Source organism: Streptomyces sp. NPDC006925, from assembly GCF_042869575.1.
Taxonomy (GTDB): domain Bacteria; phylum Actinomycetota; class Actinomycetes; order Streptomycetales; family Streptomycetaceae; genus Streptomyces.
On record NZ_JBIAGB010000005.1, the window covers coordinates 1 to 55948 of the forward strand.

The following is a 55948-nucleotide window of genomic DNA, read 5'->3' on the forward strand; positions in this document are numbered from 1 at the left end:
GACGCGAGAGCCGGGCCTCCGACCTGCCCACCATCAGCACCGAACGCAAGAACGGTCTGCCGACTCCGTCGGCAGACCGTCACGAAAGTTCGAGGTGAGAGGGCAGAGAAACCACTGGTCGCTGCGCCCTTCAGTGAGCAAGGCAAGAGTGAAGTACCTACGCGCCATGGGCGAACCGCCCGATTGGATCGAGGTACTTGCGTACCTCCATGGGCGTCACAAAGGTGCCCCTTTCGCCTTCCTGGGCGACTCGCCGGGCACGCGTCACTCGACGTGGCGACTGCCCGTCGCCGAACCGGGTTACGGAGTCCAGAAAGATCACTGAATCGGGGGCCTCTTCCAAGGCCGCAGCGAGAGCCACGGGCGAGTGCGTGGTGACGAACGTCTGCCTGCCGTGTCCTCCGGTCAGCGTCTTGAGGTCGCTCACCCTGCCACGCAGCCGCGACAGCAGCGTGGGGACCCTGCTGGGGTGGAGCCCGTTCTCGGGTTCTTCGAACATCAAGATGCCCTCATGGGCAGGGTCATGCGCAGCGGCGAGCAGCGCCAGTACGCGCAGGGTGCCCGCCGATACCGCACTGGGTGACATCCGGTACTCGTGTTTGTGCTGGAGCCAGACGTCCCACTGCCCCCAGTCGGAGTTGGCCTCAACCTTGATGCCGGCCAGCTCCGGGAGCAGCGCGACCGCATCGGCGAGGAAGTCGTACCAGCTCTCCGGATAGCGGGAGATCCGTCCGAGGACAGCTCCGAGGTTCTTGCCGTCCTCTGCAAGGGGAGCTGTGTCGTATGTGGATGACACGACCCGCATCGCCTTGGGAGACGGTTCGATGATCCGCCAGTTCTTGGTGGCCTCTGCCAGCTCGGTGCGATAGGCGGCCTGGCTGACAGGCAATTCGGTGCAATGCAACTCACCGTTGTCGACGCCGAAAGAGGCGCGAGGGAGCGTGTGCCTGATCTCTTCCTCGTACTCGCCACCCCCCCAGTAGTCGTGTGCATTGATGACCAAGACACTCACCCGCAACGGATCAGGCGGATCGGTGTACCGGACCGTGGCTGTCACCCGGAGCCAGCAATAGCCGGACTCGCCGTCCACGACCACGTCGGCCGCGATCCGCATCGTGTCGACCGGCTCGCCGTCCGGCCCGCGCCGGAAGAGATCCTTCGGCCCGCCGCGCCGCGCGTGGTCGACCAGCGTCTGCCCCGTCGGCTCTCTGACGAGGTGTCCCAGCAGATCCACGGCCTCCAGCAAGTTGGACTTGCCCGAGGCATTGGCGCCAACCAGGACGGTGAAGGGCGGTAGGTCGAGGGCGAAGTCTTCAAAGGACTTGAAGCCGTCGATCTCGATGCGGGTGATCATCGCCCAGTCCTCCTACCGGCCAAGGTCGCTGCTCTGCCGTCGTACGCCGTCACAGTATCGGGCCGTCAGCTCTGTGTGCTGCCGCCGCTGCGCACGGCAAGGGGTGTGGCTGCCGGTACCCGCAGTGCTCGGCCCTCCTCCAGGCCGAGTACGAGGGCGAGCCCTCCGGTGGCGTACGGCTCGCTGCGTACGCTGCGTACGGTGCGGACCGTGTGCCAGGCGCCGTGCGCGTGGACGCGCTGGCCGGGTCGCACGGTCAGCGCGGCGGCCGTCGCCTCGGATGTCGGCTCGCTCTCTGGCGCGGGCAGCTGGGCCCACACCGTCTTACCGATGCCGCATGCGCGGCGCGCGGTGCCCCAGCGGTGGGCGAGTACGTCGACGAGCAGCAGCCCGTAGCCGCCCTCGTCACCCGGTGCGGGGTCGCGCCGCTGCGGCTCGGCGGCGTTGGTATCGCTCACCTCCACGCGGAGCGCGGCGTCGTGCTGGTGGCATCAATACAGCTCGGTTCTGAGCGACGCCTACCGGGACCAGATCGAGATTGAGGCCATCTGCTCCAAGGTTCGCAGCTTCCAAGTTCAGACCGTCCCCGGCCTGCTCCAGACCGCGGAGTACGCACGCGCCGTCGCTGTGGCTTCCCGACGCTGGGACACCCCCGAGGAGATCGAGCAGATGGTTCAGGTCCGGATGACCCAGCACGCGCACCAAAGCTCTGTCGCCGACGGAATCGGTAGCACTCATCAAGCGCATAGCAACGAAGGCCAAGCCATGAGAAGCCAGTTTGCCGCCCCGCGCCAGTCCGGCATACCGGCCTGGCGGATCAGCAGCTATAGCGGCGGCAACGGGGACTGCGTCGAGGTCGCGACCAACCTCCCCCACACCGTCCCCGTGCGGGACACAAAACAGCGGCTGGACGCGGACCGGCCCACGCTCGTGTTCGGGTACGAGGCGTGGGCACGGTTTGTCGGTCACATCAAGTAGGGCCCTGACGGAGTCACCGGCGCAGGCGGCGCAGCAGTTGGGCGGTGTGGGCGCGGCGGGAGCGGGCGATGTAGGCGAACACGGCGGCCAGCAGCGTGGTCGTGATCACGGCCTCGGGCGCGTCGAGCACGGTCAGGTTGAAGACGGTGGCGCCGATCATCAGGCCGATGAAGGCCAGCGCCGCGGCGCCGGACAGTATGGGGACCAGCAGGGCGACGGCGCCCAGCACTTCCAGGGAACCGACGGTGTACATGAACCAGTCGCCCCAGCCGATCCTGTCGAACGCTTCGACGGCGGCTCCGGCCCGGAACAGCTTGGGCAGTCCGCTGGCCGCACCGAGGAAGAGGGCGAGCAGCACGGTGAGGACCTTCGCCGTGATCTCGCTGCGTCGGCTGCGGACGCCCTCCCCGACGCCGGGAACGGTCGCGGCGGTGTATACCTCGGACATCGCGGTCTCCTTCAAGAGGGGGTGTGATGCGGCTCTTGCAGGGACAGACCGCCCTCGGCACAGGAACTCATCGATGCGGACCACGTTTCCGCACGTTGGATAATCAAACGCATGGCACTCTCTCCTTCCTCCCTTCGCGCACTCGGTGACGGTCTGCATCTCTGGAAGCCGCCGCAGCGGGGCTGGGGGCTCGCCAACTGTGGGTTGCTGGTGGGGGACGGAGAGGGGCTATGGATCGATACGCCGTACGACCGGCCGCTGGCCGAGGCGTTCCTCGCGGCGTCCCGGGAGGTGCTGGGCGGCAGCGGGGGCGAGATAGCCCGGGTCGTTGTCACGCACGCCAACGGGGACCACTTGTGGGGCGCCGATGTGGTGCCCGACGCCGAGGTGATCGCCACGCGGGAGGCACGGCACCACATCGAGATCGAGCCGAGTCCGCAGCAGCTGCGGGAGTTGATCGAGGGGGCGGGTGCGCAGTCGCCGGTCGGCAGTTACCTCGCCGAACACTTCGGGCACTTTGACTGGTCCCGGACGGAGGTCGTCGCGCCGACGACCGTGTTCGAGGGGGAGCTGGAGCTGACCGTCGGAGGTCACCCCGTCGTGCTGACCAGCCTGCCGTCCGCGCACACCACCGGGGACCTGATCGTTCAGCTGCCCGACCACGGCACCGTGTTCACCGGCGACATCGTCTTCGCCTCGACACCCGAGGAGCCCGGCGACCACGCGGTGCACTGGGCGGGGCCACTGGAGAATGTCATCCAGGCGTGCGAGGGGGTGCTGGCCTGCGGGGCCGAGACCATCGTGCCGGGGCACGGCCCCGTGCTCGGCCCGGCGGGGCTGCGCGCCCACATCGACTACCTCGGAGTGGTGCGAGAGCGGGCGCATGCGCTGCATGCGCGCGGGGTGCCCGCCGTCGAGGCTGCACGCGCGATAGCCGGGGAAGGCCGCTGGCCGGGGCTCGGGCTGCCCGAGCGGCTCGTGGTGACCGTCGGCACCGAGTACCGGCATCTGAACGGTACGGACCCGGAGCCGATAGCCGCAGTCCTGCCCGAGATGGTGGCCTTCGCCAGCCAGCGGCATTCCTTCTGAGCGCACGGGTGGGGCACCGGAACCATCCCATCCGCTGCCCCACCCGCCACGGCTCAGCTCAAAGGGCTCAGCCCTCGACGCCGAGCTTCTCCAGGATCATCTCGCGGGCACGGCCCGCGTCGGCCTGGCCCCTGGTGGCCTTCATGACGGCGCCGACCAGGGCACCGGCGGCCTGGATCTTGCCGCCGCGCACCTTCTCGGCGATGTCCGGGTTCCCGGCGATGGCCTCGTCGACGGCGGTACCCAGCGCGCCCTCGTCCGAGACGACCTTGAGGCCGCGCTTCTCGACCACCTCGTCCGGACCGCCTTCACCGGCCAGCACGCCCTCGATGGTCTGCCGGGCGAGCTTGTCGTTCAGCGAGCCCTCGGCGACCAGTGCGCAGAGCCGGGCGACCTGCTCGGGGGTGATGGGCAGCGCTGTCAGCTCGGCGCCGTCCTCGTTGGCGCGGCGGGCGAGCTCCCCCATCCACCACTTGCGGGCCTGGTCGGCGGGGGCGCCGGCGTCCACGGTGGCGACGATCGGGTCGACGGCGCCCGCGTTGAGCACCGACTGCATCTCGTGCTCGGAGATGCCCCACTCCTCGCGCAGCCGCATCCGCCGCACCCGGGGCAGCTCCGGCAGGGTGCCGCGCAGCTCCTCCACCCACTCGCGGGCGGGTGCGACGGGCACCAGGTCGGGCTCGGGGAAGTAGCGGTAGTCCTCCGCCTCCTCCTTGATCCGGCCGGAGGTGGTGGAGCCGTCCTCCTCGTGGAAGTGCCGGGTCTCCTGGAGGATGGTGCCGCCGGAGGAGAGCACGGCGGCGTGCCGCTGGATCTCGAACCGGGCGGCGCGCTCGACGCTGCGCAGCGAGTTGACGTTCTTCGTCTCGCTGCGGGTGCCGAACTTCTCGGTGCCCTTGGGGCGGAGCGAGAGGTTGACGTCGCAGCGCATCTGGCCCATCTCCATCCGGGCCTCGGAGACGCCGAGCGCCTTGATGAGCTCGCGCAGCTCGGCGACGTACGCCTTGGCGACCTCAGGCGCCCGCTCGCCCGCGCCCTGGATGGGCTTGGTGACGATCTCGATCAGCGGGATGCCGGCCCGGTTGTAGTCCAGCAGCGAGTGCGAGGCGCCGTGGATGCGTCCGGTGGCCCCACCCACGTGGGTGGATTTGCCGGTGTCCTCCTCCATGTGGGCGCGCTCGATCTCCACGCGGAAGACCTCGCCGTCCTCCAGCTGGACGTCCAGATAGCCGTCGAAGGCGATCGGCTCGTCGTACTGGGAGGTCTGGAAGTTCTTCGGCATGTCCGGATAGAAGTAGTTCTTCCGGGCGAAGCGGCACCAGTCGGCGATCCGGCAGTTCAGCGCGAGGCCGATCCGGACGGCGGACTCCACGCCCACCTTGTTGACGACGGGCAGCGCACCGGGCAGTCCCAGGCAGGTCGGGCAGACCTGGCTGTTCGCCTCGGCTCCCAGCTCGGTCGAGCAGCCGCAGAACATCTTGGTCCTGGTGCCGAGCTCGACGTGGACCTCGAGGCCCATGACGGGGTCGTAGGAGGCCAGTGCCTCGTCGTACGACACCAGTTCGGTGACGGTCACGGAAAACGTACCTTTCTCTCCCGCGTCAGTCGTCGAGGATGTCGTCGACGACGTCGAGCCGGCGCAGCTCGCGCACCAGCAGCACGACGCCGGTGACGATGCCGGCCGCGGAGACCGCCACATCGACGAGCTGCAGCATGTCCCCCTCCTTCTTCGCCTCCTTGGCGCGCTTGACGGTGCCGGGGACACCGATCAGCGAGGTGGCGATGGAGAAGTACAGCCCGGTCCTGGACTTCTTGAAACCTTTGGCCTTCTGCAGCTTCGAACTCACAGCGACGGTGCCTCCTCTAGCAGCGGGTGCCCCCAACGTGCCTGGAAGGCGGCCTCCAGGGCCGCACCGACACGGTAGAGCCTGTCATCGGCCATGGCGGGGGCGATGATCTGCAGCCCCACCGGGAGCCCGTCCTCCGGCGCGAGCCCGCACGGGATGGACATGGCGGAGTTGCCCGCCAGGTTGGACGGGAGTGTGCAGACGTCGGCGAGGTACATCGCCATCGGGTCGTCGACGCGTTCGCCGATCGGCCAGGCGGTGGTGGGGGACGTCGGTGAGACCACCACGTCCACCTGCTCGAACGCCTTCTCGAAATCACGGGTGATCAGGGTGCGGACCTTCTGCGCCGAGCCGTAGTAGGCGTCGTAGTAGCCGGAGCTGAGCGCGTAGGTGCCGAGCATGACGCGGCGCTTGACCTCGTCGCCGAAGCCCGCCTCCCGGGTCAGCGCGGTGACCTCCTCCGCCGAGTGGCCGCCGTCGTCGCCGCTGCGCAGGCCGTAGCGCATGGCGTCGAACCGGGCCAGGTTGGAGGAGCACTCGGACGGGGCGATCAGGTAGTAGGCCGCCAGCGCCTTGGTGAACGAGGGGCAGGACAGCTCCACGATCTCCGCACCCAGCTCGCGCAGCAGTTCGACGGATTCGTCGAAGCGCTGCATCACGCCGTCCTGGTAGCCCTCGCCGCGGAACTCCTTGACGACGCCGACGCGCATCCCGCTCGCCGAGCCGTTGCGGGCCGCCGCCACGATGTCCGGGACCGGCTGCGCGATGGAGGTCGAGTCCCGCTCGTCGTGGCCCGCGATGACGCTGTGCAGCAGCGCCGCGTCCAGCACCGTACGGGCGCAGGGACCGCCCTGGTCCAGCGACGAGGAGAAAGCGATCATCCCGTACCGGGAGACCCCGCCGTAGGTGGGCTTGACGCCGACCGTGCCGGTCACGGCGGCGGGCTGACGGATCGAGCCGCCGGTGTCCGTGCCGATGGCCAGCGGCGCCATGTGCGCGGCGAGCGAGGCGGCCGAGCCGCCGCCGGAACCGCCCGGGATCCGGGTGAGGTCCCAGGGGTTGGCGGTCGGGCCGTAGGCACTGCTCTCGGTGGAGGACCCCATGGCGAACTCGTCCATGTTGGTCTTGCCGAGGATGACGACGTCGGCGTCCTTGAGGCGCTTGGTGACCGTCGCGTCGTAGGGCGGGATCCAGCCCTCCAGGATCCTCGACCCCGCGGTGGTCGGCACCCCCTCGGTGGTGAACAGGTCCTTCAGCGCCAGCGGGACGCCGGCCAGCGGCCCCAGCTTCTCGCCGCGCTCCCGCTTCGCGTCGACCTCCCGGGCCCGGGCGAGCGCGCCCTCGCGGTCCACGTACAGGAAGGCGTTGACCTTCTCGTCCACGGCGCCGATCCGGGCCAGATGGGCCTCGGTCGCCTCGACGGCGGTGACCTCACCGCTCGCGATCCGGGCCGCCAGCTCGGCGGCGGTCAGCGTGATCAGTTCCTCTGACATCCCGGTCACTCCTCCCCCAGGATCTGCGGGACCTTGAATCGCTGCTGCTCCTGCGCGGGGGCTCCGGAGAGCGCCTGCTGCGGGGTCAGCGACGGACGGACCTCGTCCGGTCGCATGACGTTGGTGAGCGGGAGCGGGTGGGAGGTCGGTGGTACGGCCTCGTCGGCGACATCGGAGACGGCGGCCACCGCGCCGATGATGTCGTCGAGCTGTCCGGCGAAGTGATCGAGCTCTTCGTCCTTCAGCTCCAGGCGCGCCAGCTTCGCGAGGTGGGCGACCTCCTCGCGCGAGATGCCAGGCATGCAGCGGTCCTCTGGGTGAGTGTCGGATTGTCCGCCCCAATCCTATGGGGCGCCCCCGACTGCCGGGGAACGGCTTTCCCGCTCGGGTGCTCCGGCGGTGGAGGGACGGCCGCTCGTGCGCCGCGGGGCGCGTCGCTGCTGGTCAGAGAGTCAGGAATATGTACCGTTTACCCGAATTGCGTACCTATGAGGCACAGGTCACCATGGAAGCCGTCCCCAACGAAAAAGGAGTGATCGTATGCCTATGGATCGCACCGCCCAGCCCGAGACCGCGGCGCTCGCCGCCGAGGTGGATGGCCTGATGAGCGCCCCCGAGCCGGACGGCGTCTTCCGTGACACCCGGGAGTGCGGTGGTGGGCTGCTCCTCGCCGCGCTGCTGCTGATCTCTCCCCCGACCCCCCGTCCCAAGACGGAGACCAAGTAGGGGGTCGCCTTGACGGAACAGGCACAGGGAGCAGCCGCGTTGCACGCGGTCATCGCTGATGCCGCATCCGGGATCGCCCTCGCCCTCCGCGGCGAGGGCGATCCGTATGCGCTCACCAGGACCCTGCCCCAGGAGGACGCGCTCTCGCCCGCGGCGGTCCGGGTGCTGGGGGCCGATGCCCTCGCCCCGTACGCGCTGGACGGCGGCCGCGGAGCCGACGGTGCGGGGAGCGCGGACGCGGCCCTGGTGCGGCAGGCGCTCACCGCCTTCCCGCCCGGCGACGACCCCACGGCCGTCTCCACCTGGAGCTACCGCGGACTGGTCGAGGCCACCCGCGCACTGCTGCCCGCGCACGCGGCACAGCTGCCGCCCGCGCCCGACCCGGCGGACGGCTGGCTGGACACCGACCCCTGGCCCCGGCTCTCGCACCGGGTCTCCCAGCTCGCCTCGCTCGCCCTGCCCGGACTCGCCGGCGACCTCACCGACCGGCTGTCCGGCCGGACCGAGGACCTGGCGCGCGGGTTCGTGCGCGCGGTGCGCCGCCGCGACTGGCAGCAGGCCGCCGGGCTCGGCAGATGGCTGGCCGGACTGCCGCAGACCCCGCCCTCGCTCGGCCTGGACAGCGGACTGCGGTTCGTGCAGCAGATGAGCGGCGATCCGCGGGCCGCCGTGCATCTCAGCGCCGCGCGGACCTTCTTCGGACGGGGCCGGTGACCACCGCCCGCGCGGCTCCCGCGGAGCCGCGCGCCCACCCCGGCGCGGAACTCCTCGACACCCTGGTCGCCGAGGGCCTGGAGTGGATCGAGCGGCACCGCGCGCACTTCCGGCTGCCGCCGGACGTGGCGACCACCGCCGATCCCAATCTGACCCTCAAACCACTCGGTGAACTCGCCGAGCTCTCGGCCCTGATCGCGCAGCTCCATCCGCTGCCGGAGCTCCGCGACCGGGCGCGCCGGCTGCTCGCGCACGCCTGGCAGGAGGCCCGCGAGGGCGAGCTGTTCGCCGAGCTCGTACGGGGCGAGCCGCAGGCGACCTACCCGGTGGAGCTGTACGGCAGCTTCGCCCGGGCCGGACTGCGCGACGCCGCCGTGGACGAGCTGGTGCGGACCACGACCGGGCTGCGCGGCTGGCAACTGGCCCGCGAGGACCACACCCGCACCCTGGCCGTGCTCAACGCCGAGGCCCGGATCGGGGTGCCGCACCACACGGACTTCGGCGCCGCACTGGCGCACACCTGGCTCGGGCGGCTGCCCGAGCCCTGGTTCCTGGAGTGCCGGACGGCCTACGGACTCACCCACGACGTCTTCCACCTGACCGACTGGGGCCGCGCCCCCTCCCGGCTCTCCCCCGCCGCGGCCGGGTACCTGCGACTGTGGCTCCCGGCATGGCTGGGCAGCTGGCTGGAGGAGCGGCTGTGGGACCTGGCCGGAGAACTCCTCGCCGTCGCCGCCTGCCTGCCCGGCGCCGCGTTCGACGCGGCGGCCTGGCAGCGGCTGGCCGCGGCACGCACCGCCGACGGCGCGCTGCCCGAGCGGGACGACCCACCGCCGCCCGGCACCGGCCCCGCCGAGTGCTTCACCGCCTGCTACCACTCCACGCTCGTGCTGGCGTTCGCCGGCACCCTGGCCCGGACCGCGACCCTGGACAGCGAGGCCCCCGGATGACCACGACCGCCCCCGCACCCGCCCCTCCCGCCCTGCTGCACGGCGTCGGCGACCGCGCGCTGGCCTGGCTCGACGCCAACCGCGACCACTTCCGGCTCACGGAGGCGGACCGGGCGCGCGGCGACGCGCTGATGGAGCGCCTCAAGCCGATCGGCGAGCTGGCCATCAACATGCGGATGCTCTCCCGGGAGGGTGTGGCAGGCGGCCGCCAGCGGGAGCGGGCCACCTCGCTGCTGGACTTCGCCTGGCGGGAGCTGCTGGACGGCGGCAACGTCCTGGCCAGGCTCCAGCAGGACGAGCCCTTCTCCCCGGTGCCGCTGGAGATCTACGCCGTCTTCCACGAACTGGGCCACCGGCACCCCGGGCTGGAGGCCGCGCTGCGCGCCCCGCGCGCCACCCGCGCCTGGCAGGCCCTGGAGATGGTCCCCAACCGGCGGCTCGGCGTCCTGAACGCGGAGCGCCGGATGGGGCTGGATCCGAGCGGCGACTTCACCGAGACCCTCGCGACCACCGTGCTGGGCCGGCAGCCCGAGCCGTGGGCGGTGCAGCTGCACATCGCCTACGACATCACCCACACCGTCTTCCACCTGACCAACTGGGGCGAACAGCCCGAGGGCATCCCCGAGGAGCTGGCCCGCTATCTGGAGCTGTATCTGCCCGCCTGGGCGGCGGACTGGTCCGAACTGGAGCACTGGGACCTGCTGGGCGAACTCTTCATCGTCGACGCCTGCCTGCCACGCGCCGCCCTGGACGGGGCGCTGTGGGAGCGGTACGCGGCGGCGCAGTCGCCGACGGGCGCGATGCCGGTGTGCGGCGGGATGCCGGAGGGTGATCCGTCCGATGTCTTCGACCTGGTGCACCACCCCACGCTGGTGTCCGCGTTCGCCTCCGCGATGGCCACCTCCCGCGCCCTGTCGGGCGGCGGCGCGTGAGCCCGGGCGGCGCCCGGACCGCGCTCGCCGAGCCGCGGGTGAACACCTGCGGCTCCGAGGCCGCGCTCACCGACCGGCTGGCCCGCGAAGTGGCCCGCGTGGACGCACCGGACGTGGTGTTCGGCGTCACCCGGCACGGCCGGCGCACCGTGGTGGCCGGCGGCCGGGCACAGCCGCCGGCCACTCCGCGCGAGGCGCTGCGCTACGAACTGGGCTCGCTCTCCAAGACCTACACCGTGCTGCTGCTGGCGACGCTGGCCGACGAGGGTGTACTGCACCAGGACGATCCGCTCACGGCCCACCTGCCGCCCGCGGTCCGGCCCGTGCACCGCGCGGCCCACCGCATCACGCTGCGCCATCTGGCCACGCACACCTCCGGGCTGCCCCGCGTCCCGCACGCACTCGTCCCGGGCGCGCTGCTGCGGCCGCACAGCAACGGCTACGCCCGCTTCGGCACCGAGCGGCTGCTGCGCAGCTTCGCCGCCACCCGGCCGCGGCATCCGGCGGGCCGCCGGTGGATCTACTCCAACTTCGGGATCGCACTGCTGGGACCCGCCCTCTCCCAGGCGGGTGGCGGCAGCTTCCCCGCGCTGCTGGGCACCCGGGTGCTGCGGCCCCTCGGGCTGACCGGCACCACGCTGGGCCCTGGCCCCGCCGGCGCGGACGCGGTCGGGCACCGGAGGGACGGCCGCACCCCCGTCCCGGCCGCCGACATGGGCGGCTTCGCAGCGGCGGGGGCCGTCCGGGCCACCCCGCACGATCTGCTCGGCTTCCTGGAGGCCCACCTCGACCCCGCTGCCTCCCCGCTGAGCGGGCCGCTGCGCGCGGTGCAGCAACCCCAGTTGCACCGGGGCGGGGAGCGCGGTGAGACCCACACCCTGACCTGGTTCCAGCACCCCGCGCCGGGCGGGCCGCTCCTCTTCCACGCCGGTGCGACTTTCGGGCAGCAGGCGTTCTGCGGCTTCCACCCGGCGTCCGGCACCGGCCTCACCGCCGTGGCAACCCGCCGCTACCGCGGCTGCCGGCTGGTACCGACCGCCTACGACCTGCTGTACGCGCTGGTGGAGGAAGCCGCGGCAGGGTGACCCGGGCCGCGCCGACCGGGGCACCCCGACCGGCGGCGGATCGGCGGCGTACCCGTCGGCTCGTCACGGTGTCCGCAGCCGCCACAGCACGGCGCCCGCAGGGCTTCCGTCACGGAGTGCGCGCGGGCGGCCCGGAGGGGAGGGAGCGGTCCGCCGGAACCTCCCGGGCCCGCAGCCAGGCCGTGGTCTCGCCGGGCGGCATGGCCGCGGCCACCAGCCACCCCTGCACCGCGTCGCAGCCCAGGTCGCGCAGCCGCTCCCAGGTCTCGTCGTCCTCCACGCCCTCGGCGACCACCAGCAGCCCCAGGGAGTGCGCCAGGTCGACGGTGCACCGCACGATCTCCGCGTCCTCGGTGTCCACGGCCAGCCGGGCCACGAACGAGCGGTCGATCTTCAGCTCGCTCACCGGCAGCCGCCGCAGATGCACCAGCGAGGAGTAGCCCGTCCCGAAGTCGTCCAGCGACATCTTCACGCCGTGACCGGTCAGCCCCGCCAGGGTGTCGGCCGCCTGCTGCGGGTCCTCCAGCAGCACATGCTCGGTGATCTCCAACTGGAGTGCCCCGGGGGGCACCCCGTGCCGGGCCAGCCGGGCCGCGACGGCCCCGGCGAACCCGGGCGAGTGCACGTCGCGCGGCGAGACGTTGACCGCCACCGGCACCGTCAGCCCGCCCCTGCGCCAGGTCGCCACCTGGGCGAGCGCGGTCTCCAGTACGTACTCGGTCAGCCGCGGCATCAGGCCCGAGGTCTCGGCGATGGCGATGAACTCGTCCGGGGGGACGCGGCCGCGCTCCGGGTGCACCCAGCGCACCAGCGCCTCCAGCCCGGAGACGGTGCCGTCGAACCCGACCTTGGGCTGGTAGTGCAGTTCGACCTCGCCCGCGTCCAGCGCGCGCCGCAGATCCGCCAGCAGGCCGAGCCGGTCGGGGGTGTTGCCGTCCCGGGTGGCCTCGTAGACCTCCACGGCGGTGCGGTCGCGCTTGGCCTCGTACATCGCCACGTCCGCGCGGCGCAGCAACCCCTCCGCCTCGGTGGCGTGTTCGGGGTAGACGGCGACTCCGGCGCTGGCCTCCAGCACCAGCGTGAGCCCGTCCAGATCGAGCGGGGAGCTGAGCGCGGAGACCAGGCCCCGGGCGATCCGCTGGGCGCTGGTGGTGGAGTCGGCGACGGGCAGCAGGACGGCGAACTCGTCCCCGCCGAGCCGGGCCGCCTCGGCACCGCGCGGCAGGGCGGCACGCAGCCGCTCGGCGATCTGCAACAGCAGCCGGTCGCCGGCGAGATGGCCGAGGGTGTCGTTGACGGAGCGGAAGCGGTCGAGGTCGATGAGGACCAGCGCGGCGCGTTCGGCGGTGCGTTCGGCCTCGTCCAGGGCGGCCCAGGCGCGCTCCAGCAGCCACAGCCGATTCGGCAGGCCGGTCAGCGGGTCGCGCAACTGCTCCTCGGCGCGGGCCCGCGCGATGCGCAGGGTGGAGTCGAGTGCGATGAGCGGGACGGCGAACAGCGGCAGGAGCGGCGACTTGTGCACCGCGACGACGACGATGAGCGGCGCGATGCCCAGCAGCGCGACGGCGATCAGCCCCTGCCGCACCACGGCGGTGCGCAGCGCCGAGGGCAGCCCGCGGGTGCGCGGGGCGAAGCAGAACCACTGCAGTCCCCGGGTGGTCAGCAGATACCCGGCGGCTGCCAGCGGGATCACGGCCCCGGCGGCCGGCGACCAGTCGTCGGGCTGCCACGGGTCCTCGACCGAGGGGTGCACCCCGCACAGGGCGAGGGCGAGCCCTGCGGCGGCGATGCCGAGGATGTCGATGGCGCCGTGCACGAACGCCTGCCGCCAGCGGTGCCGCCGCGCCCCGCCGACCAGCACCACGACCGCGAGGCTGACCAGCAGTGCGGGCACCCAGCCGTACAGCAGCAGGACGGCGAGGGTCAGCGCCGGGCCCGAGCCGGTGCCGCTCCACCAGCGGTCCCGGCTCATGGTGACCAGGTGCGCCACCACACAGCCGGTGAGGACCGCGAACGACCAGCCGGGCGTGCCGTCCGGGAAGAGCATGCCGCCGCGCCACAGCACTCGGGCGGCGCCCGCGGCCAGCGCGAGCGCCGCGGCGGCCACCGCCAGCGCGGGCAGCAGCGGAGGGCGCAGCGCCACGAGCCGCTGGAGCCACGGCACTTCCTCCCCGCCGCCCGCTCCGGCCTCCGGCCCGCTGCCCGCGCCGCGGGCAGGCGCGTCCCGGTTCTCCGTCGCACCCGCCGGCCTGCCCGCCCCGGTGTCTCGCCCCGCCCTGCCCCGGGTGCCGTCCGAGGGCAGGCGGGAGAACGGGGGCCTGGATCCCCCGGAGAAATCCAGCATCCTGGTCCCTCTCGCAGCCGTCCACGCCTGCCCCTCGCCACGACAGACGTCTGTGTCAACAGTAGGCCGCTGTCTGGGAAGAGGGGCAGCGATCGGCCGCTCTTGCCCTGAATGCGTCTACGCGCTGCGTGCCCGGCCGGAGCGCGTCCCGCGGACGGCGGGGGCGGACGGCGGAGTTCCGCGCACGTGAGGGGCGGGGCGGAGGTGGCCGGATGTGGCCTGTGCGTGAACGGCGCGGCAGGGGTGGTGCGTTGGGGAATGCCCCGGACTCACCCCTGGTGGTCCGCTCCGCCGTCAGACGTCCGCTTCCTCCTCCTCCCCAGTCGTCAGCGCCGCCGCACGGGCCGCTTCCGGCCCCTCGGCCAACAGGACGGCGAGCCCGTCGTCGTCCAGAATCGACACCTTCGCCTGCACTGCCTTGTCGTATTTCGAGCCAGGGTTCTCGCCCACGATGACGAAGTCGGTCTTCTTCGAGACCGATCCGGTGACCCTGGCGCCCTGTTCCTGCAGCGCGGCCTTGGCCCCGTCCCGGGTGTAGGAGGCCAGGGTGCCGGTGACGACCGTGGTCAGCCCCGCCAGCGGACGCGGTCCCTCCTCCCCCGCGTCCTCCGCCTCCATCCGGACTCCGGCGGCGCTCCACCGCTCCACGATCTGACGGTGCCAGTCCTCGGCGAACCACGCCTTGAGCGAGGCGGCGATGGTGGGCCCCACGCCCTCGGTGGCGGCCAGCTCCTCCTCCTCGGCCGCGGCGATCCGGTCCAGCGAGCGGAACTCGCGGGCCAGCGCCTCGGCGGCCACCGGGCCGACGTGCCGGATGGAGAGACCGGTGATGATCCGGGCGAGCGGACGCTCCTTGGCCGCCCGGATGTTCTCCAGCATCGCCAGGGTGTTCTTGCGCGGCTCGCCCTGCTTGTTGGCGAACAGGGTGACCGTCTTGTCCTCGCCGGTCGCGGGGTCCCGCTTGGGCAGCCCACTGTCCGGGTCGAGGACATAGGCCACGATGGGCAGCAGGTCCTCCACCGTCAGATCGAAGAGTCCGCCCTCGTCGCGCAGCGGCGGCTGCGCGGGCTCCAGCGGCTGGGTCAGCGCGCTGGCGACCACGTAGCCGAAGTGCTCGATGTCCAGCGCCTTGCGGCCCGCCAGATAGAACAGCCGCTCGCGCAACTGGGCCGGGCAGGAGCGGGCGTTGGGGCAGCGCAGATCGACATCGCCCTCCTTCATGGGCTGGAGCGCCCATCCGCACTCGGGACACTCGGCGGGCATCACGAACTCCCGCTCGGTGCCGTCGCGCAGGTCGGCGACCGGGCCCAGGATCTCGGGGATCACGTCGCCCGCCTTGCGGAGCACGACCGTGTCACCGATGAGCACGCCCTTGGCCTTGACCACGTCCTGGTTGTGCAGCGTGGCGAACTCCACCTCGGAACCGGCCACCGTGATCGGCTCCACCACCGCGTACGGCGTGACCCGGCCGGTGCGGCCCACACCGACGCGGATGTCGACCAGCTTGGTGTTGACCTCCTCGGGCGCGTACTTCCACGCGATGGCCCAGCGCGGCGCGCGCGAGGTGGCCCCCAGCCGCCCCTGGAGGCGGATCTCGTCCAGCTTGACGACGACGCCGTCGATCTCGTGCTCCACCGAGTGCCGGTGTTCGCCGTAGTGGGCGATGAACCGGCGTACGCCCGTCAGCCCGTCCACCACCTCGGCGTGTGCCGAGGTCGGCAGGCCCCATTCGCGCAGCAGGTGGTAGACGTTCGAGAGGCGGGAGAAGTCCTCCTTCGCGAAGCCCTCCAGGGCACCGATCCCGTGCACCACCATGTGCAGCGGGCGGGTGGCCGTCACCCGCGGGTCCTTCTGGCGCAGCGAGCCGGCCGCCGCGTTGCGCGGGTTCGCGAAGGGCTTCTCGCCCGCCTCGACCAGCCGGGCGTTCAGCTCCTCGAAGCGCTCCATGGGGAAGAACACCTCGCCGCGCACCTCGACCAGCTCCGGCAGCCCCTCGCCGGTCAGCCGCTCGGGGATGTCGGAGATCGTCCGCACGTTGGGGGTGATGTCCTCACCCGTGCGGCCGTCGCCGCGGGTCGCCGCGCGGACCAGCCGGCCGTGCTCGTAGGTGAGGTTCACCGCGAGGCCGTCGACTTTCAGCTCGCACAGGAAGTGGTAGTCCACCCCCTCCAGCTCGCGGGCCACGCGGTCGGCCCACTCGCCCAGTTCCTCGTCGTCGAAGGCGTTGTCCAGCGAGAGCATCCGCTCCCGGTGGGCGACCTCCGTGAACTCCGTCTCGTACCGCCCGGAGACCTGCTGGGTCGGGGACTGCGGGGTGCGCAGCGCGGGGTGCTCCTCCTCCAGCGCCTCCAGTCGCCGCAGCAGCCGGTCGAACTCGGCGTCGCTGACGACCGGTGCGTCCTTGACGTAGTACCGGAAGCGGTGCTCCTCGACCTGCTCCGCGAGGCGCTGGTGCTCCTCCCGCTGCTGCGCGGGGACCGTTCCGTCCTCTTCGCCCGCCACCGTGGGTCCTCCCGTCACTGAGGGTTGTCAGCGAGTGCTCGTGCTGCCCGGACGCAGTGGGCGAGCGCCTGCCGCGCGTACGCGGGCGAGGCCCCCGCCAGCCCGCAGGTGGGGGTGACCACGACGGACTCGGCCAGCAGCCCCGGGGACAGCCCGAGCCTGCGCCACAACGACCTGACACCCCCGACGCTACCGGCAGGGTCTGACAATGCCCCGCCGTCCGGCTCGGTGGACGGTACGACACCCGCGAAGAGCCGCAGTCCGCCCTCCACGGCCGCGCCGACCCTCTCGTCGTCACGCTCGGTGAGCAGCGAGAGGTCCAGTGAGACGGCGTCCGCACCCGCCCGGTGCAACAGCCCGAGCGGCACACCCGGCGCGCACGAGTGCACGACCGTGGGGCCGTCGTGCACCGCGAGCAGCTCGCGGAGCACCCCTTCGACCACCGCCCGGTCCACGGCCGGGTGGGTGCGGTACCCGCTGGCCGTGCGCACGCTGCCGCGCAGCACGGCGGTGAGGGAGGGCTCGTCCAGCTGCAGCACGGGCACGGCACCCGGCACCCGGCGCCGCACGTCCGCCAGATGCGCCGCCAGCCCCTCGGCCAGCGAGGCGGCCAGGTCCCGGACGGCTCCGCTGTCGCCCAGCATGGCCTCGCCGTTGCGCCGCTCCAGTCCGGCGGCGAGCGTCCACGGCCCGACGGCCGAGACCTTCAGCCCTCGTGGCGCTTCCCCTTCGCCGTACCCCTGGGTGAACTCCTCCAGCGCGTCGAGGTCTTCGCCCAGCCAGGCGCGGGCCCGGCGGGTGTCCCGGCCCGGCCGGTCGCTGATCCGCCAGCCGCTGGGCTCCAGGTGGACGTACATCTCGGCCAGCAGGCCCGCGGTACGGCCCAGCATGTCGGCGCCCGGCCCCCTGGCCGGCAGCTCCGGCAGGTGCGGCAGGTGCTGCGGTGCCTCGAACGCGCCGGTGACCGTCCTGGCCGCCTCGCGGACGTCCGTGCCGGGCATGGACCCGATGCCGCCGGCTGCCGCGGGACCCCAGGGGAGGGCGCCGCCGCCGGTCTGTGTGCTCTCGCTCACCGGGTCAGCCTCCGGGCTTCACGGACAGGTCCGTGATCTCCGCGCCCCTGGGCAGGTCCAGGGCCGTCAGGATGCTGGTGGCCACGGCCTCCGCGGGGATCCAGCGCTCGGGGTCGTACTCCTTGCCCTCCTGGCGGTGCACCTTCTCCTGCATGGGGGTGGCGGTGCGCCCGGGATAGACGGAGCTGACGCGCACCCCGTTGGCGCTCTCCTCGCCGCGCAGCGCGTCCGCCAGCGCCTTGAGGCCGTGCTTGCTCGCCGCGTAGGCGCCCCACTCGGGGTTGGCCCGCAGGCCGGCGCCGGAGTTGACGAAGACGACGTGGCCGCGGGAGCGGCGGAGCTGCGGCAGCAGCAGCCGGGTCAGCTCGGCGGGCGCCGTCAGGTTGGCGGCGAGCGTGGCCTGCCACAGCTTGGGGGTGCTCTCGCCGACGGTCCCCAGTTCGACGACCCCGGCGACGTGCAGCAGCGAGTCGACCTCCTCGGGAAGCGCCTGGTGCTCGAACGCCCAGGAGAGGCGGCCCGGTTCGGCCAGGTCGCCGACCAGGGTGTGGGCGCCCTCGAACCGGGCGGCCAGTTCCTTGGCCCGGCCCGCGTTCCGGGCGAGCAGGTAGAGGGTGTCGCCGCGGTCCAGGAGGCGGCCGGCCACCTCGGCGCCGATCCCGGAGCCCGCGCCTGTGATCACATGTGTTGCCATGCCCCCATGATCCCGCACCCCGGTGGTCCGGCCGCGGGGCGGCTCACCGGAGCGGCGGGCGGCCGGGGCCCGGGAGCAGGCCCGGGGCGGCGCGCCCTCAGGCCGCGAAGATCGACTCCAGTTTGTCGTACTCCTCCAGACAGCGCCCGGTGCCCAGGGCCACGCACCCCAGCGGTTCGTCGGCGATGGTCACCGGCATCCCGGTCTCCTTGATCAGCCGCTCGTCGAGGCCGTGCAGCAGGGCGCCGCCGCCGGTCAGGACGAGGCCGCGCTCCATGATGTCGCCGTACAGCTCCGGCGGGCACTCCTCGAACGCCGCCTGGACGGCGGCCACGATGGAGCGCACCGGCCGCTCGACGGCCTCGACGATCTCCCCGGGCGAGAGTTGGACCACCTTGGGCATCCCGGTGTGCTTGTCGCGCCCGCGCACCGGGACGAACTCGCCGCTGCCGAGGGACATCTTGATCTCCTCGGAGGTCCGCTCGCCGACGGCGATGGTGTACTCCCGTTCGATCCAGGAGGCGATGGCCGCGTCCAGCGCGTCGCCCGCGACCCGGGCCGACCGGGAGACGACCATCCCGCCCAGCGAGATGATGGCGATCTCCGTGCTGCCGCCGCCGATGTCCACGACCATCGAGCCGCGCGCCTCGTGCACCGGCAGCCCGGCGCCGATCGCTGCAGCTATGGGTTCCTCGATCAGCCGCACGGACCGGGCGCCGGCGCGGCTTGCGGTCTGCAGCACGGCACGCCGCTCGACCCCGGTGACCCCACTGGGTACACACACCACGACCCGGGGCGACCTGCCGCGGCCCCGGCCGTCGCGGGCGGCGCGGATGAAGTACCGCAGCATTCCCTCCGTCGCCTCGAAATCGGTGATCACTCCGCCCTTGAGCGGGCGGGTCGCGGTGATCGATCCGGGAGTTCGTCCGACGGCCTGGCGCGCCTGGGCGCCGACCGCCAGCACTTTTCCGGTGCGGGTGTCGATCGCGACGACGGAGGGCTCGTCGAGTACCACTCCGCGCCCGCGTTCGTACACCAGCGTGTTGGCCGTGCCGAGGTCTATACCGATGTCCCGGCCACGGAACGAGGAGGAGGCGGAGGAGAGGGCGGAGGAAGTGCGTTTGGCCATGAGTGCTCACAAGCTCGGTGCGGTGTTGTACGAGGATGCCACGAGTCGTCTGAATTGTGGTGCTGCCAGCCGCAGCATACCCAACTGTCCTGTTTGCTGCGGCAGGTGGGCCCCACCGGCCCGCCGAAAATCTGGAATCGGAAAGATGCTGGTCGGAGCGCGTTTTCCGGACAATCGCACGCATGCATCAGCCAGTTGGTGGCATAGATCTCCGGGGGTTGGATAGCTATGCACCGGAGACCACGCGCGGTTCACCGAGCCCGAAGCCTGGTGCGTCCTCGGGGACCGCGCCTTGGGCCACCGTCTCTACCACTGGAGGTTTCGTCATTTCCGCGCGACCGGCTCAGGAATTCGGAGACAACCCCGTCGAGGTCCGGGAAACCGGACACTATACAGAGGAATACGTCCCCAGCTTCGTGGAGAAGTGGGATTCTCTCATAGATTGGGAGAAGCGAGCGGAGAGCGAGGGAAATTTCTTCATCGACCTGCTGCGAAAGCGAGGAGTGCGGAGCGTCCTCGACGTCGCGACAGGGACCGGGTTTCACTCGGTGCGGCTGTTGGAAGCCGGATTCGAAACCGTGAGCGCGGACGGAAGTGCCGACATGCTCGCGATGGCGTTCGAAAACGGAATGAAGCACGGCGACCATATCCTGCGGGTCGTCCAGGCCGACTGGCGCTGGCTCAACCGGGACGTTCACGGTGAGTACGACGCCATCGTGTGCCTCGGCAACTCCTTCACGCATCTCTTCTCGGAACGCGACCGGCGGAAGGCGCTGGCCGAGTTCTACGCGATGCTGAAGCACGACGGAATCCTCATCCTGGATCAGCGCAACTACGACGCGATTCTGGACCGCGGGTACTCCAGCAAGCACACGTACTACTACTGCGGCGAGGACGTCGCGGTCGAGCCGGAATACATGGACGAGGGGCTGTGCCGCATGCGGTACCGCTTCGCCGGCGGCGCCGACTACCACCTCAACATGTTCCCGCTCCGCAAGGACTACACGCGGCGCCTCATGTCGGACGTCGGATTCCAGCGCATCGAGACGTACGGCGACTTCCAGCACACCTACCGGGACGAGCAGCCCGACTTCTTCGTGCATGTCGCAGAGAAGGAATATCACCCGGAAGATGAGGGAGAAGGCACTTACGGCGGCGCCGTGGGTACTGCGCGGAGTTATTACAACTCCCCCGACGCGGACACCTTCTATTCCTCCGTGTGGGGTGGCGAGGATATTCACGTCGGCATCTACTCGGATGCCGAGCAGCCCATCGCGGAGGCCAGTCGGCACACCGTCGAGCGCATGGCCTCCGGGCTCGGGCTCGACCGGGATTCCCGCGTCCTCGACCTCGGCTCCGGCTTCGGGGGCTCGGCCCGCTACCTCGCCGAGACCTTCGGCTGCGCGGTCCAGGCGCTCAACCTCAGCGAGGTGGAGAACCAGCGGCACAAGGAGCTGAACGCGATCCGCGGCCTCACCGACCGGATCGAGGTGGTGGACGGCTCCTTCGAGAGCGTGCCGTTCCCCGACTCCAGCGTGGACGTGGTCTGGTCGCAGGACGCGTTCCTGCACAGCGGGGACCGACTGCGGGTGCTGGAGGAGGTCCGCCGGGTCCTGAAGCCGGGCGGGCAGCTGGTCTTCACCGACCCGATGGCCGCCGACGACACCGACTTCAGCGCCATCCAGCCCATCCTGGACCGCATCCACCTCGACGACATGGGGTCCCCCGGCTTCTACAAGCGGGAGCTCACCCGGCTCGGCTTCACCCCGACCGAGCACGAGGACTCGGACGCAGGGTTCGAGGACCTGCGGGAGCAACTCGTGCGGCACTACGGTCGGGTGCTGCAGGAGACCGAGCGGCAGGAGGCCGACGGGCTCGCCTCGAAGATCAGCAGCGACTACCTGAGCCAGATGAAGAAGGGGCTCGCGCACTGGGTCGAAGGCGGCGAGAAGCGCCGTCTGACCTGGGGCATCTTCCGCTTCACCCTGACGAAGGGCTGAGCGGCGGCGCCACCTCGGCGCAGCGGTGACCCGCATCGCGCACGGCCGCCCGCCCTCCCCGGTCCGCACCGGGGAGGGCGGGCGCGTCCCTGCGGATCAGTACCCCGTCCCGGGATCGGGCGCGGGCTGCCACTCGCGGGGCCGGACCTCCGAACCCCGGCTGTCGCGGGGCACCGGCTCGGGCCGGACCGTCACCGAGTCCCGGAACCCACCCTCCGGGGGGATCATCCGGATCGACGGCCGGAGTTCGCCGTACCGCTCGCCCTCCTCGGGCTTCGGAGTGACCGGCACGCTGCCGTGCATGGGGTTGCCCGAGATGTCGCCGTCCCCGCCGCCGGAGCGCCGGGCGTCCTCCGCGTCGTACCAGCCCGGTCCGCTGCCGTCGGAAGCCGACTCCTGCTGCCAGCTCACCGTCAGCAGGCCCCCGGTCGCCACGAGCACCGCCCAGGTCCCGGTCAGCCAGGCCCAGCGCCGCCGCTGCCGTGCGTCCAACTCCGCTCCCCCACCCCTGAATCAGCCCTGTGTCAGCCCTGCATCGGTCTGTCGCCCCCGAGCGCCGCACCGCGTACGCCCGGGCGTGCCACAGCGTACGCACTCCGTCACCCGGCCCGCAGCCCGCCGCCGAACCCCGTCCGGCAGTCGGCGCCCGCCTCCCTCCCGGCCCCGGGCGGCCGGCTCTAAGCTGGGCCCATGGCCTCCTCCTCGACCCCCATGAACATCTGCGTCTTCTGCTCGGCCGCCGAGCTCGACGGCGTCTACACCGAAGCGGCCCGCGAGTTCGCCGAACTCCTCGGCAAGCGGGGGCACAGCCTCGTGTGGGGCGGCTCGGACTCGGGGCTGATGAAGATCGTGGCCGACGGCGTGCAGGGCGCGGGCGGACGGCTGATCGGCATCTCGGTGGAGTTCCTGCGGGACGTGGCACGGCCGGACACCGACGAGATGGTCGTGGCCGCCGACCTCGCCGAGCGCAAGGCGCTCCTGCTGGACCGCGCGGACGCCGTGGTCGTCCTGGTGGGCGGCACCGGCACGCTGGACGAGGCGACCGAGATCCTGGAGTTGCGCAAGCACGGCATGCACAGCAAGCCGGTGGTGGTGCTCAACACCGCGGGCTTCTACAACGGCCTCAAGCAGCAGATGGCGCGGATGGAGGCCGAGGGCTTCCTGCCCGTCCCGCTGGCGGACCTCGTCAGCTTCGCCGACGACGGCCCGCAGGCACTGGAGCTGCTCGGCGCCTGAGGCCGCGGCGCCCGGACTGTGCGGCCTCGGACGCCGAGGGCGCGGGCCGGCAGGAACTCCGGCCCGGACCGCCGCTCCGTGCGCGTGCTGCCCGGGACCGCCGCCTCACGGCGCGTCCCGCGGGCCCGGGACGGGGACAGCGCTGCGCGCGCTCAGGCCGCCGGGACGGCGCGCTCCGTCCGGTCGATCGTCGCCGAGCCGACCACCCGGGTGCCGTCGTAGAGCACGATCGCCTGCCCCGGTGCCACGCCGCGCTCCGGAGCGGCGAACCGCACCCGCAGCTCGCCCTCGACCAGCTCCGCCTCCACCGGCGTCTCGGCGCCGTGCGCCCGCAGCTGCGCCGTGTACGGGCGGGGGCCCTCCGCCGGGGGCGCACCGCACCAGCGGGGGCGGATCGCGGTGAGGGCGGCGACGTCGAGGGAGGCCGCGGGGCCGACGGTGACCGTGTTGTCGACCGGGGAGATGTCCAGCACGTAGCGCGGCTTGCCGTCCGGTGCCGGGTGCCCCAGCCGCAGGCCCTTGCGCTGGCCGACGGTGAAGCCGTAGGCGCCGTCGTGGCTGCCCACCTTGGCGCCGGACTCGTCGACCACGTCGCCCTCGGCCCGGCCGAGCCGGGAGGCGAGGAACCCCTGGGTGTCGCCGTCGGCGATGAAGCAGATGTCGTGGCTGTCGGGCTTCTTCGCCACGGCCAGGCCGCGGCGCGCGGCCTCGGCGCGGATCTCCTCCTTGGTGGTGAGGGTGTCGCCCAGCGGGAACAGCGCGTGGCTCAGCTGCCGCTCGTCCAGTACCCCCAGCACATAGCTCTGGTCCTTGGCCTGGTCACTCGCTCGGTGCAGTTCCCGGTGCCCGTCCGCACGCGTCACAACAGTGGCGTAATGGCCGGTGCAGACGGCGTCGAATCCCAGCGCCAGCGCCTTGTCCAGCAGCGCGGCGAACTTGATCTTCTCGTTGCAGCGCAGGCAGGGGTTGGGCGTGCGGCCCGCCTCGTACTCGGCGACGAAGTCCTCCACCACGTCCTCGCGGAAGCGCTCGGCCAGGTCCCACACGTAGAAGGGGATGCCGATGACGTCGGCGGCGCGGCGTGCGTCGTTCGAGTCCTCGATGGTGCAGCAGCCGCGCGCACCCGTGCGGAACGACTTAGGGTTGGCGGACAGAGCCAGATGCACACCCGTGACGTCGTGTCCGGCCTCGACGGCACGGGCCGCCGCGACGGCGGAATCGACCCCGCCGGACATGGCGGCCAGCACACGGAGCGGGCGCGCGGAGGCTGTGCCCCGCGAGGATGCAGTAGTCATAGCGCCCTCCAGGGTAGACGGAACCTCCCGGCCACCCGAACGCGTTAGGGAGCGCATGGGACCAGCGGCGGATGACGGACACGAGGACGGCCCGGCGGACGGTTCCGGGTCCGGCCCCGGCGAGGGCCGGGACACCGGTCCCGGCGGCCAGGACGAGGGCGTCGGCACCTCCGGCGACGGCGGCCCGGAAGGCACGCGCGGCCGCGGGGTCGCCCGGCGGCGGCTGCTGATCGGCGGCAGCACCCTCGTGGGCCTCGGTGTGCTCGGGGTGGCCACCCAGCAGGAGCTCAAGCGCTGGTGGTGGCGGATGCCGGGGAACGACAAGCCGCGGCTGGAGGGCGAGGTGGACGACACCCGCGCCCGCTGGGTGGCCGCAGCCGACGCGAACATGCGCCGCGGCGACCGGCCCGCGGACTACGGCATCGACCGGGTGATCGTGCATGTCACGCAGGGCAGCGCGGCGGCGGCCGTGAAGGTCTTCCGGGACCCGGAGCACCAGGCCGCGGCGCACTACATCGTCTGCCAGGACGGGCAGATCATCCAGATGATCCGCGAGCTGGACGTCGCCTTCCACGCGGCGAACAAGGAGTACAACGAGCGCAGCATCGGGGTGGAGCACGAGGGCTGGATAGACCGTCCGCAGGACTTCACGGACGCCATGTACCGCTCCTCCGCCAGGCTGACGGCCGGGATCTGCTCCCGTTACGGCTTCCCCGCCGACCGGCGGCACATCATCGGCCACAACGAGGTGCCGGGCGCCGACCACACCGATCCGGGGCGGCACTGGGACTGGGACAAGTATCTGCGGATGGTCCGCACCGAGATGCGGGTGGAGAGCACGCTCCGGGACAAGTGACCGCCGGGGTGAGTGGCCGGGCGTGCGGCTCCTCCGGTGCGGCTAGCTCAGCCCCGCCGTGCGGGCCCGCTCGACGACCGGGCCGATCGCCTGCGCCAGCGCGTCCACGTCCGCCTTGGTGGTGGTGTGGCCCAGCGAGAAGCGGAGGGTGCCCCGGGCCAGGTCGGGTGCGGTGCCGGTGGCCAGCAGCACGTGGCTGGGCTGGGCGACGCCCGCGGTGCAGGCCGAACCGGTCGAACACGCGATCCCCTGCGCATCCAGGAGCAGCAGCAGCGAGTCCCCCTCGCAGCCCGGGAAGGAGAAGTGCGCGTTGGCCGCGAGCCGCCCGGCGGGGTCCGGGTCGCCGTTGAGCACCGCGTCCGGTACGGCGTCGCGGACGGCCGCCACCAGCGCGTCCCGCAGGCCGCCCACCTCGCGGACGAAGTCGGCCCGCCGCTCGACGGAGACCTGTGCGGCCGTGGCGAACGCGGCGATGGCGGGGGTGTCGAGCGTGCCGGAGCGCACGTGCCGCTCCTGGCCCCCGCCGTGCAGCAGCGGTACCGGCGCGTACTCGCGCCGCAGCAGCAGCGCGCCGACCCCGTAGGGGCCGCCGGTCTTGTGGCCGGTGACGGCCATCGAGGCGAGCCCGGACCCGCTGAAGGAGAGGTCGAGCTGGCCGAACGCCTGCACCGCGTCCGAGTGCAGTGGCACGTCGAACTCGGCGGCGACCTCGGCGAGTTCCGGTATCCGGGTGACCGTGCCGATCTCGTTGTTCGCCCACATGACGGTGGCCAGCGCGACGTCGGAGGGATCGCGTGCGAGGGCCTCGCGCAGCGCCTCGGGGCGCACCCGGCCGTACGCGTCCACCGGCAGCCATTCCAGGCGGGCGCCCTCGTGCTCGGCCAGCCACTCGACGGCGTCCAGCACGGCGTGGTGCTCCACCGGCCCGGCCAGCACCCGGGTGCGCCGGGCGTCCTCGTCCCGGCGGGCCCAGTAGAGCCCCTTGACGGCGAGGTTGTCCGCCTCGGTGCCGCCCGCCGTGAAGACGACCTCGCTGGGGCGCGCTCCGAGCGAGGCCGCGAGCGACTCGCGGGCCTCCTCCACCGTGCGCCGGGCCCGCCGTCCCGCGCCGTGCAGCGAGGAGGCGTTGCCGACGACCGCGAGCTGTTCGGTCATCGTCCGCACCGCTTCGGGCCACATGGGCGTGGTGGCGGCGTGGTCGAGATAGACGGGGTGGGCGGAGTCAGCCATGGTTCCCCAATCCTACGGTTCCCCACGGGGCGCACGACCGGCGCGTGGCAGCGTATGCACCTCGGCGTCCGTGCCCCCTCCGGAGCCGACCGGGAGTCCCGGGCGCCCGCACGGCGGCCCGCGGACACCGGAACCCGCCCCCGGAGGGCGGCCCCGGGGGCGCCCGGCGTCGCCCCGGTCTCAGCCGCGGTTCTCCGCCTGGAACATCCAGTGCTCCTTCTCCAGGACGCCGGTGAGCTGAATGAAGACGTCCTCGGTGACGGGGTCGACCGGACCGACGGCCTTCATCCGCTCCCGGGCCTTGGTGATGACGGCGCCGAGGGCCTCGACCATCAGGCGGACCGCGTCGTTGTCGGGGAGCCAGCCCTCCTTGACCGTGTTGACGGCGCTGCCGCCCGCGACCGTGGTGGAGCGGCCGTCGGGGCTGACGCCGAGCGCGGAGGCCCGCTCGGCGACGATGTCGGAGTACTGGCGGGCCGTGTCGACGACCTCGTCGAGCTGGAGGTGGATGGAGCGGAAGCGCGGCCCCACCACGTTCCAGTGGATCTGCTTGGCGGCGAGGGAGAGGTCGATGAGGTCCAGCAGCGTGCCCTGCAGGGCCTCGGCGACGGTCCTGAGGTCCGACTCCGGAAGCGTGCTCTTCACTGTGTAGGTCACGTGCGTCGCTTTCTCTCGGGCAGGCAAACTTTCCCGACCTACGTAAGCACATCACACGAAAAGGGACATCGAGGCGCCCGCACCTGTCACCCGGGCCGCCTCCGCCGGCCGCCTCGCCCGCGCTACGCGCGTGCCAGTTGCCGGGACTGCGCGACCAGGCGGTCGGCGGAGTCCCAGACCTCGGCGTCCTCCTCCAGGAATCCGCCCGCCAGGTTGCGGGTGGTGATGGCGATGCGCAGCGGACCGGGCGCCGGGCGGGCGCGCACATGGACGGTGAGCTCGACGGTGGGCACCCAGCCGGTGAGCCCCAGGTCGAAGCCGGTGGGCGGCAGCGCGTCGACGGCCATCAGCAGCGAGAGCGGGTCCGGGTCGCGCCCGTCGGCCAGTCCGAGCCAGCCGCGGATCTCGCCGCGCATGCTGGGCGCGCCGAGCGCCCAGCCGCAGGTCTCCGGGTCGAGGCGCAGGTCGAGCCGGCGCCCCATCTCGGGTACGGCGGCGTCACCGCCGGGATGGTCGGTGGCCCGGAAGCACTGATCCTGCGGCGGGACGGCGGGCGGCGTCGCGCTGGTGCGCACCTCGCCTCGGAGCGCGTCCAGTTCGCCGTAGGTCGCCAGGACCCGGATGCGCTCCACCTCCGTACCGCTCTCGTCCAGCTGGAAGAGCCCGGCCGACGCGGTGGAGACGGTGCGCCCGCCGCGGGCCACCGAGGTGCGGACGGTGGCGGGGCCCGCGGTGGTGGCCGTGAGGTAGTGGGCCGTGACGGTGAACGGGTCCGGGTGCGGGAGGGCCTGGCTCAGGGCGCGGCCCACCACGGCCAGCAGGTAGCCGCCGTTCAAGGCGGTACCGATGGCCCAGCCCGGGGAGAGCTGCGCCTCGTGGACGCCGGGCCGCAGGGTGCGGACCGCGGTGTCGCGGTCGAACTCGCTGCTGCCGGCGGGAGCGGCGGATACGGCGGTGCAGGACGGTGCGTCGGACATGGGGCGACGGTACACCGAATTTGTTACTGCTCGGTAGGGGGTGGTTCCGGGGTGCCCCCCGCCGCCTCCGCGTCCACCGTCGCGCTGCTGCGCTTCCACGCCCGCGGCGCCCGCCAGTTGTAGTGCAGGGCCAGCAGCCGCAGCACGAAGGCCAGCAGCGCCGCGCCCACCGCCGTGGCGGGACGTACCGCGTCCAGGTGGATCAGCAGCGCCACGGCGCTGGATCCGATGACCGCGGGGACCGCGTAGACCTCCCGGTCCCAGCGCAGCAGCGAGGGCACCTCGTTCGCCAGCACGTCGCGCAGCACGCCGCCGCCCGCGGCGGTGGCCAACCCCATCACGACCGAGGAGGTCAGGCTGAGCCCGTACTCGTCCGCCTTGAGCGTGCCCGTCACGCAGAAGAGCCCCAGCCCCGCCGCGTCGAAGACATTGACCGCCTTGTTGATCCGCTCCACCTCCGGATGGAGGAAGAAGACCAGCGCGGCCGAGACGAGCGGGGTGAGGAAGTAGCCGAGATCGGTGAAGGCGGCCGGGGGGACGGCACCGATGACCACGTCCCGGAAGAGGCCGCCGCCCAGGCCGGTGACCTCGGCGAGGACGGCGATGCCGAAGACGTCGAAGTTGCGGCGGACGGCCAGCAGCGCCCCGGAGACGGCGAAGACGAAGATGCCGGCGATGTCCAGCCAGTGTTGGAGCGGAGGACTGAAGAGGGATTCCACCGCTCCTTTGTATCCGGACCGTCCCCGCAGCCTCGCCCCGGCTCCCGTCGGGCGCCGCCCCGAAAGCCGCGGAACGGCACCGGAGAGGCTGGGGAACCAGCCCCTCCGGTGGTGGGTCAGCGCTTGGCGGTGACGGTTTCGCTCAGCAGCGCGGTGTCTCCCGGCTCCTGGTCCGGCGCGTTCTCCGGATGGTGGCAGGCCACGTTGTGGCCCGTCGCCAGCGGGATCAGCGGCGGCTCCTTGGTCTTGCAGACCTCCGTGGCCTTCCAGCAGCGGGTGTGGAAGCGGCAGCCGGACGGCGGGTTCATCGGCGAGGGCACATCGCCCTGCAGCAGGATCCGCTCCCGGCTGTCCGCCGCCTTGCGCCGCGGGTCGGGCACCGGCACCGCCGACATCAGCGCCTTGGTGTAGGGGTGCATCGGCGTGTTGTAGAGCGACTGCCGGTCGGTCAGCTCCACGACCTTGCCGAGGTACATCACCGCGATCCGGTCCGAGACGTGCCGGATGACGGACAGGTCGTGCGCGATGATCACATAGGTGAGGCCGAGCTCCTCCTGCAGATCGTCCAGGAGGTTGACTACCTGCGCCTGGATGGAGACGTCCAGCGCCGAGACCGGCTCGTCGGCCACCACCAGCTTCGGGCTGAGCGCCAGGGCGCGGGCGATGCCGATGCGCTGCCGCTGCCCACCGGAGAACTCGTGCGGGTAGCGGTTGTAGTGCTCGGGGCTGAGTCCGACCACCCCCAGCAGCCGCTGGACCTCCTTCTTGACGCCGCCCTCCGGCTGCACCCCCTGGAGCTTGAACGGCGCGCTGACGATGGCGCCGACCGTGTGCCGGGGGTTCAGCGACGAGTACGGGTCCTGGAAGATCATCTGCACGTCGCGGCGCAGCGGGCGCATTCCGCTGACACCCAGATGGGTGATGTCGCGGCCCTCGAACTCGATGGAGCCGGCAGTGGGCTCCAGCAGCCGGGTGATCAGCCGGCCCATCGTCGACTTGCCGCAGCCCGACTCGCCCACGACACCGAGGGTTTCCCCGGCGCGGACCTCGAAGTCGATGCCGTCGACCGCCTGCACCGCGCCCACCTGCCGCTTGAAGAGGCCCTTGTGGATGGGGAAGTGCTTCTTGAGGCCGCTGACCTTCAGCAGCGTTTCGCCCTGGCCCGGCGCTGCCGCGGAGTCGGCCCTCGGCTCGGAGCCCGGGGACTGCACGGGTTTCGTCATCGGCTCGTCGTCCTCACTCACGCCGCTCACAGCTTCGGGGCAATCTCTTCGTTCCAGATCCGCTCCCGGTCCTCCTGCGCCATGTGGCAGGCGGCCAGGTGCCCGTCCTTGACCTCGCGCAGCTCCGGCCGGACGGTGCGGGTGACGTCGTCCCCGGGGACGTCCGCGTACGGGCAGCGCGGGTTGAAGGCGCAGCCGGACGGCACGTTGATGAGGCTGGGCGGCGAGCCCTTGACGGGGATGAGCCGGTCGGCCCGGTCCCGGTCGATGCGCGGCATGGAGCCCAGCAGGCCCCAGGTGTAGGGGTGCTGCGGCTCGTAGAAGACCTGCTCGGCGGTGCCGTACTCGACGCAGCGCCCGCCGTACATCACCAGGATGTCGTCCGAGAGCTCGGCGACGACGCCCAGGTCGTGGGTGATGATGATGACGGCCGAGCCGAACTCCTGCTGCAGATCCCGGATCAGGTCCAGGATCTGCGCCTGGACCGTCACGTCGAGCGCGGTGGTGGGCTCGTCGGCGATCAGCAGTTCGGGGTTGTTGACCAGCGACATCGCGATCATGGCCCGCTGCCGCATCCCGCCGGAGAACTCGTGCGGGTAGCTGTCGACCCGCTTGCCGGGCTCGGGGATGCCCACCCGGTCCAGCAGCTCGATCGCTCGCCTGCGGGCCGTCTTCTTGTCGACGGCGTGGTGGACGCGGTACGCCTCCACGATCTGGTGGCCGACGGTGAAGAAGGGATGCAGCGCCGAGAGCGGGTCCTGGAAGATCATGGAGATCTCGCGGCCGCGCAGCTTGCGCACCGTCTCCGCGTCGGCGGTGAGCAGCTCCTGGCCGTCCAGCCAGATCTCGCCCGAGAGCCGCGGACGCTGCCTGCCGTACTGGCCGACCGTGTGCAGGCCCATGATGCCGAGCGAGGTGACGGATTTGCCGGAGCCCGACTCGCCGACGATGCCGAGGGTCTTGCCCTTCTCCAGCGAGAAGGTGAGCCCGTCGACGGACTTGACCAGGCCGTCCTGGGTGGGGAAGTGCACCCGCAGGTCCCGCACCTCCAGAAAGGAGGACGGGGGCCGCTGGTCCAGCTCGGGTTCGCCGGGCGCGGTGCCGGAACCGGTCAGGTCCGCTGCCGTGCCCTGCTCGGGGATCGCTGCCCCGGCGGCGCCGGAGGCGGCGGCCGCCGGCGGCGCGTCCGCGCGGGTGGCGTCCGTGCCGGTCTCGGTGTCCTTGTGGGACTTGTGCTCGTGGTCGGTCATCCCAGCCTCACTCGTGGGTCGATCACGCCGTACAGCAGGTCCACGATGAGATTCGCGATGACGACGGCGGTTGCGGTGATGAGGGTGACGCCCAGGATCAGCGGGAGGTCGCGATCGGTGATCGCCTTGAGCACGGCCTGCCCGAGTCCGGGGATGCTGAAGGTGGTCTCGGTGAGGATCGCGCCGCCCATCAGGGCGCCGATGTCGATGCCGAGGAGCGTGAGGACCGGCGTCATGGTGGAGCGCATGGCGTGCTTGCCGATGACGACCGGCTCCTTGAGCCCCTTGGCACGGGCGGTACGGATGTAGTCCTCGCCCATCACCTCCAGCATGGTCGCCCGGGTCAGCCGGGCGTACATGGCGCCGAAGAGGAAGGCGAGGGTGACCCAGGGCAGGATCATGCCGCTGAACCACTTGACGGGATCGTCGCCGAACGGGGTGAAGGTGTTGCTCACCAGGTCGAGTTGGTAGGCGAACAGCGCCAGCGAGATCAGACCGGTGAAGTAGACGGGCAGCGAGACGCCGGCCAGCGCGCCGGTCATGGCGAGCCGGTCCCAGAGGCTGCCCCGCTTGAGTGCGGAGAGCACACCGACGGCCAGGCCGATGATCAGCCAGATGACGGCAGCGCCCAGCGCCAGGGAGAGGGTGACCGGCAGCCGGTCGGTCAGCACCGGCCAGATCTCCTGCTCGGTGCGGAAGGAGTATCCGAAGCAGGGGGCGGAGCAGTGCGTCGTGTCGCCACCGGAGGTGTAGTCCCGGCCGACGAAGAGGCCCTTGAAGAACTCGAAGAGCTGGACCAGGACCGGATCGTCCAGCTGGAGCTTCTCGCGAACGGCTTCGACGCTCTCCTTGTCGGCCTGCTTACCGACGAACATGGTGGCCGGATCGATCCCCGACCACTTGGGGATCAGAAAGAAGATGCAGAAGACCGCCAGGATGATGACGACCAGCATCACTGCGACGGCGAACAGCCGCCTGATGAGGTATGTGAGCACTGCTCTCCGGCCGCCCGGCGGCGGCCCGGCCGCTCCCCGGTCGGGAGTCGGCGGCCGGGCCGCCCGTAGCGGCCTTCACCTGCCCTTCGTGCCAGCGGCGGGTGGCGCCGTCAGATGGTGATGTCGGTGGCGAACTTCGAGGGTCCGGGGACCCCCTGGGTCACTTGACGCCGAGGGACGCGAAGTCGTACCAGCCGCTGAAGGAGTCGGCCGCGTAGACGTTCGTGAGCCGGTCCGAGCGCCACTGGACAACCTTCAGGTAGGTCAGCGGCAGGTAGTAGCCGCCTTCCATGACCCGGTGGTTGACCTCGGCGTACTGCTCGGCGGCCTTCGCCGGGTCGAGCTCGGCGATGGCGTCCTCGAGACCCTTGTCGATCTTCGGGTCGTCGATCAGCGCGTAGTTGTTGTTGCCGTTGTCACGGATCTTGGAGCTGTGCCACAGCTCGATGCCGTAGCCCTGGCCGCTGGGGAAGTCCGGGCCCCAGCCGTAGAGCACCATGCCGTAGCCCTTGCGCTTGACCGTGGCCTGGTTGCCGACGATCGAGGAGCCCTGCGAGCCGTCGAACTCGTCCAGCTCGACCTTGATGCCGACCTTCTTCAGCGACGCCTGGATGGCCTCGGCGGACTTCACGTCGGCCTTGTCGGTGTTGCGCACGGCCAGCGTGGTCTTGAAGCCGTTGGGCTTACCGCACTTCTCGAGCTCTTCCTTGGCCTTCGCGACGTCGGCGGCTCCACCGTTCTTGCGGATGCCGTACTGGTCGTCGTTCTGGTCGGCGCCCGGAACGGTGGGCGGCAGCATGTTGACGGCCAGCTCGCCACCGGCGGTCGGACCACCGCGGGCGGTCTGCACCGACTTGTGGTTGGTGCCGTAGATGGCGGCCTTGCGGCAGTGGATGTTGTCGAAGGGCTTCACGCTCTGCGGGAAGGCCACGTACGAGATGAACCCGGTCTGCGGGTTGTCCACGTTGCCCTTGTGCTGCTTGAGGGCGGTCTGCCGGCCCTGGACCTCCATACCGCGCTGGTTGAGGTCGAGGTCCGCGTCACCGTTGATCAGGCGCTTGTCGCGCTCGTCCGGGTTGGTGAGCAGCGTGACCTTGACCTTGTCCGGAAGCGCCTTGCGCAGCGTGTCGCTGTTGCGGTCCCAGTGCTTGTTGCGGACCAGGAGCAGCGACTTGTTCGGGGTGTACGACTTGAACTTGTACGGACCCGAGGAGAAGGGGCGCAGCGTGTACTTGGACTTGGTGTCCTTGTCCTTGCGCACCGGCGAGTTGGTGGGCATCGCCAGCATCTGCTCGAAGTCGCCGTTGGCCTTCGGCAGGTGGAACTCGATGGTCTTGTCGTCGGGCGTCTTGATGGCGTCGAAGCCGCCCTTGTCCTCGTAGGGACCCTTCCACTTGCCGTCCGGGTCGAGGACGTCCTTGATGTAGGTCGGGCCGCCGGAGAGGGTCTTCTGGGCCCACTGGCGCTCGATGCCGTACTTGACGTCCTGGGAGGTGATCGGCTTGCCGTCCTCCCACTTCAGGCCGTTCTTCAGGGTGTACTTGTAGACCTTGCCGTCCTCGGATATCTGCGCGTTGTCCGTGGCCAGGTCGGGCTTCAGGTCCAGGCTCTTCTTGCCCGGCTTGGGGCTGTAGCTCACGAGCTGGCGGCTGTAGAACCGCGAGAAGTCGAAGACGAAGCCGTAGTACATGCGGGTGGTGTCCCAGGAGTCGGCGTCCTGGACGCCCACGAACTTCAGGGTCCCGCCCTTTTTGCTGGAGGCGTTGGCGACCTTGTTGACGCCCGCGTTGTACTCGCCGCCGCCCTCCTTGTCGCTGTCGCCCCCGCCGCAGGCCGAGGTGGCCAGCAGCGTGGCGGCGGCAACAGCCGAGAGCGCGGCCAACCGGCGCCTCGATGTGCGTAGGGGTTTCACGTCTCGCAACCTCCGTGATAGGTCACGGCCCGCACGGGCTGGGCGGGGCCGGGGTCTGGGATGGGGGATCAACGGGTGCCCTTCGGGTCCAGTGCGTCGCGAACGCCGTCGCCGAAGAGGTTGAAGGCGAGCACCGTGATGAAGATGGCGACGCCGGGAATGATCATGTACATCGGGTCGGACTCGTAGTACGTCACCGCGTCCGAGAGCATCGAGCCCCACGAGGCGGTCGGCGGCTTGACGCCCACACCCAGGAAGCTGAGCGCCGCCTCGGTGAGGATGTTGGTCGGGATCATCAGCGTCATGTAGACGGTGATCGGCGCGACCAGGTTGGGCAGCAGTTCCTTGCCGATGATGTAGCCGCGGCCGGCCCCCAGGCTGCGGGCGGCCTCGATGTACTCGCGCTCGCGCAGCGAGAGCACCTGGCCGCGCACGATCCGGCCGATGTAGGGCCAGCCGAAGAAGCCGATCACCAGGATCATCACCAGCAGCCGCACGCCCGTGCCGGTCAGGCCGAGCAGGTCGTTGGGCATCACGGAGATCAGGGAGATGATGAACAGCAGCTGCGGGAAGGCCAGCAGCATGTCCATCACCCGGCTGATCAGTGCGTCCAGCCAGCCGCCGAAGTAGCCGGCGAGGGTGCCCAGGATGGTGCCGAAGATGACGGCGACGAAGGCCGAGAGGAAGCCGACGAGGATCGAGACGCGCGCTCCGTAGACGATCCGGGTGAGGATGTCGCGGCCGCTGACCGGCTCCACGCCGAGCAGATGGTCGGCGGACATCCCGCCCAGCGCACCCTTGGGGGTGCTGAAGAGCGGGTCGATCAGATCTTCGTGGCGCTCGTTCGGCGACTGTCCGGTCAGCGCCGCGAGCACCGGGGCGAAGATCGCGAGCAGCACCAGCAGCAGCACGATCGTGCCGCCGAGCAGCGCCACCTTGTCCCGCTTGAGCCGCTCCCAGGCGATCCGGCCGAGTGAGCGGCCCTCGATCGCCTTCTCGGCCTTGCCGGGTGCCGGCTCCACGGCCGCGGTTTCCGCGATCGTTTCCTCGTGCAGTGGTGCCGTCATCGTGTTGGGGACCCCTTCTCGACCGGCAGTTGACCAGTCCACGCACACCGCTGTAGCGGTCAGAGTTCAGAAGACATTCGAAAGCCGTTGTGGGTGGGAGGCCGACTGCGGCCTTCCGGTGGCTTATGGCTCGGGAGTCTTCATCGCGCTCAGGATCAGTCGCCAGACCTGCCGGGGAATGGATGCGCAACTGTGATGTGACGCGTCATGTTCCGTTATGCGGACGGATAATGACGTTGAGCGGTGTGGGGGCCGGGAATTTGTCCTGATCTGGACCGTCTGCGGATCCGGAAATACGTCCGGATTCCGCCCCTGCTCAGAAGGCGCGCGGGTAGCCGTAACCGGCACCGGGAGCCGGTGGCCGGGAGGCGTCGTATCCGGCCGGAGCGTGTGCGTCCCGGTCGAAGAATGGCCGGGACTGGCTGCGCATCCACATGGCCACGGGGTCGTAGTCGTCCGCCATCGCGACACTGGAGACGGGGAGTCCGTCGGGCACCGCGAGCACCGACTGGGCCATCATCCGGCGGGCCGCCTCGATCGAGGCGGGGGCGCTGTCGTACAGGTCGAGGCCCACGGCCAGGTACGGGACGCCCAGCGCGGGCCGCACCCAGGCGCGGCGCAGCGAGCGGACGACAGGGGTCCGGTGGGCGTTCTGCGTCAGCAGCGCATAGAACTGCGGGATCTCCAGGGTCGGCTCGCTGATCCGCAGCGGCCCGGCGGGAAGCTGGTCGAGGCCGACCGCGATCCGCCGCAGATCCAGCCAGGGGATGCCGACGCCGCCGCCGGGAGCGTGCGGATTCAGCCAGATCCCCCAGCGGTCGGCGAAGAGGGCCGCAGCGATCTCCCGTCCGGCGACGACCTCGTGGGCGCGGTTCCAGCCGGAAGCCGCCAGCTCCTGGGCCGAGGTGACACAGGGTGCGTAGCCGTACCCGGCGACGTCCATGTTTCCGTACTGCGCGTCGGGGGATCCGACCTGCCCGTTCCACAGCAGCATCCACACCTGGCTGCCGGCGAGCGCCTGGAGCAGGGCCTCGTAGTTCTCGTAGCTCTCGTAGGTGCCGTGCCCGCCGGGCGCCACCCGCCGCAGCAGCGTCTCGACGCTCTCACCCGCGCTCACCTGGGCCGCCTTTCCACCTCTGCCGCCGTTCCTGGCTCGTCGCCCCGCACCGCCATCCAACCAGCTTACGAGCGGACCGGGACATCGGTACTCGTACTCAGCTCGGGTCCGGCAACCGGCGCGCGCCGCTCCGCATCCGGGCCGCGAACGGCACCTCACCGGCACCGTGGCCCACCACCGTCCCTGGCGCCGCGCTCAGCTGTGGTTCTCGCGGTCGTAGAACGGACGTACGCACTGCCGCAGCCAGTCCACGACCGGGTCGTCGGCCGCGTCGAGCAGCACCATCTGGACCGGCCAGCGCACCGGCGCCACGTGCAGCGCCCTGCCGAGCGCGTCGTGGGCCGCCTGCCGGGCCTCCGGATCGAGGAGGTCGAGCTCTATCCCGACGAGCAGACCGGGCGAATCGCCCTCGGTACTGGCGAGGCCCCGGCGCGCGGTGCGTACGGCCGGGAGCGCGGCGAACTCCGCCGAGGCCGCGGCGAGGAAGGCGAGCGGATCGTCCTGCCAGTCCGGCTCGAACAGCCGCACGCGGGCACCCCGCACGGCCCCGGTGGCGGCCTGCTCGGCGGGGGTGTTGGCGCACAGTTCGGCGACGGCCTCGGCGGACAGCGGAACCCCCACCGTCCCCTCCGGGTTCACGGCGATGCCCACCCCCGCGGGCAGGCCGCGCGCGAATTCCCTGGCCGGTGCGACGGTGAAGGACACATGCGTACCGACGACGCTGAGGAACTGCTGCTCGGAGCTGAAGACCGGCACATGGACCGCGCCGTCCAACTCGATGGTCGGCAGATCCAGTTCCCGGCTCTCCCGGTCGCCGCCCTCCGGCAGCGGGACCCAGACGCTGCTGCGGCCCAGCACCTCCAGCAGCCGGGCGCCCGCGTGCGGCACCTGGAGCGAGGCGGCCAGGGCTTCCTCCAGTTCGTTGCCGGGCCAGCCGCCCCCGTGCCCGGGCCCGAAGTGCTGCGGCTGCTGAGGCTGCGAGGGCTGCGAGGGAACTGTCATACGGCAAGCCTATCCATGATCCCCGCCCGCTCGGAGGGGCCCCTGAGCACCGGTCAGGCCCCCTGGACGAACCGGGACGAACACGAACAGCGACGCTCCGGTTGCGCCCCGCGTCAGATGCCCGAAAGGTGGACTCCGTCCCCATACGTGCCAACCGGCACGCCCCACGGAGGAGAGCACATGCGTGTGAACAGGATCGCCGTCACCGTCACCCTGGCCGGCTCGCTCGCCCTCGGCGCGGCGGGTGCGGCCGCCGCCGCGCCGGTGGTCGGCCACGCCCCGGGGCAGCGGCCCGGCATCCAGCAGCCCGCCGGACCGGATTCCGGGACGGAGCAGGCCAAGCCGAAGCCGTCGGACGACCAGGGCATGGGGCAGTCGGCGCCGCAGCACAAGCCCGCGACCCCCCAGCAGGACCCGATGGCGCAGCACAAGCTCCCGAAGCCGCCCCAACCCGGCGAGAAGCCGTCCGGCCCGCAGAAGCCGTCCGAACCCGGCGAGAAGCCGGCCGAAGGGCAGCAGCCCGCCAAGCCGTCGAAGCCCGCCAAGCCGTCGGAGTCGGCCCAGGAGCAGCAACCCGCGAAGCCGGCCGAGCCCGGGAAGCCCGCCAAGCCCGCCAAGCCGGCCGGACCGACGAAGCCCGCCGCTCAGCAGCCCCCGCGGCCGCAGGCCCCCGGCAAGCCCGCGCTGGGCCAGGCAGGGCAGCAGTCCCCCGCGCAGCAGCCCGTCAAGCCGGTCACCCCGGCAGCGGGCCGCTGACCCCGGTCACCCCCTGAACCCGGTCACCGGTGTCCCCGTCCGCGGCCCCGGCATCCCTCGCGGGTGCCGGGGCCGCGGGCGTCCGCTCGGCTCCGGGTGACGGTACGGTTGGCGGCGCGGTCGGGCCCGGCGGTCCCGCCCACGGGGAGAGCACCAGCGGTACCGCGGCGGGCAGCGGCTCGAAGAGCACGGACCGCACGCCCCGGGCCGCCTCCCGGTCCAGCAGCACCGAGGAGACGCAGCCGCGCGGCAGCCGTCCGGCCTCCGCGGCGGCCCGCAGCCTTCCGACAGCGCGCAGATGCCGCCGGAAGGCGTACCCCGTCACCCGTCTGCCTCGCACGGTCTGCCCGGCCAGCGCGTCCCCGGCGGGGACGTCGAGCAGCAGCAGGTGCAAGGAGCGCCCGCGCCGTACCGCGTCCCGGGCCAGCCAGCGGCGCACCCAGCTCTGCGTGCCGCAGTCGTGCACCATGACGGCCGCACCCGAGCCCAGTGCCGTGCGCAGCGCCGCGTAGTGCGCGAGCCGCACCAGGGGCCGGTAGGCGCCGTACGGCAGCCAGTGCGGCATCCGCGCCTCCCAGCGCTCGCGGGTGTCCTGCGAGTCGATGCGCACCGCGTCGGACCGGGCCGGGACCGCGCGCCGCATGAGCGTGGACTTGCCGCCGCCCGGCAGTCCGGAGACCACCACCACGTCCCCCGCCGGATAGCGCAGCGTCCACCGCCCGGCGGTACGGCGAAGATCGTGCCGGACCGCGGCGCGGGCTGCGGGGCCCGCTCGCGCGCCCCTCGGTACGGCTCCTGCACGGCACGGGCTGCCCACTGGATCTCCCTCCCCTGGCGGCTGTTCGGCCGCCGCCCCAAGTATGTAAAGAAGGAGTAATGCGGTTCAAGGCGAAGAGCTGCTCCGCGGGGGCAGCCACGGCCCGCTCGGCCGTGCCATGATGTGCGCATCCAAACTGCATACCGGCCGTTCGAACCCGCGCGGGAGAGTCCCCGGCAGGCGTGTGCAGTACGCGCACGCCGGGGCGCCGAAGGAGCAAGATCCTCCCTTGAATCTCTCAGGCCCCGTTACCGCGCAGGCTAGGCAGATCTGAAAAGCGGACCGCTGTGCCCCCGCCCCGGCGCGGAGCGGCGGTCCCACCCAAGGTGCAAGCCGGGCTCCAGCCGTTCGGGAGCTGTCGGCGAACCTCTCAGGTTCCGATGACAGATGGGGAGGACATCCACGTCATATCCCCCTATGGGGACGCATCGGGACTCTGGGAGCCTGCATGACTGAGCCACCGGCCATCCGCAAGACCGCGCTGGACGCCACGCACCGTGCGCTGGGCGCCACCATGACCGACTTCGCAGGCTGGGACATGCCGCTGCGCTACGGCAGCGAGCGCGAGGAGCATCTGGCCGTGCGCTCGACCGCCGGTCTCTTCGACCTCTCGCACATGGGCGAGATCACCCTGACCGGGCCGCAGGCCGCCGAACTGCTGGACCACGCGCTGGTCGGCAACCTGTCCAAGCTGGCGGTCGGCCGCGCCCGCTACACCATGATCTGCGACGAGGACGGCGGCATCCTCGACGATCTGATCGTCTACCGGCTGGACGACCAGGAGTACCTGGTCGTGGCCAACGCCGCCAACGCGCAGACGGTGCTGGACGCGCTGGTCGCGCGGCAGGACGGCTTCGGTGCCGAGGTGCGGGACGACCGCGACAGCTACGCGCTCATCGCGGTGCAGGGCCCGGCGGCAGCGGGCATCCTCAAGCAGCTGACCGGCTTCGACGTGGACGGACTGCGCTACTACGCCGGTGAGCGCGACATGGTCGCCGGCAAGTCGGCGCTGATCGCCCGCACGGGATACACCGGCGAGGACGGCTTCGAGCTGTTCGTCTCGCCCGACGACGCCGTGGCGGTCTGGGAGGCGCTGACCGAGGCGGGCCGGGAGGCCGGGCTGACCCCGTGCGGGCTCAGCTGCCGCGACACGCTCCGCCTGGAGGCCGGCATGCCGCTGTACGGGCACGAGCTGTCCACCGCGCTGACCCCGTTCGACGCGGGGCTGGGCCGGATCGTCAAGTTCGAGAAGACCTCGAACGAGGGACGCTTCGTGGGCCGGGACGCGCTGGCGGCGGCCGCCGAGAAGGCCGCGACCGCCCCGCCGCGCAAGCTGGTCGGGCTGGTGTCCGAGGGGCGCCGGGTGCCGCGCGCCGGTTACCCGGTGGTCGCCGACGGTGCGGTTGTGGGCGAAGTCACCTCCGGGGCGCCGTCGCCGACGCTGGGCAAGCCGATCGCCATGGCGTACGTGGACGCGGCACACGCCGAGCCCGGCACGGAGGGGGTCGCGGTCGACATCCGGGGCTCCCACGAGCCGTACGAGGTCGTGGCGCTGCCCTTCTACAAGCGGGCCTGAGCACCCGCCGCCACCGAAGGGCGGCCCGCGCCCCCCGTTCCACCTGCCAAGACCGTGTTCACTGCACCTTTCGCATCCGGGAGAATCAGACTCATGAGCAACCCCCAGCAGCTCCGCTACAGCAAGGAGCACGAGTGGCTGTCGGCCGCCGATGACGGCGTCGCGACGGTCGGTATCACCGAGCACGCCGCCAACGCCCTCGGCGACGTCGTCTTCGTCCAGCTCCCCGAGGTCGGTGACACCGTGACCGCGGGCGAGACCTGCGGCGAACTGGAGTCCACCAAGTCCGTCAGCGACCTCTACTCCCCCGCCTCCGGTGAGATCACCGAGATCAACCAGGACGTGGTGGACGACCCGGCGCTGGTCAACTCCGCCCCGCTGGAGGGCGGCTGGCTGTTCAAGGTGAAGGTCGACGCGCTGCCGGACGACCTGCTCTCGGCCGACGAGTACGCCGCATTCGCCTCGGGCAACTGAGGCGTCCGCCTCGGGGGACCGAGGCTGCTTGCCCACCCCGCCGCCACTTCCCAGGGACGGTTCTTCCATGTCGCTTCTGAACGGCTCTCTCCACGAGGTCGACCCCGACGTCGCCGCCGCCGTCGACGCCGAACTCCACCGCCAGCAGTCCACCCTCGAGATGATCGCCTCGGAGAACTTCGCTCCGGTCGCCTCCATGGAGGCCCAGGGCTCGGTCCTCACGAACAAGTACGCCGAGGGCTACCCCGGGCGCCGCTACTACGGCGGCTGCGAGTACGTCGACGTGGTCGAGGACCTGGCCCGCGACCGGATCAAGGCGCTGTTCGGCGCCGAGGCCGCCAACGTGCAGCCGCACTCCGGTGCCCAGGCGAACGCCGCTGCGATGTTCGCACTGCTCAAGCCGGGCGACACCATCCTGGGCCTGGATCTGGCGCACGGTGGGCACCTCACCCACGGCATGAAGATCAACTTCTCCGGCAAGCTCTACAACGTCGCCGCCTACAAGGTCGACGAGCAGACCGGCCGGGTCGACATGGACGAGGTCGAGCGGCTGGCCAAGGAGCACCGCCCGCAGCTGATCATCGCGGGCTGGTCCGCCTACCCGCGGCAGCTCGACTTCGCCGCCTTCCGCCGCATCGCCGACGAGGTCGGTGCGCTGCTGATGGTGGACATGGCGCACTTCGCCGGCCTCGTCGCCGCCGGGCTGCACCCGAGCCCGGTGCCGTACGCGGACATCGTCACGACCACCACGCACAAGACCCTCGGCGGTCCGCGCGGCGGGGTGATCCTGTCGAAGAAGGAGTACGCCAAGAAGATCAACTCCGCGGTCTTCCCGGGTCAGCAGGGCGGTCCGCTGGAGCACGTGATCGCGGCGAAGGCCGTCGCCTTCAAGGTCGCCGCCAGCGACGACTTCAAGGACCGCCAGCAGCGCACGCTCTCCGGCGCGCGGATCCTCGCCGAGCGCCTGCTGCGCGAGGACACCGTCGGCGCCGGCGTCTCGGTGCTCTCCGGCGGCACGGACGTCCACCTGGTCCTGGTCGACCTGCGCAACAGCGAGCTGGACGGGCAGCAGGCCGAGGACCGGCTCCACGACGTCGGCATCACCGTCAACCGCAACGCCGTCCCCAACGACCCTCGGCCCCCGATGGTGACCTCGGGCCTGCGCATCGGGACGCCCGCGCTGGCGACCCGCGGCTTCCAGGACGAGGACTTCACCGAGGTCGCCGACATCATCGCCGAGGCCCTGCTGCCGGGCTTCGACGACACCAAGGGCAAGGCACTCGCCGCGCGGGTCACCGCCCTCGCGGAGAAGCACCCGCTCTACCCCACGCTGGGCAAGTAGTCCTCCGCAGGACTCCCCGGAGCCCCCGAGCGGGGCTCCTCCCCCGCCGGAGGGGCCGCACCCGGCCCCTCCGGCACCCACCGCTCCGCACCAGGACACAACCCGCTGGCCCGCCAAGGGCTTGGAGCCGCACCATGGCAATCTCCGTCTTCGACCTGTTCTCGATCGGCATCGGCCCCTCCAGTTCCCACACCGTGGGCCCGATGCGCGCCGCCCGCATGTTCGCGCGCCGGCTGAAGAACGAGGGCGCGCTGGCGCACACCGCCTCCGTACGCGCCGAACTGTTCGGCTCCCTCGGCGCGACCGGCCACGGCCACGGCACCCCCAAGGCCGTCCTGCTGGGCCTGGAGGGCGAGTCCCCGCGCACGGTCGACGTGGAGAACGCCGACGACCGCGTGGCGCGGATCCGCGCCGAGGGCCGGCTGCGGCTGCTGGCCACGGAGATAGGCGACACGCACGAGATCCCGTTCGACGAGCGCACCCAACTCGTGCTGCACCGGCGCCGCTCCCTCCCGTACCACGCCAACGGCATGACCCTCTTCGCCTACGACGAGGCCGGCACACCACTGCTGGAGAAGACCTACTACTCGGTGGGCGGCGGCTTCGTCGTGGACGAGGACGCCGTCGGCGAGGACCGCATCAAACTGGACGACACCGTCCTGCGGCACCCCTTCCGCACCGGCGACGAACTGCTGCGCCTCACCCGGGAGACCGGCCTGTCGGTCTCCCGCCTCATGCTGGAGAACGAGAAAGCCTGGCGCACCGAGGACGAGATCCGCGCCGGACTGCTGGAGATCTGGCAGGTCATGCGGGACTGCGTGGCCCGCGGCCTGACCCAGGAGGGCATCCTGCCCGGCGGCCTCAAGGTGCGCCGCCGCGCCGCCACCTCGGCCCGCCAACTGCGCGCCGAGGGCCAGGTCGAGGCCCACGCCATGGAGTGGACCACCCTCTACGCCATGGCCGTGAACGAGGAGAACGCGGCGGGCGGCCGGGTCGTCACCGCGCCGACCAACGGCGCCGCCGGCATCATCCCCGCCGTCCTGCACTACGCCCACCACTTCGTCCCCGGCGCGGACGACGACGCCGTGGTCCGCTTCCTGCTGGCCGCCGGCGCCATCGGCATGCTCTTCAAGCAGAACGCCTCCATCTCCGGGGCCGAGGTCGGCTGCCAGGGCGAGGTCGGCTCGGCCTGCTCCATGGCCGCCGGCGGCCTCGCCGAGATCCTCGGCGGCAGCCCGGAGCAGGTGGAGAACGCCGCGGAGATCGGCATCGAGCACAACCTGGGCCTCACCTGCGACCCGGTCGGCGGCCTGGTCCAGATCCCCTGCATCGAGCGCAACGGCATGGCCGCGGTCAAGGCCGTCACCGCGGCCCGGATGTCCCTGCGCGGCGACGGCCGCCACCATGTCTCGCTCGACAAGGCCATCAAGACCATGCGCGACACCGGCGCCGACATGAAGGTCAAGTACAAGGAGACCGCGCGCGGCGGCCTCGCGGTGAACGTCATCGAGTGCTGAGCGCGCCTGCCCTGACCAGGTGATTTGCGTCTTTCAGCGCTGTCACGGGCTTGCCTCTCTGTACGGCAAAAAGTCCCTCGGAAGTCCCTGTGACAGAGCTGAAAGTCCCTGAAAAGTCTCTGGGATGTCCCTGCAGATCCGGTCAGTGACCTGCGCAGTTAGGTCGTCGTCCCTCGGGGACGCGTCTCCCGACTGTGCCCGCCCAGCTCAGACCTGACGCCTGACGGTCGGACAACACGTCTAGCACGCATGCAGCAACGAACCTCCGACCTACGCATTACGAGACCACGAGCGTTCATGCTGCGTGGTACCCCGTCGTGCCGCCCAGTGATGTTTCTCCTGATCAGACCATGTGCGGCAGGTTGACCGTGCTACCCCGTGATGCACCGTCCAAAGACGTCTGTCCACCGGCTGTCCACCGGCGGGGCTGCTTGGCCAGCAACCTCTCGCCGTCCCACCGCTTCTGACGAGACCCCTGGCAGGGGCGGAGCCTGGCATGAGGACGACTGTCCATTTCCCACAAGGAGCGACCGGGCGGCACTTCACCACGAACGCCGCAGTCTCCATCCACGACGAGACCTCTGGATCGAAACGATATCTCCCATGGTCGATAGATGGTATCGTTTCACTCACGAGAGTATCTGCGAAGGGACCGTCCACATGGCCAGAACCGTCATCGACCTCGATGAAGACATGGTCACCGAGGCCATGCGCATCTTCGGGACTAAAACGAAGGCCAAAGCCGTCCGCCTCGCCATGGAAGACGCCGTCAAGCGACACCTGCGACAGGAGTTCTTCGACGCCATGGATGCCGGCGAACTCGACTTCAGCGAGATCGTCGAGAGCACCGGCCCCCGCAACGCCGACGGCTCCCTCAAGCACGGCGGCAACCACAACGGGGGCCAGGCCGCCTGATGCAGGACCGCTACCTGATCGACAAGTCCGCCCTCGCCCGCTGGACGAAACCGAGCGTCAAAGAGGTGCTCAAGCCCCTGCACGAGCGTTACCTCCTCGCGGTATGCCGGCCCACCGAGTTCGAGATGATCCACTCCGCACGGGACAGCTCAGAAGCAACACGGATCAGCACCTGGCTCCATGCCTTCGACTACCTCCGCACCGACGACGACACCTTCACCCGCGCTCTCGAGATCCAGCGCCATGCTCTCAACGCAGGCTTCCACCGCGCTCTGTCCCTCCCCGACCTGCTGATCGCCGCCACATCGGAACTGAACCGGCGAACGGTCCTCCACTACGACGGAGACTTCGACATGATCGCCTCCCTCACCGGACAACCCACCGAATGGGTCGTCCCGCCCGGCAGCGCCGACCGATGAGAATGCCGCCCTTCCCCCCACCACAGCTGTCGTGGGAGGAGAGCGCAGGGTGCTGCCGTGGTCGGCCACGGGGTTGCGGGGCGCGTACGAGGAGGCGCCGCCGGGCGGAGCCCGACCGTCTGCCGGGCAGTCGGCGCGGAAGACAAGAGGGCCGCGGTCCGGAACCGGGGCCCGGTCCCGGCCGGACCCGGGTCAGCAGCGGAAGTCCCCGGAACCGGGACGGCGTGCCGTGGTACCGGGCTCAGCCCTTCGCCGCGAAGGCCTGGGTCCACCAGGGGCCGCCCTGTGCGTCGTGGTAGCCGACGCCGATCTCCTTGTAGGAGCAGTTGAGGATGTTGGCCCGGTGTCCGGGGCTGTTCATCCAGCCCTCCATCACCTGGGCCGGGGTGCGCTGGCCGCGGGCTATGTTCTCGCCGACGGTGCTCCAGCGGTAGCCGGCCGCGGTGATGCGGTCGCCCGGGCCCTTGCCGTCGGGGCTCTGGTGGGAGAAGTAGTCGCGGGCGTCCATGTCGCGGGAGTGCCCGAGCGCGGCCTTGTCCAGGGTCGCGTTGCTGCTGACGGGGCCGCATCCCTTCTTGGCCCGTTCCGCGTTGACCAGGCTCGTCACCTGCTGCGCGTAGCTCCCGCCGGCCGGGTCGGCGGGCGGGGGCGCCGGGGTGGCGGGCTCACGCCGCGGTGTGCGGCGGGGTGCGGTGCGGGAGGGCGAGGGACTGGCCGACGTGGACCGGGGGGACGCGGAGGGCGAGGGGGTGGCGGACGAGGAGCTCGGGGAGGGGCTCGCCGACGGGCTGGATCGGGACAGGGACCGTATCCCGTCCTCGGAGCGGGTCGGCGCAGCGGTGTCGCGGCCCTCGGGCGGGTCGGGGATCAGCAGGAAGGCTCCGGTGCCGCCCGCCGTCGCCAGCACGGCGGCGACGGCGAGGGCCGTGCGCCGTCGGGCGCGCCGCCCGCGCTGCTGGGCCCGGCGTGCTGACGCCCGGCCCTGCGCGGAGCCCAGGGGGTGTCCGGCTGCGGTCGGCTCGGCCGCCACCTCCGGGTGTCCGAGCCCCCAGCGGCTGCACAGCGCCGCCGACGGGGGGACCAGCGCGAGCCCGACGAGCAGCCGTTCGGCGGGGACGAGTCCGGACGAGTGGCCGGAGCAGACGGTGCACTCGCGGGCGTGCCGGGCGATCCGCTTGCGCCACAGTCCGGACGGTTCGCCGTCCCACCCTTCGAGGAGCGACTGGAGCAGCACGCACGAGGGTTCGGCCGCCAGCGCCCGGACGACGACCCGGCCCACCTCCAGCTGCGCCTTCATCCGCTGGACGCGTACGGCGGTGTGCTGGGGGGTGATCTCCAGCGCGGCCGCGACGTCCGCCCTGGTGAGTTCCCCGGTGCTCTCCAGCCACCACAGGGACAGCAGGGTCCGGTCGTCCGGCTCCAGCCACCGGGTGGCTTCGGCCACCTCCCGGCACTGGCCGGAGAGTCCGAGCCGGGTGATGGTCGCGTCGACGAAGTCGGCGCGCGGGTCGGGGAGGCCGCGGATCTCGTCGGTGTCGTGCAGCACCCCCGTGTCCTTCCGCCGGTGGCCGCGTATCTGGTTCATGGTGATGGCGGCCAGCCAGGACCTGAAGCGGCTGGGATCCCGCAGGGTGTCCAGCTTGGCGAGCGCGTGCAGCATGGTCTCCTGCGTGACGTCGTCCACGTCGGCGTGTCCGGGCAGGCTCCGGCCGACGATGTTGTGGACCAGCGGCAGGGACTTCGCAGCGACCAGTTCCCGTGCCCGTTCGTCCCCGGCCTGCGCCGCCTGGATCACGGCGGCGTCGATGACACTGCTGCTCACGTTCTCTCCACTCTCCCTCTGGGCTCGGACATCTGTCCCCACCTATATGGAGACGAGCGGATCGGACTTCTATAACAGAAATCTGTTCGCCGGTACCGAGGAGGAGAGGGAGCCCACGTACGGGAGAAGACCGGAAGCGGCGCGGACCGCTGCGGACCGGGGGCGGGGCCGCAGGCCGGCCGCCCCCCGGTCCGGTGGTGGTCAGTCCGCTTCGCGGTGGACGACCGTGAGGTGGCGGTCGGGCCCGGGGCTCTCCAACTCGTCGAGCGCGGCCACCGCCAGGTCCTCGGCACTGATCCACGGCCGGCCGTCGGCAGCGGTGAGCATGGTGTCGGTGCCGCGCCGGTAGCGGCCGGTGCGGGCGCCGGGCTCCAGCAGGCCCGGCGGGCTCAGGTAGACCCAGTCGGCGTGTGCGCTCTCCTGGCAGGCCCGCAGCTGGGCCACCCCGGCGGTGGCGACGGGCCGCAATTCGGCCGGCACGTACCGGGGGTTGTCGGCCACCAGCAGTTCGCTGTCCTCCGGGCTGCGCAGCGCCCCGGCGCCGCCGACGACGAGGACGCGGAGGCCGCGCCGCGCGGCGCTCTCCAGCACGGTGCGCGTGGTGCCGACCAGGAACTCCCGGTCGGCCGGCTCGGTCCGCACGGACACCACGACGGCGTCCGGTGCGCCGGGGCCGGGCGGGTCGGTCAGCACCTCGTCCAGCGCGTGCGCGTCGCTCACGTCCACCGCGACGGGTGTCACGTCCGGGGCGTCGCTCGCGGGCTTCCGGGAGACGGCGAGCACCCGGTGTCCGCGCGCCGCGGCCTCGCGGACCACTCTGCTGCCGACCATTCCGGTGGCGCCGAGCACGGCGATCGTCATCGTCTTCGTCATCGGGGTTGTCCTTCCGGCAGCCGGTCTTCCCGGACTGCTTGCAGGGGGTCTTCTGGGACGGTGTGCACCGGGACGGCCCGGGGCCGTTCCTCCTGGACCGAGGCCGCGGCGGGCGAGCCGCGGGTGCGGCGGCCGAACAGGTCGGCGGGCGCGAACTGGGCGGCGAGCATGGCGATCAGGGCGAGGACGAAGCCACCGGTCTGCGGCAGGCTCAGCGACTCGCCCATCACCAGGCCGATGACGGTCGCGACCAGCGGGGAGAGCAGCACCAGCGGTGCCGACGCGCTGACCGGCAGGGTGGCGATGCCGCGGAACCACAGCGCGTAGGCGATCAGTCCGCCCATGCTGCCGAGCCACAGGTAGCCGGCGACGGCTCCGGCGTCGATCCGCTCGGGCACCCCCTCGACGGCGAGGGTGAGCGGGAGCAGCAGCAGACCGCCGACCGCCAACTGCCAGCCGGCCAGGGCCATGGGGCCGACGCCGGGGGGCCGCCCCCAGCGTTTGGTGAGGACGACGCCGCCGGCCATGGCGGTGGTGTGCCCGAGCCCGGAGAGCACTCCGACAGGGTCCAACCGGGCCTGCGGGCCGAGCACGACGAGGCCGACACCGAGCACGCCGAGCATGCCCCAGGCCAGGCGCCACAGCGTCGGCCGTTCGCGGAGCACCGCGATTCCCGCCGCGGCGACGAGCAGCGGCTGGGCGGCGCCGAGCGTGGCGGCCACGCCGCCCGGGAGGCGTTCGGCGGCCACGAACAGCAGCGGCAGGGCGCCGATGTTGAGCGTGCCGAGGACGACGGCCTTCCACCACCAGTGTCCGCGTGGGAGCACCCGGGTGAGGGCCAGGGCGAGCAGTCCGGCGGGCAGGGCGCGCAGCAGCCCGGCGAACAACGGGTGGCCGGGCGGCAGCAATTCCGTTGTCACGACGTAGGTGGTGCCCCAGGAAGCGGGGGCGAGCGCGGTCAGCGCGACGGTTGCCGCCCGCTGCGCGGACGAGGGCGGCGCCCCCGGCGACACCTCGGCAGGAGTGTTCATACGGGGAGTGTCGACCGGGCAGGGCTATGCGTCCAAAGCATGGTTGCGATGACAACCATGAAGCATAACGATTGCCGGATGGACCTCCAGCAGCTCCGGTACGTCGTCGCTCTCGCCGAGACCCGCAACTTCACCCGCGCCGCCGAGCGGTGCCGGGTGGTGCAGTCCTCGCTCAGCCACCGGATCGCCGGGCTCGAACGGGAGCTGGGCGTCACGCTGTTCGCCCGGTCCAGCCGCCGTACCGAACTGACCGGTGCCGGGGCGGCGTTCCTCGTCGGCGCGCGCGAATGCCTGGCGGCGGCCGACCGCGCGGTCGCCGACGCCGCCGCGGCGGGCGGGTCGGTCCGCGGCCGCCTCGCGGTCGGCATGATCCGGACCACGGCCGCCGTCGACGTGCCCGAACTGCTCCAGCGCTACCGGGCCCGCTACCCGGAGGTGCGGGTGAGCCTGGAGGCGGGCAGCAGCGACGAACTGGCGGCCGCGGTGCGGAAGGGCGAGCTGGACATCGTCTTCCTCGGCCTGCCGGAGGGCGAACAGCCCGCCGGTGTGGAGACCCTCGTCCTCGACCACGACGCGCACGTGCTGGTGGTGCCGGCCGGACACCGACTGGCGGGCGCCTCCCGCGTCACCCTGCACGAGGTCGCGGACGAGACGTTCGTGGACTTCCGGGACGGGTCGCCCGGCCGCGCCCAGACCGATCAGGCGTTCGCCGCCGCGGGGCTGGCCCGGGACATCGCCTACGAGGCGGGCGTGGCCGAGCTGATCACCCAGCTGATCGCCCGCGGGCTCGGCATCGCGCTGCTGCCGTCGGCGTTCGTGCGGCCGCTGGCCGCCGACGACCCGCAACTGGCCCTGGTCCCGGTGGTCGAGGGGCCGCGCCGGGTCGAGTATCTGGCGTGGAGCCGTTTCAACCCCAGCCCGGCGACCCGCGCGCTGCTCGACGTCCTGGGGGTCGGGCCGCGGAGCTGACGGTCCACTGGCAGCCGCTCGTAAGGACCCGCGGGCGTGCGGGCCTGGACGGGGCCTGCGGACCGGGCCGGGCTCCGCGCACCGGGCCGCCGCCCGCGGAGTCCGCGGATGCCATCCGCGGGGTCAGCGGTTCAGCGCCCGGCGCTCCCCCGCGGACCCGGGCCCGGCGGCGTTTCCGGCTCCCCCTCTGGCGCCATGCGCGGCAGCAGCCGGTCCAGCCGGGCGGGGAGCCACCAGGCCCGCTGCCCGAGCAGCGTCATCACGGCCGGTACGAGCAGCAGCCGCACGATCGTGGCGTCGATGAGCACGCTGACGGCCAGTCCGAGGCCCATCATCTTGACCACGATGTTGTCCGTGAGGATGAACGCGGCGAACACGCTGGCCATGATCAGTGCGGCGCAGGTGATGACCCGGGCGGTGCGCTCCAGCCCGTGGGCCACGCTCCCCCTGCTGTCCCCGGTGCGCTCCCAGGCGGCCCGTACCCGGGAGAGCAGGAAGACCTCGTAGTCCATGCTCAGCCCGAAGACGATGGCGAACATCATCATCGGGACGTAGCTCTCGATGGGGACCGTGCCCGAGACGCCCAGCGCCGGCCCGCCCCAGCCCCACTGGAAGACGGCGACCAGGACACCGTAGGAGGCGCCGATCGACAGCAGGTTGAGGACGGCCGCCTTGACAGCGACGAGGACGCCGCGGAACACGATCAGGATGATGACCAGGGCGAGCGCGACGACCACCCCGATGATGAGCGGGAGCCGGCCGGAGACCAGCTGGACGAAGTCGAGCTGCGCGGCGGTCGTACCCGTCACGTAGGTGTGTGCGGGATACCCCCGCACGGCCCGGGGCAGCACCTCGTCCTTCAGCTCGTCGAACAGCCGGGTGGTGGAGGCGTCCTGCGGTCCGCCGCGGGGTACGACGGCGGCGGTCAGGGCGTCGCCGTTCCCGGCGGGCTCCGGCGGGGTGACCCGCGCGGTGCCGGAGGTGCCGTCGAGGGCCTTCCGCACGCTGTCGGAGAGCGCGGCGCGGTCGTCGCCGGGTACCGCGCTCTGGTCGACGACGACGGTCAGCGGGCCGTTCTCCCCCGGGCCGAAGCCCGCGGAGAGGAGGTCGTAGGCCTTCTTGTCGGTGAAGCCGGGCGGGTCCGCGCCGTCGTCGATATGCGACAGCCGCATCGAGAACACCGGGATCGCCAGCACGGCGACGACCACGACGCCGCCGAGCAGGAACCACCAGGGCCGCCGTTCGACCCGCTGCGCGTACCGGTGCCAGCCGCCCGCCGCCCGCGCGCCGTCCGCGCCCCCGGGGGCGCCGCTGCCCTCGGCGACCGGGGTGCGCATCCGGTAGCGGTCGATGCGGCCGCCGACGAGGCCGAGCAGCGCCGGCAGCAGGGTGAGGGCTCCGGCGACCGCCGTCACGACCGTGATCCCGGCCGCCAGCCCGAGCTTTCCGATGAACGACACCCGGGAGGCGTACAGCCCGGCGAGGGCGACGATGACCGTGCAGCCCGAGACCACCACCGCGTGGCCGCTGGTGGCCACCGCCCGGCCGGCGGCGCGCACCGGATCGCTCCCGTCCAGCAGCGTCTGCCGGTGCCGGGTGAGCAGGAAGAGCGCGTAGTCGATCCCGACGCCGATGCCGATCATCGTCGCCAGCGTCGGCGCCACGTCGGCGAAGGCGGCGGCGCGCGCCACCAGGCCCAGGCACCCGAGCCCGACCAGGACGCCGACGAGCGCGACGACAAGGGGGACACCGGCGGCGAGGACGCTGCCGAAGCCCACCAGGAGCACCACCACCGCCACGGCGAAGCCGATGGCCTCGCTGCGGACGTCGTCGGTCTGGGGCCGGGCGAGTTCACCGAGGGGGCCGCCGTACTGGACCTCGACACCCGCCTTGCGCAGCGGTGCCACGGCGCTGTCGACGCCGTTCAGGTACGAGGAGTCCAGATTGGTCGGGTTCGTGTCGAAGCGGACGGTCAGATAGCCGGTGCGGCCGTTCGAGGAGAGCGCGCCGGTGGGCTTCGACTCCGGGGAGGCGGGCAGCGGGTTCTGCACGGACAGCACGTGCGGCAGCTTCCGGAGCGAGCCGGCCGCGCTGTCGATCTCGTCCGCACTGCTGGTGAGCGCCCGCCCGGCGGAGTGCAGTACGACGTCGGCGGAGACACCGGCCGCGTCCGGGTCGGCCCTGCCCAGCACCTGGAGCCCCTGCTGGGACTGGGCGCTGGAGACCGTGAAGTCGTCCGAGTAGGTCCCGCCGACGGTGGCCTTCAGGGCCTGCAGTCCGCCCAGGGCGACCAACCACAGCACCAGGACGAGGACGCAGTGCCGGGCGCACCACTCGCCCAGCCTGCGCAGCCGGCCCGCGCCTGCGGACTCCGGTGCTGTGCCGCCCCTGCCGCCAGGCGAAACCATGTGTGCTCCCGGTTGGTGCGTCCGCCGCCCGGCGGCGGCGCGGACAGTTCGAGGCTGCTGGTTGCTGGGAACATAGGACGAACCGGGTGGCGCCCCGCAGCGCGACACGCGCCGGGGACCCGGTACGAGCGGGACGGGCGGCGGCCGGGCGGCGCGGGGTGCCGGAGGCGCGCGGGTCAGTGCGGGGGTCCGCCGGGCCGGTGGGTGGGCCCGTGGGCGTCCTCGGTGCCGTGTCCGCCCTCGGTGCCGTGTCCCCCCTCGTGTGGAGCCTCGGGACGGTCGTCGATCTGGAGGAGTGCGCCGCTGTCGTCCTCCCCCAGGTGATCGACCTGCAGGGTGGTGTGCGTGACGCCCCAGTCCTCGCGCAGCTGCCGCTGGAGGGCGCGGCGCACACCGTGGCAGTCCCCGTCCGGGACGACCAGGACGTGGGCCGAGAGGGCCGGGCGGTTGGAGGTGATCTGCCAGATGTGCAGGTCGTGGACCTCGGCGACCTGGTCGGCCGCCGCCATGCGGTCGCCGACCGTGTCCGGGTCGATGCCCGCGGGCGCCGCTTCGAGGAAGATCCTCCCGGAGGCGCGGATGAGTCCGCTGCCCGCCCTGAGCATCAGCGCGACCACCGCGAGGGAGGCCAGCGCGTCCGCGCGGGCGAACCCGGTGGTCAGCACGATCAGCCCGGCCACCGCGGTGCCGAGGAAGGCGTAGAGGTCGTTGAGGAGGTGCTGGAAGGCCCCTTCGACATTGAGCGAGGCCCGGTTGGCACGCGAGACGCACCACGTCGCGGCGACGTTGACCGCGATCCCGGCCAACGCCGTGACCAGGACCCAGGCGCCCTCGACCTCCGGCGGCCGGATCAACCGGCGGACGGCCTCGTAACCGAGCCAGACCGCCAGCAGCACCAGCGTGAGGCCGTTGGCCTGCGCGGAGAGGATCTCGGCGCGTTTCAGGCCGAAGGTGTAGCCGCCGCGTGCGGGCCGGGCGGCCAGCCGCATCGCCACCAGGGCCAGCACGAGGGAGGCCGCGTCGGTGAGCATGTGCGCCGCGTCGGAGAGCAGCGCCAGCGAACCCGCCGCGAGCCCGACGGCGACCTCGGCGGCCATGAAGACGACGATCAGCGTCAGCGCGCCCGCCAGCCAGCGGCGATCGGCGTCCGCGCGCACCCCGTGTGCGTGTCCGTCGTCCCGGTGCCCGCCGTCCCGATGTCCCGGGTCCTGGCGTCCGGGTTCCTGGCCTCCGCCGCCGGTCTGCGCACCGAAAGGGTCGTGGTCCTGCACGCGCCTGCCTCCCGAGCGGTCGCCGCGGTGCGGAGCCGCGGAAGCGGGCGGGCCGGGCGGTCCCGCGGCTCCGGGTACCGGCTGCCGCGCCCACTACCAGTATCAGCACCGGCCGCCGCCGCGCGGTATTTCCGCTCCGCCGACCGGGGCGCCGGTCCGGGGCGACCCGGCGCCCCGGACCGGCTGCGGATCAGCCGGTCCGCGGGGTTTCCGGCCCGCCCCGCGCCGGAGCGGGGTCCTGCCCGGTGGACTGCCGTCCCACGGAGGTCAGCAGGGCCCGCTGCTCCTCCAGCTGGCGCTGCTGAGCGCGGATCACCTCGGTCAACTCGTGGATCTCCTGGCGGGTCGCGGTCCGCTCCTCCGTACCGGCCGACGAGACGCGTTCGATGAACCAGGAGGCGAGCGAGGCGGAGACCACACCGAGCACCGCGATCCCGGCGATCATCAGCAGCACGGCCACCAGCCGGCCGGTCGTGGTGATCGGGTAGTAGTCCCCGTAGCCGACCGTGGTCACGGTGGCGAAGGCCCACCAGACCGCGTCGGGGAAGCTGTCGATGGTGGCCCCTTCGACGCCGCGCTCGGCATCCAGCACGGCCAGCGCCCCGCAGAACATCAGCAGCCCGGTGGCTCCGGCGGCATACGTGGTGACCTGGCCGCGCAGCGAGACGGCGGCCCGGCGGTTGAGCACGCTCATCACGGTCAGCAGCCGCAGCATCCGCAGCGGCCGGAAGAACGGCAGGACCACCGTGGCCAGGGTGAAGAGGTTGCGCTTGAAGTAGACCCAGCGGTCCACGGCCCGCACCAGCCGGACCACGTAGTCGAGGGCGAAGAGGCCCCAGGTGATCCAGCTCGCCCAGGTGCAGGCGGTCCGCCACCGAGGGCTCAGATCCGGCTGCAGGATCGGCCACGCGTACGCCGCGAGGAAGACCAGCACCACGCCCATCAGCAGCACGTCGACCACCGGCAGCGGCTCCGGGGGCTCCGGGGAAGCCTTGCCGGCCGGGAATGCTGTCGGCTCCGAGGTGTCCGTGCGCTCGTTCATCACGCGCGCACGATACCCAGGCCCGCTGCGCGGCCGACGGCTGGTGCCCGCCCGCCCCGGGGCCGGGCCCCGGCCCCGGCCCTGTCGTTTTCCGGGGTCCGGGGCCCGGGCCGCAGCGCTCGGATCCCGCGGACCGGATCCCGCGGACCGGATGCCGGCGGACCGGACCCCCGCGGCCGGACGCGGTAGGCCCGGGCGGGGAACGGCTCGGCGGCGGGAGAGCGGGAGAGGCGGGAGCGAGTCGGGTGCTGTACGGCGTGTTGAGGGGCGGGGGAGGCTACGTTGAGGGCATGGCCACTCAGATAGCTGCCACCGAGGAACTGCTCGCCTACATCGAGTCCGTCTCCCGCCCCGAGGACGAGGTGCTGGGCGCGCTGCGCGAGTTGACCGCCGAGCTGCCCGGGGGAACCGCGATGCAGGTGCCGGCCGCCGAGGCCCGGTTCCTGTCGCTGCTGATCCGGTTGACCGGTGCGTCGACCGTGCTGGAGGTCGGCACCTTCACCGGATACAGCGCGCTGTGCATGGCGCGGGCCCTCCCGGAGGGGGGCAGGCTGACCACGTGCGAGGTCAACAGGAAGTGGACGGACATCGCCGCCGAGTTCTGGGAGCGCGCGGGGGTGGCCGACCGGATCGACCTCCGGCTCGGCGACGCGCACGAGACGCTGGCCGGGCTGCGGCAGGAGGGCGGCGGCGGGAGTGTCGACCTCGTCTTCATCGACGCCGACAAGAAGAGCTACCCCGCCTACTACGAGGCGTCCCTCGAACTGGTCCGACCCGGCGGACTGCTGGTGCTCGACAACACCCTCTTCTTCGGCCGGGTCGTCGACCCGGCGGCCGATGACCCCGACACGGTCGCCATCCGCGAGGTGAACGAACTCCTCCGCTCCGACGACCGGGTGGAGCCCGTCGTGCTGCCCGTCGCCGACGGGATCACCCTGGCCCGCAAGAAGGACGCCTAGCGACCGGCCCCCACCGGTGCGGGGGCCGGGCTTCTCCGGCGGCTGATCGCGGCCCCGGAAGCCCGGCCCGGGTGCCCGCATCGGCCGGAGCACCGGCCGATGCGGCCCGGGCCCGGGTCAGTCCGCGGCGTGCTGCTCCAGGACGGGGGCGGCCAGCGGCGGTGCGGTCAGCCGCATGGTGCTCGGCGGGTCGCGGTGCTCGGCCACCAGGTGGAGCCGCTGCACGCCCTCGGTCCCGGCGGCGGGCAGCGGGCCGCGGCAGTCGCACTCCTGGTCGTCGAAGCCGGCGAACCGGTAGGCGACCTCCATCATGCGGTTGCGGTCGGTGCGCCGGAAGTCGGCCAGCAGATGGACCCCCGCGGTGGCTGCCTCGGTCGCCAGCCAGTTCAGCACCGCCGTACCGACGCCGAAGGAGACCACCCGGCAGGAGGTGGCCAGCAGCTTGAGATGCCAGGCCGCCGGGTGCCGCTCCAACAGCAGGACGCCGATCGCGCCGTGGGTGCCGAACCGGTCGGCGAGGGTGGCGACGAGCACCTCGTGGTCGTCGTCGGCGAGGAGTGCGCGCAGCGCTTCGTCGGAGTAGTGCACGCCGGTGGCGTTCATCTGGCTGGTGCGCAGGGTCAGTTCCTCCACCCTGCTGAGTTCGACCGGGGTCGCGCGGAAGATCTGCAGATCCAGGTCGAGGGTGCGCAGGAACTCCTCGTCGGGGCCGGTGAACTCGGCGCGTTCGGCGTCCCGGCGGAAGTTGGCCCGGTACATCGCACGCCGCTTGCCGGAGTCGACCGTCCTGGTGGCCGGGGTGAACTCGGGCAGCGAGAGGAGATCCGCGGCCCGCTCGGCCGGGTAGCAGCGGACCTCGGGCA

At 71.9% G+C, this 55948-nt stretch carries 52 protein-coding genes, 1 pseudogene and 1 riboswitch (1 of these 54 cut by a window edge); of the genes and pseudogenes, 20 read left to right on the top strand and 33 right to left on the bottom strand.

What is annotated here, in order from left to right; translation table 11 throughout:
• Positions 1-157 precede the first annotated feature (157 nt).
• Both ACFYNS_RS09445 and ACFYNS_RS09450 read right to left on the bottom strand, forming a co-directional pair.
• On the bottom strand, positions 158-1354 hold the full coding sequence (locus ACFYNS_RS09445; RefSeq protein WP_360295435.1) for an AAA family ATPase: 1197 nt from the start codon (positions 1352-1354) through the stop codon (positions 158-160).
• Positions 1355-1419: 65 nt separating this feature from the next.
• Entirely contained in the window at positions 1420-1812 is a 393-nt protein-coding gene (locus tag ACFYNS_RS09450; RefSeq protein WP_360295432.1) for a hypothetical protein, read from the bottom strand.
• Between ACFYNS_RS09450 and ACFYNS_RS09455 the strand changes: the two are divergent.
• Both ACFYNS_RS09455 and ACFYNS_RS09460 read left to right on the top strand, forming a co-directional pair.
• Positions 1799-2035: pseudogene (locus ACFYNS_RS09455) on the top strand (Scr1 family TA system antitoxin-like transcriptional regulator); the annotation flags it as partial. The gene ACFYNS_RS09450 and the pseudogene ACFYNS_RS09455 overlap by 14 nt on opposite strands.
• 84 nt (positions 2036-2119) lie before the next feature.
• Positions 2120-2332: a DUF397 domain-containing protein gene (locus tag ACFYNS_RS09460; RefSeq protein ID WP_360295469.1), complete on the top strand. Its 213-nt coding sequence runs from the start codon at positions 2120-2122 to the stop codon at positions 2330-2332.
• 13 nt (positions 2333-2345) lie between these two features.
• Here the strand turns inward: ACFYNS_RS09460 and ACFYNS_RS09465 are convergent, their stop codons facing one another.
• On the bottom strand, positions 2346-2780 hold the full coding sequence (locus ACFYNS_RS09465; RefSeq protein ID WP_360295429.1) for a DoxX family protein: 435 nt from the start codon (positions 2778-2780) through the stop codon (positions 2346-2348).
• Positions 2781-2891: 111 nt separating this feature from the next.
• Between ACFYNS_RS09465 and ACFYNS_RS09470 the strand changes: the two genes are divergently transcribed.
• The gene (locus ACFYNS_RS09470) at positions 2892-3869 is read left to right on the top strand and encodes an MBL fold metallo-hydrolase (RefSeq protein WP_360295426.1); all 978 of its coding nucleotides are present in this window, start codon (positions 2892-2894) and stop codon (positions 3867-3869) included.
• Between the two features lie 67 nt (positions 3870-3936).
• Here ACFYNS_RS09470 and gatB read toward each other — a convergent pair whose 3' ends face one another.
• The 4 genes from gatB to gatC are packed head-to-tail and all read right to left on the bottom strand — an operon-like array spanning position 3937 to position 7511.
• Positions 3937-5445, bottom strand: a complete 1509-nt coding sequence (gatB, locus tag ACFYNS_RS09475; protein WP_360295424.1) for an Asp-tRNA(Asn)/Glu-tRNA(Gln) amidotransferase subunit GatB — start codon at positions 5443-5445, stop codon at positions 3937-3939.
• A gap of 25 nt (positions 5446-5470) precedes the next feature.
• Complete coding sequence (locus ACFYNS_RS09480) at positions 5471-5716, bottom strand: hypothetical protein (protein WP_019355980.1); 246 nt, start codon at positions 5714-5716, stop codon at positions 5471-5473.
• On the bottom strand, positions 5713-7209 hold the full coding sequence (gatA, locus tag ACFYNS_RS09485) for an Asp-tRNA(Asn)/Glu-tRNA(Gln) amidotransferase subunit GatA (RefSeq protein WP_360295421.1): 1497 nt from the start codon (positions 7207-7209) through the stop codon (positions 5713-5715). The genes ACFYNS_RS09480 and gatA overlap by 4 nt, the downstream gene beginning before the upstream one ends.
• A gap of 5 nt (positions 7210-7214) precedes the next feature.
• Complete coding sequence (gene gatC / locus ACFYNS_RS09490; protein ID WP_019355978.1) at positions 7215-7511, bottom strand: Asp-tRNA(Asn)/Glu-tRNA(Gln) amidotransferase subunit GatC; 297 nt, start codon at positions 7509-7511, stop codon at positions 7215-7217.
• A gap of 238 nt (positions 7512-7749) precedes the next feature.
• Between gatC and ACFYNS_RS09495 the strand changes: the two genes are divergently transcribed.
• From ACFYNS_RS09495 to ACFYNS_RS09515, 5 genes are read left to right on the top strand one after another with little or no spacing between them, the layout of a single operon-like run.
• Entirely contained in the window at positions 7750-7935 is a 186-nt protein-coding gene (locus tag ACFYNS_RS09495) for a hypothetical protein (protein WP_360295418.1), read from the top strand.
• A 9-nt stretch (positions 7936-7944) separates the two neighbouring features.
• On the top strand, positions 7945-8649 hold the full coding sequence (locus tag ACFYNS_RS09500; protein ID WP_360295416.1) for a hypothetical protein: 705 nt from the start codon (positions 7945-7947) through the stop codon (positions 8647-8649).
• On the top strand, positions 8646-9599 hold the full coding sequence (locus ACFYNS_RS09505; protein ID WP_360295413.1) for a DUF6895 family protein: 954 nt from the start codon (positions 8646-8648) through the stop codon (positions 9597-9599). The genes ACFYNS_RS09500 and ACFYNS_RS09505 overlap by 4 nt, the downstream gene beginning before the upstream one ends.
• Positions 9596-10531 (top strand): DUF6895 family protein, encoded by a 936-nt coding sequence (locus ACFYNS_RS09510; RefSeq protein ID WP_388601865.1) that lies wholly within the window; start codon positions 9596-9598, stop codon positions 10529-10531. Before ACFYNS_RS09505 ends, ACFYNS_RS09510 begins: the two co-directional genes overlap by 4 nt.
• Complete coding sequence (locus ACFYNS_RS09515) at positions 10528-11616, top strand: serine hydrolase domain-containing protein (protein WP_388601867.1); 1089 nt, start codon at positions 10528-10530, stop codon at positions 11614-11616. Before ACFYNS_RS09510 ends, ACFYNS_RS09515 begins: the two co-directional genes overlap by 4 nt.
• A 109-nt stretch (positions 11617-11725) precedes the next feature.
• Here the strand turns inward: ACFYNS_RS09515 and ACFYNS_RS09520 are convergent, their stop codons facing one another.
• The 5 genes from ACFYNS_RS09520 to ACFYNS_RS09540 all read right to left on the bottom strand — a co-directional run bounded on the left by ACFYNS_RS09520 (position 11726) and on the right by ACFYNS_RS09540 (position 19358).
• Positions 11726-13960, bottom strand: a complete 2235-nt coding sequence (locus ACFYNS_RS09520; protein ID WP_360291864.1) for a bifunctional diguanylate cyclase/phosphodiesterase — start codon at positions 13958-13960, stop codon at positions 11726-11728.
• A 294-nt stretch (positions 13961-14254) separates the two neighbouring features.
• Positions 14255-16462 (bottom strand): NAD-dependent DNA ligase LigA, encoded by a 2208-nt coding sequence (gene ligA / locus ACFYNS_RS09525; protein ID WP_388601870.1) that lies wholly within the window; start codon positions 16460-16462, stop codon positions 14255-14257.
• Between the two features lie 14 nt (positions 16463-16476).
• Positions 16477-17463: a methionine synthase gene (locus tag ACFYNS_RS09530; RefSeq protein ID WP_388602097.1), complete on the bottom strand. Its 987-nt coding sequence runs from the start codon at positions 17461-17463 to the stop codon at positions 16477-16479.
• A 76-nt stretch (positions 17464-17539) separates the two neighbouring features.
• Complete coding sequence (locus ACFYNS_RS09535) at positions 17540-18229, bottom strand: SDR family oxidoreductase (RefSeq protein WP_360291869.1); 690 nt, start codon at positions 18227-18229, stop codon at positions 17540-17542.
• Between the two features lie 97 nt (positions 18230-18326).
• Entirely contained in the window at positions 18327-19358 is a 1032-nt protein-coding gene (locus ACFYNS_RS09540) for a rod shape-determining protein (RefSeq protein ID WP_360291872.1), read from the bottom strand.
• A gap of 488 nt (positions 19359-19846) precedes the next feature.
• On the opposite strand from ACFYNS_RS09540, the gene ACFYNS_RS09545 reads away from it, so the two are divergent.
• The gene (locus ACFYNS_RS09545; protein ID WP_360291941.1) at positions 19847-21358 is read left to right on the top strand and encodes a methyltransferase domain-containing protein; all 1512 of its coding nucleotides are present in this window, start codon (positions 19847-19849) and stop codon (positions 21356-21358) included.
• 96 nt (positions 21359-21454) lie between these two features.
• On the opposite strand, the gene ACFYNS_RS09550 is transcribed toward ACFYNS_RS09545, so the two are convergent.
• Complete coding sequence (locus ACFYNS_RS09550; protein WP_360291874.1) at positions 21455-21850, bottom strand: hypothetical protein; 396 nt, start codon at positions 21848-21850, stop codon at positions 21455-21457.
• Between the two features lie 219 nt (positions 21851-22069).
• On the opposite strand from ACFYNS_RS09550, the gene ACFYNS_RS09555 reads away from it, so the two are divergent.
• Positions 22070-22594, top strand: coding sequence for a TIGR00730 family Rossman fold protein (locus ACFYNS_RS09555; protein ID WP_360291943.1), 525 nt, complete (start codon positions 22070-22072; stop codon positions 22592-22594).
• 152 nt (positions 22595-22746) lie between these two features.
• Here the strand turns inward: ACFYNS_RS09555 and mnmA are convergent, their stop codons facing one another.
• Complete coding sequence (gene mnmA, locus ACFYNS_RS09560; RefSeq protein WP_360291877.1) at positions 22747-23889, bottom strand: tRNA 2-thiouridine(34) synthase MnmA; 1143 nt, start codon at positions 23887-23889, stop codon at positions 22747-22749.
• Positions 23890-23944: 55 nt separating this feature from the next.
• Here mnmA and ACFYNS_RS09565 point away from each other — a divergent pair, with 55 nt between their 5' ends.
• Entirely contained in the window at positions 23945-24745 is an 801-nt protein-coding gene (locus ACFYNS_RS09565) for an N-acetylmuramoyl-L-alanine amidase (protein WP_388601874.1), read from the top strand.
• A gap of 42 nt (positions 24746-24787) precedes the next feature.
• Here the strand turns inward: ACFYNS_RS09565 and ACFYNS_RS09570 are convergent, their stop codons facing one another.
• The 11 genes from ACFYNS_RS09570 to ACFYNS_RS09620 all read right to left on the bottom strand — a co-directional run bounded on the left by ACFYNS_RS09570 (position 24788) and on the right by ACFYNS_RS09620 (position 36894).
• The gene (locus ACFYNS_RS09570; RefSeq protein WP_388601877.1) at positions 24788-25975 is read right to left on the bottom strand and encodes a cysteine desulfurase family protein; all 1188 of its coding nucleotides are present in this window, start codon (positions 25973-25975) and stop codon (positions 24788-24790) included.
• Positions 25976-26155: 180 nt separating this feature from the next.
• On the bottom strand, positions 26156-26632 hold the full coding sequence (locus tag ACFYNS_RS09575) for a Dps family protein (RefSeq protein ID WP_388601879.1): 477 nt from the start codon (positions 26630-26632) through the stop codon (positions 26156-26158).
• Positions 26633-26754: 122 nt separating this feature from the next.
• A complete protein-coding gene (locus ACFYNS_RS09580; protein WP_360291888.1) occupies positions 26755-27609 on the bottom strand; it encodes a thioesterase family protein in 855 nt (284 codons plus the stop codon).
• A gap of 23 nt (positions 27610-27632) precedes the next feature.
• Positions 27633-28328 (bottom strand): trimeric intracellular cation channel family protein, encoded by a 696-nt coding sequence (locus ACFYNS_RS09585; RefSeq protein WP_075001860.1) that lies wholly within the window; start codon positions 28326-28328, stop codon positions 27633-27635.
• Positions 28329-28444: 116 nt separating this feature from the next.
• Positions 28445-29551 carry a dipeptide ABC transporter ATP-binding protein gene (locus ACFYNS_RS09590; RefSeq protein ID WP_360291946.1) on the bottom strand — a complete coding sequence of 369 codons (1107 nt, stop codon included), beginning with the start codon at positions 29549-29551 and terminating at the stop codon, positions 28445-28447.
• A 26-nt stretch (positions 29552-29577) separates the two neighbouring features.
• On the bottom strand, positions 29578-30801 hold the full coding sequence (locus ACFYNS_RS09595; protein WP_360291893.1) for an ABC transporter ATP-binding protein: 1224 nt from the start codon (positions 30799-30801) through the stop codon (positions 29578-29580).
• Positions 30798-31796 (bottom strand): ABC transporter permease, encoded by a 999-nt coding sequence (locus ACFYNS_RS09600; protein WP_360291896.1) that lies wholly within the window; start codon positions 31794-31796, stop codon positions 30798-30800. Before ACFYNS_RS09600 ends, ACFYNS_RS09595 begins: the two co-directional genes overlap by 4 nt.
• 160 nt (positions 31797-31956) lie before the next feature.
• A complete protein-coding gene (locus tag ACFYNS_RS09605) occupies positions 31957-33708 on the bottom strand; it encodes an ABC transporter substrate-binding protein (RefSeq protein ID WP_360291899.1) in 1752 nt (583 codons plus the stop codon).
• A gap of 68 nt (positions 33709-33776) precedes the next feature.
• Positions 33777-34775 (bottom strand): ABC transporter permease, encoded by a 999-nt coding sequence (locus tag ACFYNS_RS09610; RefSeq protein ID WP_360291901.1) that lies wholly within the window; start codon positions 34773-34775, stop codon positions 33777-33779.
• 316 nt (positions 34776-35091) lie between these two features.
• Positions 35092-35892, bottom strand: a complete 801-nt coding sequence (locus ACFYNS_RS09615; protein ID WP_360291904.1) for an enhanced serine sensitivity protein SseB C-terminal domain-containing protein — start codon at positions 35890-35892, stop codon at positions 35092-35094.
• Between the two features lie 195 nt (positions 35893-36087).
• A complete protein-coding gene (locus ACFYNS_RS09620) occupies positions 36088-36894 on the bottom strand; it encodes an enhanced serine sensitivity protein SseB C-terminal domain-containing protein (protein ID WP_360291907.1) in 807 nt (268 codons plus the stop codon).
• A 180-nt stretch (positions 36895-37074) separates the two neighbouring features.
• Between ACFYNS_RS09620 and ACFYNS_RS09625 the strand changes: the two genes are divergently transcribed.
• A complete protein-coding gene (locus ACFYNS_RS09625; protein ID WP_360291910.1) occupies positions 37075-37650 on the top strand; it encodes a hypothetical protein in 576 nt (191 codons plus the stop codon).
• Here the strand turns inward: ACFYNS_RS09625 and ACFYNS_RS09630 are convergent.
• Complete coding sequence (locus ACFYNS_RS09630) at positions 37628-38467, bottom strand: AAA family ATPase (RefSeq protein ID WP_388601886.1); 840 nt, start codon at positions 38465-38467, stop codon at positions 37628-37630. The two genes, ACFYNS_RS09625 and ACFYNS_RS09630, sit on opposite strands and share 23 nt — an antisense overlap.
• Positions 38468-38619: 152 nt before the next feature.
• Positions 38620-38731, top strand: a riboswitch (glycine riboswitch).
• 184 nt (positions 38732-38915) lie between these two features.
• Between ACFYNS_RS09630 and gcvT the strand changes: the two genes are divergently transcribed.
• From gcvT to ACFYNS_RS09660, 6 genes are all read left to right on the top strand, one after another.
• Entirely contained in the window at positions 38916-40043 is a 1128-nt protein-coding gene (gene gcvT / locus ACFYNS_RS09635; RefSeq protein WP_360291912.1) for a glycine cleavage system aminomethyltransferase GcvT, read from the top strand.
• Positions 40044-40136: 93 nt separating this feature from the next.
• The gene (gene gcvH, locus ACFYNS_RS09640) at positions 40137-40517 is read left to right on the top strand and encodes a glycine cleavage system protein GcvH (RefSeq protein ID WP_075001868.1); all 381 of its coding nucleotides are present in this window, start codon (positions 40137-40139) and stop codon (positions 40515-40517) included.
• A 67-nt stretch (positions 40518-40584) separates the two neighbouring features.
• Positions 40585-41859 (top strand): serine hydroxymethyltransferase, encoded by a 1275-nt coding sequence (gene glyA, locus ACFYNS_RS09645; RefSeq protein WP_360291914.1) that lies wholly within the window; start codon positions 40585-40587, stop codon positions 41857-41859.
• A gap of 134 nt (positions 41860-41993) precedes the next feature.
• Positions 41994-43376: an L-serine ammonia-lyase gene (locus ACFYNS_RS09650; RefSeq protein ID WP_360291916.1), complete on the top strand. Its 1383-nt coding sequence runs from the start codon at positions 41994-41996 to the stop codon at positions 43374-43376.
• Positions 43377-44036: 660 nt separating this feature from the next.
• Positions 44037-44291, top strand: a complete 255-nt coding sequence (locus tag ACFYNS_RS09655) for a type II toxin-antitoxin system VapB family antitoxin (RefSeq protein WP_019355945.1) — start codon at positions 44037-44039, stop codon at positions 44289-44291.
• Positions 44291-44710 carry a PIN domain nuclease gene (locus ACFYNS_RS09660; RefSeq protein WP_360291919.1) on the top strand — a complete coding sequence of 140 codons (420 nt, stop codon included), beginning with the start codon at positions 44291-44293 and terminating at the stop codon, positions 44708-44710. The genes ACFYNS_RS09655 and ACFYNS_RS09660 overlap by 1 nt, the downstream gene beginning before the upstream one ends.
• A 241-nt stretch (positions 44711-44951) precedes the next feature.
• Here ACFYNS_RS09660 and ACFYNS_RS09665 read toward each other — a convergent pair whose 3' ends face one another.
• From ACFYNS_RS09665 to ACFYNS_RS09675, 3 genes are all read right to left on the bottom strand, one after another.
• Positions 44952-46532, bottom strand: coding sequence for a sigma-70 family RNA polymerase sigma factor (locus ACFYNS_RS09665; RefSeq protein WP_388601890.1), 1581 nt, complete (start codon positions 46530-46532; stop codon positions 44952-44954).
• Positions 46533-46733: 201 nt separating this feature from the next.
• On the bottom strand, positions 46734-47405 hold the full coding sequence (locus ACFYNS_RS09670) for an NAD(P)H-binding protein (protein WP_360291923.1): 672 nt from the start codon (positions 47403-47405) through the stop codon (positions 46734-46736).
• Complete coding sequence (locus tag ACFYNS_RS09675) at positions 47402-48436, bottom strand: EamA family transporter (protein ID WP_360291926.1); 1035 nt, start codon at positions 48434-48436, stop codon at positions 47402-47404. The genes ACFYNS_RS09670 and ACFYNS_RS09675 overlap by 4 nt, the downstream gene beginning before the upstream one ends.
• A 78-nt stretch (positions 48437-48514) precedes the next feature.
• On the opposite strand from ACFYNS_RS09675, the gene ACFYNS_RS09680 reads away from it, so the two are divergent.
• Entirely contained in the window at positions 48515-49405 is an 891-nt protein-coding gene (locus ACFYNS_RS09680) for a LysR family transcriptional regulator (protein WP_360291948.1), read from the top strand.
• A 131-nt stretch (positions 49406-49536) separates the two neighbouring features.
• Here ACFYNS_RS09680 and ACFYNS_RS09685 read toward each other — a convergent pair whose 3' ends face one another.
• The 3 genes from ACFYNS_RS09685 to ACFYNS_RS09695 form a co-directional block, all read right to left on the bottom strand.
• Positions 49537-51813, bottom strand: coding sequence for an MMPL family transporter (locus ACFYNS_RS09685; protein WP_388601893.1), 2277 nt, complete (start codon positions 51811-51813; stop codon positions 49537-49539).
• Between the two features lie 176 nt (positions 51814-51989).
• Positions 51990-53084, bottom strand: a complete 1095-nt coding sequence (locus ACFYNS_RS09690; RefSeq protein ID WP_388601895.1) for a cation diffusion facilitator family transporter — start codon at positions 53082-53084, stop codon at positions 51990-51992.
• 190 nt (positions 53085-53274) lie between these two features.
• Positions 53275-54126: an ion channel gene (locus tag ACFYNS_RS09695; protein ID WP_360291932.1), complete on the bottom strand. Its 852-nt coding sequence runs from the start codon at positions 54124-54126 to the stop codon at positions 53275-53277.
• 290 nt (positions 54127-54416) lie between these two features.
• On the opposite strand from ACFYNS_RS09695, the gene ACFYNS_RS09700 reads away from it, so the two are divergent.
• Positions 54417-55085, top strand: a complete 669-nt coding sequence (locus tag ACFYNS_RS09700) for an O-methyltransferase (protein ID WP_388601897.1) — start codon at positions 54417-54419, stop codon at positions 55083-55085.
• Positions 55086-55202: 117 nt separating this feature from the next.
• Here ACFYNS_RS09700 and ACFYNS_RS09705 read toward each other — a convergent pair whose 3' ends face one another.
• Positions 55203-55948, bottom strand: the 3' portion of a protein-coding gene (locus ACFYNS_RS09705; protein WP_388601899.1) for an HAD-IIIC family phosphatase. It continues 355 nt past the right edge of the window; only the last 746 of its 1101 coding nucleotides appear in the window; its start codon lies off the right edge, out of view; it ends in the stop codon at positions 55203-55205.

Bases quoted from the DNA above. Each gene is read 5' to 3' on its own strand.
- ACFYNS_RS09445 (WP_360295435.1), bottom strand. From the start codon at position 1,354: ATGATCACCCGCATCGAGATCGACGGCTTCAAGTCCTTTGAAGACTTC.
- ACFYNS_RS09460 (WP_360295469.1), top strand. From the start codon at position 2,120: ATGAGAAGCCAGTTTGCCGCCCCGCGCCAGTCCGGCATACCGGCCTGG.
- ACFYNS_RS09465 (WP_360295429.1), bottom strand. From the start codon at position 2,780: ATGTCCGAGGTATACACCGCCGCGACCGTTCCCGGCGTCGGGGAGGGC.
- ACFYNS_RS09470 (WP_360295426.1), top strand. From the start codon at position 2,892: ATGGCACTCTCTCCTTCCTCCCTTCGCGCACTCGGTGACGGTCTGCAT.
- gatA (WP_360295421.1), bottom strand. From the start codon at position 7,209: ATGTCAGAGGAACTGATCACGCTGACCGCCGCCGAGCTGGCGGCCCGG.
- gatC (WP_019355978.1), bottom strand. From the start codon at position 7,511: ATGCCTGGCATCTCGCGCGAGGAGGTCGCCCACCTCGCGAAGCTGGCG.
- ACFYNS_RS09495 (WP_360295418.1), top strand. From the start codon at position 7,750: ATGCCTATGGATCGCACCGCCCAGCCCGAGACCGCGGCGCTCGCCGCC.
- ACFYNS_RS09510 (WP_388601865.1), top strand. From the start codon at position 9,596: ATGACCACGACCGCCCCCGCACCCGCCCCTCCCGCCCTGCTGCACGGC.
- ACFYNS_RS09520 (WP_360291864.1), bottom strand. From the start codon at position 13,960: ATGCTGGATTTCTCCGGGGGATCCAGGCCCCCGTTCTCCCGCCTGCCC.
- ACFYNS_RS09530 (WP_388602097.1), bottom strand. From the start codon at position 17,463: ATGCCCGGCACGGACGTCCGCGAGGCGGCCAGGACGGTCACCGGCGCG.
- ACFYNS_RS09535 (WP_360291869.1), bottom strand. From the start codon at position 18,229: ATGGCAACACATGTGATCACAGGCGCGGGCTCCGGGATCGGCGCCGAG.
- ACFYNS_RS09540 (WP_360291872.1), bottom strand. From the start codon at position 19,358: ATGGCCAAACGCACTTCCTCCGCCCTCTCCTCCGCCTCCTCCTCGTTC.
- ACFYNS_RS09555 (WP_360291943.1), top strand. From the start codon at position 22,070: ATGAACATCTGCGTCTTCTGCTCGGCCGCCGAGCTCGACGGCGTCTAC.
- mnmA (WP_360291877.1), bottom strand. From the start codon at position 23,889: ATGACTACTGCATCCTCGCGGGGCACAGCCTCCGCGCGCCCGCTCCGT.
- ACFYNS_RS09565 (WP_388601874.1), top strand. From the start codon at position 23,945: ATGGGACCAGCGGCGGATGACGGACACGAGGACGGCCCGGCGGACGGT.
- ACFYNS_RS09570 (WP_388601877.1), bottom strand. From the start codon at position 25,975: ATGGCTGACTCCGCCCACCCCGTCTATCTCGACCACGCCGCCACCACG.
- ACFYNS_RS09580 (WP_360291888.1), bottom strand. From the start codon at position 27,609: ATGTCCGACGCACCGTCCTGCACCGCCGTATCCGCCGCTCCCGCCGGC.
- ACFYNS_RS09590 (WP_360291946.1), bottom strand. From the start codon at position 29,551: ATGACGAAACCCGTGCAGTCCCCGGGCTCCGAGCCGAGGGCCGACTCC.
- ACFYNS_RS09595 (WP_360291893.1), bottom strand. From the start codon at position 30,801: ATGACCGACCACGAGCACAAGTCCCACAAGGACACCGAGACCGGCACG.
- ACFYNS_RS09610 (WP_360291901.1), bottom strand. From the start codon at position 34,775: ATGACGGCACCACTGCACGAGGAAACGATCGCGGAAACCGCGGCCGTG.
- ACFYNS_RS09620 (WP_360291907.1), bottom strand. From the start codon at position 36,894: ATGACAGTTCCCTCGCAGCCCTCGCAGCCTCAGCAGCCGCAGCACTTC.
- ACFYNS_RS09625 (WP_360291910.1), top strand. From the start codon at position 37,075: ATGCGTGTGAACAGGATCGCCGTCACCGTCACCCTGGCCGGCTCGCTC.
- gcvT (WP_360291912.1), top strand. From the start codon at position 38,916: ATGACTGAGCCACCGGCCATCCGCAAGACCGCGCTGGACGCCACGCAC.
- gcvH (WP_075001868.1), top strand. From the start codon at position 40,137: ATGAGCAACCCCCAGCAGCTCCGCTACAGCAAGGAGCACGAGTGGCTG.
- glyA (WP_360291914.1), top strand. From the start codon at position 40,585: ATGTCGCTTCTGAACGGCTCTCTCCACGAGGTCGACCCCGACGTCGCC.
- ACFYNS_RS09650 (WP_360291916.1), top strand. From the start codon at position 41,994: ATGGCAATCTCCGTCTTCGACCTGTTCTCGATCGGCATCGGCCCCTCC.
- ACFYNS_RS09655 (WP_019355945.1), top strand. From the start codon at position 44,037: ATGGCCAGAACCGTCATCGACCTCGATGAAGACATGGTCACCGAGGCC.
- ACFYNS_RS09660 (WP_360291919.1), top strand. From the start codon at position 44,291: ATGCAGGACCGCTACCTGATCGACAAGTCCGCCCTCGCCCGCTGGACG.
- ACFYNS_RS09670 (WP_360291923.1), bottom strand. From the start codon at position 47,405: ATGACGAAGACGATGACGATCGCCGTGCTCGGCGCCACCGGAATGGTC.
- ACFYNS_RS09675 (WP_360291926.1), bottom strand. From the start codon at position 48,436: ATGAACACTCCTGCCGAGGTGTCGCCGGGGGCGCCGCCCTCGTCCGCG.
- ACFYNS_RS09680 (WP_360291948.1), top strand. From the start codon at position 48,515: ATGGACCTCCAGCAGCTCCGGTACGTCGTCGCTCTCGCCGAGACCCGC.
- ACFYNS_RS09685 (WP_388601893.1), bottom strand. From the start codon at position 51,813: ATGGTTTCGCCTGGCGGCAGGGGCGGCACAGCACCGGAGTCCGCAGGC.
- ACFYNS_RS09695 (WP_360291932.1), bottom strand. From the start codon at position 54,126: ATGAACGAGCGCACGGACACCTCGGAGCCGACAGCATTCCCGGCCGGC.
- ACFYNS_RS09700 (WP_388601897.1), top strand. From the start codon at position 54,417: ATGGCCACTCAGATAGCTGCCACCGAGGAACTGCTCGCCTACATCGAG.